Below are 56778 nucleotides of genomic sequence, written 5' to 3'. Positions count from 1 at the left end.
GGCCCTGGTCATCCGCTGTCTGCGCGAGGTGAACAGCCGCGACTACCCGGCCGAGCTGATCGACCGGATGTGCGCCCACTTCACCGCCGACCGGTTCCGCGAGCTCGGCGTCGAGCGCCGGATCTACGTTGCCGAGCAGGACGGGCGGCCGGTCGGCACGGTGTCCCGCGACGGCAACAAGGTCTACACCATGTTCGTCGACCCGGACGCGCACGGCCGCGGCGTCGGCCGCCGGTTGATGCGACACGTCGAGGAGCTGGCCCGGGCCGAGGGGCACGAGTTCATGGAGACCGGCGCGAGCCTCACCGGGCACGGCTTCTACAAGCGGATCGGTTACACCGACGTACGGGTCAGCGACACCATGTTCGGCATCAACCACATCCTCCGCCGCCCGCTGTCAGGGGCGTAGCGCGGCCGGTGCGTCCGGCGGCACCGCCGGCCGTCGGGGCGGCACCGCGTCGAGTCGCCGGTACGGATCCCCGAGCGCCGGCCGGGGATCCTCCTCACCCCGGTTGGGCCAGAAGGACATCGCCCGTTCCGCCTGCGCGGTGATCGTCAGCGACGGGTTCACGCCGAGGTTCGCCGACACGGCCGCGCCGTCGACGACGTGCAACCCCGGGTGGCCGTACACCCGGTGCCAGGGGTCGATCACCCCGTCGGCGTCGGTGGCGCCGATCACCGCCCCGCCCAGGATGTGCGCGGTGATCGGGATGTCGAACGGTTCGGTGAGCGAGCCACCGGGGGTGCCCCCGATCTCCTCGGCGAGCAGCCGCGTGGCGGTGTTGCCGGCCGGGATCCAGGTCGGGCTCGGGATGCCGTGGCCCGGCCCGGTGACCAGCCGACGACCGAAGATGCCGCGCCGCCAGCGGGTGGTGAGCGAGTTGTCCACCGACTGCATCACCAGGGCGATCACCGTCCGCTCCGACCAGCCGCGCACCGACAGCATCCGGGCGGCCAGCCCCGGTTGACGCACGATGCTGCCCAGCCAGCGCCGGACGCGGTGCGGGCCGCCGTCGACGAGCAGCGACTGGAGCAGCCCCATGGCGTTGGAGCCGCGCCCGTAGCGGACCGGCTCGATGTGGGTCTGCGGGTCGGGGTGGAACGAGCTGGTGATCGCCACCCCCTCGGTGAAGTCCAGCCGCTCGGAGCGGGCCCGTCGGTGGTCCACCGAGGCGCCCAGGATCGCCTCCGAGTTGGTCCGGGTCAGCTCGCCGAGGCGGGGCGAGAGCCGCGGCAGCGCGCCGTCGGTCCTCATGGCGTGCAGGAGGCGTTGGGTGCCGAGCGCCCCGGCGGCGAAGACCACCTGGTCGGCGTGGATCACCTGCCGCCGTCGGCGCGACCAGGCGCCGGTGCGCTCGGTGTGCACCTCGTACCCGCCGTCGGCGGCCGGGCGGACGGCCGTCACAGTGGTCAGCGGGTGCACTGTGACGCCCAGCCGCTCGGCGAGCCACAGGTAGTTCTTGACGAGCGTGTTCTTGGCCCCGTGCCGGCAGCCGGTCATGCACGAGCCGCAGTGCAGGCAGCCGGTGCGTTCCGGGCCGACGCCGCCGAAGTACGGGTCGGCGACGCGCTGACCGGGGCGGCCGATGTGCACGCCGACGGGGGTGGCGTGGAAGGTGTGGCCGACCCCCATCCGGTCGGCCACCGCCCGCATGGCGCGGTCCGCCCCGGTGTCCATCGGGTACGTGGTGACGCCGAGCATCCGCTTCGCCTGGTCGAAGTGGCGGGCCAGCTCGTCGTGCCAGTCGGTGATGTCACGCCACTGCGGGTCGGCGTAGAACGCCGGCAGCGGCTCGTAGAGGGTGTTCGCGTAGACCAGCGACCCGCCGCCCACCCCGGCGCCGGAGAGCACGAGCACGCCGCCGCCGGATCGCCGGGTGGCCGGACGGAGCAGGGTGAGCCGCTGGATGCCGTAGCAGCCCAGCTTCGGCGCCCACAGGAACCGGCGGGCCCGCCAGGACGTCTGCGGGAACTCGTCGTCGGCGAAGCGGCGGCCGGCCTCCAGGACGCCTACCGAGTAGCCCTTCTCGGCCAGGCGGAGCGCGGTGACGCTGCCACCGAAGCCGGACCCGATGACGACCACGTCGTACCGCATGGACGCATCATTACCCGCGAGTAGCGCTCGCGCCAGCGGCAGTTTTCGCGCGATCATGCACCGGCCGTCCGACCCGGCGCCTCCCGGCCGCAACCTGGGGCACCCGTCGGAGCGTTGTTCCGGATACGGGTGGAAGGAAACCACGATGATCCTGGGGTCGATGGAACCGCGACGGCGGTGGCTGGTTCTCGGGCTGGCGGCCCTCGCCGTCGTCGCGCTGATCGCGGGCGGCGCGGTGGTGATCACCCGGCTGACCGGGGGCGACTCGCCCGCCGGCACTCCGGTGGCCGGCCCGCCGAGCCCGTCGCCGATCGGCACGCCCACTCCCAGCCCGAGCGGCCCGCCGCGGGGCGCGACCATCACCGGCCCGCTGACGCTGCTGCTGGTCGGTGTGGACACCCGGGTCAGCGTGCCCGGCTGGGAGCCGCACTCCGACGCCGTGCTGGTGCTGCACGTGCCGAAGGGGCTGGGCCGGGCGTACCTCTTCTCGCTCCCCCGCGACCTGCTCGTGGACATCCCGGCGTTTCCCAAGTCCGGCTACAAGGGCGGCCGGACCAAGCTCACCCACTCGATGAGCTTCGGCAGCCGGGTGCCCGGCAAACCCAAACAGCCGAGCACCGCACAGGGGTACGAGCTGCTGCGGAGCACGGTGAGCGGCTACACCGGGCTGCGCATCGACGCCGGCGCGGTGCTCACCTTCACCGGCTTCGACAAGCTGGTGAACGCCCTCGGTGGGGTGGACATCTACGTCGACCAGCGGGTCGTCTCCCTGCACCGCAAGCCGGACGGCAAGTACCGGGACAGCGCCCCCGGCGGATACACCGGGCCGCAGCAGGTCTACGAGAAGGGCAACCAGCACCTCAACGGGTGGCAGGCGCTGGACTACGCGCGGCAGCGCTACATCGCCGGTGGCGACTACGCCCGGCAACGCCACCAGCAGCAGTTGGTACGGGCCCTGGCCCGCAAGATCCTCGATGAGGGCCTGGCCCGGCAGCCGGAGCGCGTCGACCAGGTGGTCGCCGCGCTCGGCGACACCCTGGTGTACGTGGGCGGCAACCGGATCGTCGACCTGGCGTACGCGCTCGGCGGAGTGCCGGAGAACAAGTTCGTGCTCGTCGGCCTGCCCGGCTCGGGTGTCGGCAAGGGCAGCGCCTACCAGGGTGAACAGCTCACCAGCGAGGGCCGGAAGTTCCTCGGCGAACTCCGGGCCGGCCGCGCCGACGCGTACCTCGCGGCGCACCCCAAGCTGGTCGTCAAGACCTGAACCCGGGCCAGGACCTCGGTCGAGCCGAGGTCCTGGCCGGCGACTCCTAGAGCTTCTTGGGCTGGGCGGGCTTCTTGGTGCCGTTGAGCCACGCGTCGAAGAGAGCATCGAGCTGCTTGCCAGAGATCCGTTCGGCGAGGGCCACGAACTCGGCGGTGGTGGCGGTCCCGTTGCGCTTCTCCGCCGCCCAGGTCTTGACGATCTGGAAGAACGCCTTGTCGCCGACCGCCACCCGCAGCGCGTGCAGGGTCATCCCGCCGCGCTGGTAGACCGACTCGCTGAACAGGTCCTTCATCCCCGGCTTGCCCGGCGGGGTCTTCCACACCGCGACCGGCACCCGCTCGTAGCGGATGTCGAACGCCTGCTTGGCGGTGTACCGCTTGGTGTGCTCGGCCCACAGCCACTCCGCGTACGTCGCGAAGCCCTCGTTGAGCCAGATGTCCTCCCACTTGGCCAGCGCCACGCTGTCGCCGAACCACTGGTGGGCCAGCTCGTGGGCGACCACCTCGGTGTTCTCGCCACCGCGGAAGAAGCCGGCCGAGTAGACCGGGCGGCTCTGCGTCTCCAGCGCGTACGCGATCCGGCTGTCCGAGACGACCACACCGCCGTACGCGTCGAACGGGTACGGCCCGAAGACGCTCTCCAGGTAGTCGGTCACCTTGACGGTCTGCGCGATCGACGCGTCCGACGCGCCCTTGGCCACCTTGGTGGTGACCGCGCTGTAGACCGGCTTCCCCTTGTGCTGGCCGGTGGTGATCCGGAACTTGCCGATCACCACGGTGCTCAGGTAGCTGGCCATTGGCGACTTCTCCGACCACTTCCAGGTGGTCCAGCCGTCAGTGGTGGTGTTGCCGCCCGGCACGCCGTTGCTGACGGCGGTCAGGCCCTGCGGGACGGTGATCTCGAAGTCGTACGCGGCCTTGTCGGACGGGTGGTCGTTGACCGGGAACCAGGTGCTCGCCGACTCCGGCTGGCCCAGCGCGATCGCGCCGTCGGAGGTGTGCAGGAACCCACCCTCGCCGAGCACCTCGTTCTTCAGCGGCTTCGGCACCCCCTCGTACACGATCTCCGCGACGAACCCGTTGCCCGTGATCAGACCGGCCGCCGGCTTGATCACCAGCTCGTTCCTGTCCCGGCTGTGAGTGGCCGGCGTGCCGTCGACGGTTACCGACTTGACTGTCAGACCGGCCAGGTCGAGGTTGAACGTCGACAGGTCCGCCGTCGCCGTGGCCTGCACGGTGGCCGTACCTTTGAGGGTGTCCTTCGCCGGGTCGTAGCGCACCTTGACCGTGTACTTCCCGACGTCGTACCCGCCGTTGCCGTACGTCGGAAAGTACGCGTCGCCGACCCCGGCCGCCCCGGGCGTGAAGGTCCGCGAGGGCGTCGGGGAAACGCTCGGCGACGGCGCCGCCGCCTCCGGTGTGGACGAGTCACATCCGGTCAGCACGAGCGTCCCGGTCACCAGCAGAGCCGCGCTCACCCGCAGCCCGTGCCGTGTTTCCCGCATCATGAACCCTCCCCGTACGCCCGGTGCGGGTGGCCTCGGCCGCCCCGCGACCGGCGCTCCTGGCCGATCGCAGGCGGCAGCCTATCGACAGATGATCACGGCGTCGTCACGGCGGGGTGGGCGCCGCGCCGCCCACCAGCCAGGCGTCGAAGAGGGGCCGCAACTGTCGATTCGCCACCCGCTCGGCCAGCGCCACGAAGTCCGATGTGGTGGCGGTGCCGTTGGCCCGCTCGGTGGTCCAGGTGCGCAGGATGCGGAAGAAGGTGTCGTCGCCGACCGCCCGACGCAGGGCGTGCACGGCGAGCGCGCCACGCTTGTAGACGGCGGTGCCGAACATCCGCTCCCGTCCCGGCTCGACCGACGGCTGTGACCAGTCGGTCGACGCGTACTGCAGCTCGAAGTTGCGCTGCGCGGTCCGGCCGCCGTCGTGCTCCTCCCACAGCCACTCGGCGTAGCTGGCGAAGCCCTCGTTGAGCCAGATGTCACTCCACCGGTGCAGCGACACGCTGTCGCCGAACCACTGGTGGGCCATCTCGTGCGCCACCACGCCGGGGTTGGGATGGTCGTCGGTGAAGAAGGCGGGTCCGTAGACCGGCCGGGACTGGGTTTCCAACGCGTACCCGATCCGGTCGTCGGCGACCGCGATGCCGCCGTACGAGTCGAACGGGTACGGGCCGAAACGGCTGGCCAGGAAGTCGACGATCTCGCCGGTGCGGGCCAGTGAGCCGGCCGCCCCACCGTTCGTCGGCAGGCTCGCCGCGACCGCGCTGACCAGGGGTCGTCCGGCGTGCTCGCCGGTGGCCACCCGATAGTTGCCGATCACGAGGGTGCTCAGGTAGCTGGCCATCGGGGTGCGCTCCGACCAGCGCCAGGTGGTCCACCCGTCGGCGCTGCTCTTCGGGCCGGGCACCCCGTTGCTCAGCGCGGACAGTCCGTCCGGGACGGTCACCGCGACGTCGTAGCTGGCCTTGTCCGACGGGTGGTCGTTGACCGGGAACCAGGTGGCCGCCGAGTCGGGCTGACCGAGAGCGATCGCCCCGTCGGCGGTGTGCAGAAAGCCGCCGCTGCCCAGCTCACCGTCGGTGACGGCGGTGGGCACGCCGGCGTACTCGATCGCCACGGTGAAGGACCTGCCGCGCGGAAGCCCGTCGCGCGGGGTCACCACCAGCTCGCCCTCGTCGCGGCGATGCGTGGCGCGCTCGCCCGCGACGGTGACCGCGCCGACGTCCAGGCCGACCAGGTCCAGGTTGAACCGGGACAGATCCTGGGTGGCCGTCGCCGTGATGGTCGCCCGTCCGGTGAGCCGGTCGGTTCCCGGGTCGTAGCGGACGTCCAACCCGTAGTGCGTGACGTCGTAGCCGCCGTTGCCGTGGCCGGGCACGTACGGGTCACCGGCGTCCGCGGCGCCGGGTCGGAACCCGCCGTCGTCGTCGCCCGTGCAGCCGGCCGCGGTCAGGGTGACGGCGCAGCTCAGCACCAGGGCGGCGGCCAACCGGCGGCGGGACGGTGCGCGTCCGCTCAGGACCATGCACGACTCCTTCTGCGCCATCCCCGGGTCAGGACGAGCGTAGCCAGCGAGACGCCGTCCGATGCCCGTATCGAGGGCGAGCCCCGCGCGGCGGACGACGAAAGGCCGGCCCCGCGGGATCGCGGAGCCGGCCTTCCAGCGTCGACGAGGACTTCTCAGCGGTCGAGGACCAGGCCGACCTTCTGGAACTCCTTGAGGTCGCGGTAACCGCACTTGGCCATCGCCCGGCGCAGCCCGCCGAACAGGTTGAGCTGACCGTCGGCCTCGTCCGCCGGGCCGAAGAGCAGTTGCTCCATCGACCCGAGCGGCTCACCGGCGACCTCGAACGCGCCCCGGGGCAGCGACGGGTGGCTGGCCGCCGAGTGCCACCAGGCACCGCCGGCGGGCGCCTCGTCGCAGAGCGACAACGGCTCGCCGAGCATCACCGCGTCCGCGCCGCAGCCGAGGGCCTTGGCGATGTCGCCGGAGGTCTGGATGTCGCCGTCGGCGATCAGGTGGACGTACCGGCCGCCGGTCTCGTCGAGGTAGTCCCGGCGGGCCGCCGCGGCGTCGGCGATCGCGGTGGCCATCGGCACCCGGATGCCCAGCACCGACTCGGTCGTCGACCACTCGTCGCCGCCGATCCCGACGATCACGCCGGCCGCGCCGGTACGCATCAGGTGCAGCGCCGTCTTGTAGTCGGTGCAGCCGCCGACGATCACCGGCAGGTCGAGGTCGGCGATGAACTCCTTGAGATTCAGGGGCTCGTCGGTCGTCGACACGTGCTCGGCCGACACGATGGTGCCCTGGATGACCAGGATGTCCACCCCGGCGTCCAGGATGACCGGTGCCAGCGCCAGGGTGTGCTGCGGGGAGACCCGCACCGCCACCGTGCCGCCACCGGCGCGCAGCTCCCGCACCCGCTCGGCGATCAGGTCCGGACGGATCGGCTCCGCGTACACCTCCTGGAGCCGCTTGGTGGCGCGGGCCTCCTCGTCGAGGCCGGCCAGCTCCTCCAGCACCTTCGTCGGGTTCTCGTAGCGGGTCCAGAGCCCCTCGACGTTGAGCACGCCGAGACCGCCGAGCTGACCGAGCCGGACCGCCGAGGACGGGCTCATCGTGGCGTCCGAGGGGTGCCCGACACAGGGGATGCCGAACGGGTACGCGTCGAGCTGCCACCCGGTCGAGACGTCATCGACGTCCCGGGTCCGGCGGCTCGGCACGATGGCGATGTCGTCCAGGTGGTAACCGCGCTGCGCGGTCTTGCCCAGCCCGATCTCGACCACGTCACGCATGGGGGACTCCAGGTTGTTGGGGGATGGTCAGCGGGAGTGGTAGTTGGGCGCCTCGACGGTCATCTGGACGTCGTGCGGGTGGCTCTCCTTGAGCCCGGCTGCCGTGATCCGGATGAGCTGACCGCGCTCGTGCAGCTGGGCGATGGTGGCCGCGCCGCTGTAGAACATGCCCTGACGGAGACCGCCGGCGAGCTGGTGGACCACCTGCGCGAGCGAGCCGCGGTAGGGAACCTGACCTTCGATGCCCTCCGGGATCAGCTTGTCATCCGAGCTGACGTCGCCCTGGAAGTAACGGTCCTTGGAGTACGACTTCTGCGCGCCGCGGGTCTGCATCGCGCCGAGCGAGCCCATGCCCCGGTACGACTTGTACTGCTTGCCGTTGATGAAGATCAGATCCCCGGGGCTCTCCTCGCAACCGGCCAGCAGGCTGCCGAGCATCACCGAGTCGGCGCCGGCCACCATGGCCTTGGCGATGTCCCCGGAGTACTGCATGCCGCCGTCGCCGATCACCGGCACACCGAGCGGCCGGCAGGCCCGGGCCGCCTCCATGATCGCGGTGATCTGCGGTACACCGACCCCGGCCACGACCCGGGTGGTGCAGATCGACCCGGGGCCGACCCCCACCTTGACCGCGTCCGCGCCGGCCTCGGCGAGCGCCCTCGCGCCGGCGTACGTGGCCGAGTTGCCGCCGATGACCTGGACCTGGGTCTCCCGCTTGAGTCGGGAGATCATCTCCATGATGGCCCGGCTGTGGCCATGGGCGACGTCGCAGACGATCACGTCGACGCCGGCGTCGATCAGGGTCCGGCCCCGCTTGTACGCCTCGTCGCCGAAGCCGATGGCGGCGGCGACCCGCAGCCGACCCGAGTCGTCCTTGCTGGCGAGCGGGAACTGCTCGCTCTTGGTGAAGTCCTTGACGGTGATCAGGCCCCGGAGCCGACCGTCGGCGTCCACGAGCGGGAGCTTCTCGACCTTGTGCCGGCGCAGCAGCTCCAGCGCGTCGGGCTTGCTCACCCCGACTGGCGCGGTGATCAGCGGAGTCCGGGTCATGACCTCGTGTACCGGGGTGTCCAGGTCGGTGACGAAGCGCATGTCGCGGTTGGTGATGATGCCGACCAGCTTCCCGGCGGCGTCGGTCACTGGCAGCCCGGAGATGCGGAACCGGCCGCAGATCACGTCGACGTCCCGCACGGTGTCCTCCGGTGAGCACGTCACCGGGTTGGTGATCATGCCGGACTCGGAGCGCTTGACCAGGTCGACCTGCTGGGCCTGGTCCTCGATCGAGAGGTTGCGGTGCAGCACGCCGATGCCACCCTGCCGGGCCATGGCGATCGCCATCCGGGCCTCGGTCACGGTGTCCATCGCGCTGGAGACGAGCGGGAGTGCGATGTCGATCTCGCGGGTCAGTCGGGTGCCGGTGTCGATGTCGTGCGGCGCGATGTCCGACTCGGCGGGCTGGAGCAACACGTCGTCGAAGGTGAGCCCGAGCGGGATGACCCGCGCCGAGCCGGCCGGCAGCTCCGGCAGGTGGCCGCCGATCTCGCCGGGGTCGGCCCCGGTCAGCTGGTCGGCGCTGGGCGAATTCTCCACGATTGCTCCCATGAGCTGCTCGGACGGGCTTCAGCGAGGTAGCGCGCGGGCACCGGCGCACGCCGGGCTGACGGCATGTGCGTTCATCGTACCCACTGAGCTGCGCCGCCCCGGTCGGTGCCGGCGCGGGTCCGCGAGGCCACCAGGAGCGGCGCGGGGACGCGGCGCGCAGGGGTTGGGTCTACGGTGAGGGGGTGCACGACGAGCCCATCGACCCGTTCAACGGCGACCCGGCCGACCCGACCGCGGGCCTGGACGACCCGGGCGACGACGCGACGCCGGATCCGCTTACCGACGTCGAGCGGCAGGATGTGCTGGAGGACCTCGCCGACCTGGAGATCTACCAGGCCCTGCTGGCGCCCATCGGGGTGCGCGGCCTGGTCATCGAATGCGAGGACTGCCGGGAACCGCACTACTTCGACTGGGACCTGCTGCGCGGCAACCTGCGGCACCTGCTCAACTCGGGGCGGCCCCGGGTGCACGAGCCGGCGTACGACCCGGATCCGGATCACTACGTCACCTGGGACTATGCCCGCGGGTACGCCGACGGGGTGCACGACACCCTGACCGAGGGCACCGAGGACGACCCGGGCGCCGCCCCCAGCGCCGACTGATCGCTGGCTGACGCCGCCCGGGGCTGGGTCGCGGGGGTGGGTCAGGAGACCAGGCCGGCGCGGAAGCCGGCGGCGACCGCGTGGGCGCGGTCCCGGGCGCCGAGCTTGCGGAACAGCCGTCGCGCGTGTGTCTTGACGGTGTCCTCCGACACGAACAGTTCCCGGCCGATCTCCGCGTTGCTCTTGCCCTCGGCCATGCCCAGCAGCACCTGGAGTTCCCGTTCGGTGAGCCCGATCGAGGCCCGGTTGGGGCGGGCGTTCGGGTTGGGTCGGGTCGGGTCGGTCTGACTGGTGCCCGACCCTTCGGCCCCGGACTCGACCTCGTCGTCACCGCGCTGCACCGGCACCGATGCCACGCCCGACGACCCGTCGCCGTTCGCGGCCGTCCAGCCGGGTTCGGCCGAGTTGCGTACCGATGGCGCGGAGCGGCCCGAACCACCGACCGCCGCCGTGTCCCGGGCGGGGTCGGTGACCCGCTGCCGGGATGCCCGCCCGGGTGCGGTGAGCAGCAGCAGGGCCTTGGCCACCGCGCTGGTCAGGTCGTGGTCGGCATTCTGGATCAGACCCCGCGCGCCGGCGCTGATGGTGGCGGCGGCGGCCTCGGACTCCTCGGCGCCGAGCAGCAGGACCGCGGCCTGCGGCGCGCGGGCCAGCACCCGGCGGACGAAACCCGCGCTGTCCGGCCGGGTGAGAGCCGTGTCGGCCAGGATCACGTCGGCCGGCCGTTCAGCGAGTCGCAGCATCACCTCGGGATCGGAGACGGCGGTACGGACGATCGCGGACAACCCCAGCCGGGCGGCAGCAGAAGTGAGGTGCTGAGCCGCGAGCGGTGTCCGAACGCACACAAGAACGGTACGCACTGTGGTGGTCTCCTCTCCGCACACGAGCAGACCATGACGGCGTCGGCTGGGGAGGGGGTTCCCGGCAATCATCTGAACTTTTCCGACAGATAGGACAAAAGCCGCATCTTGTCGGGCGTTTTGGATCACAGACGTGTGAGCGGGCGACAGCCCGGGTACCGGGAGGTCCAGGCCGGGAACGGTGCGCCTGCGCGGCCCGCCGCCCGGAAGCCGGCCACAAGGATTCTCGCGGTGCCGCGCGGGAGGAGGGGTGCTGATGTCGAACGTACGTAGACTGCCCGGACCCATCGTCGATCTCTGGGACTGGCAGCGGCTCGGTGCCTGTCGAGGCCGGGACAGCGCCCAGTTCTTCCACCCGGACGGGGAGCGGGGCTCCTCCCGGCTGCGGCGGGAGTCCGCCGCCAAGTCGGTCTGCCGCGCCTGCCCGGTCCGCGCCGAGTGCGCCGCGCACGCCCTGGCGGTCCGAGAGCCGTACGGCGTGTGGGGTGGCTTCAGCGAGTCCGAGCGGCTGCGCCTGCTCGCCGTCGGCTGGGAGGACCTGGCCGACCGCCGGCAGATCCGGGTCGACGTGGCCCGGCTGGAGGCGCGACTGGGCCGCCCGCACAAGTCGACAGTCCCGGCCCAGCGCAACGTCGCCTGACCCCACACCGAACCCGGACGAACCGCGCCCCCTTCCCGGGGGGCGCGGTTCCCGCGTCCCCACGGACCCCACCCCACCCACCCGGAGCCCCGTCGATCATGAAGTTATTGCCCCGACACGCCGTCGGCGGAGGCAATAACTCCATGATCACCCAGAGGACGGGTGGGGGTGGGGGTGGGGGACGGGTGGGGTGGGTCAGCGGACGTTGACCGGGACCGTGTGCCAGCCGGTGGCACCGTCCGGGGCGACGCTCTGCGTGCGCTCGGTCTGGGTCTCGCCTGTCGCGTCGGTCGCCCGGACCTGGAGCTGGTGCTCACCCGGCGTGGCGTCCCAGCGCCACGACCACTGCACCCAGGTGTCCACCGACACCGTCGGGGCCAGCTCCGCCTCCTGCCAGGGGCCGCCGTCGACGCGTACCTCGACCCGGCTGATGCCCCGATGCTGCGCCCAGGCCACACCTGCCACGGTCACCGGACCGGCGGTCAACCGGTTGCGCCGTCGCGGCGTGTCGATGCGCGACTGGGTCTTGATCGGGCCCTGGGCGGACCAACCACGCGGCACCCAGTACGCGTCGAAGTCGGCGAACCGGGTCAGCTCCAGCTCGGTCACCCACTTGCAGGCCGACACGTAGCCGTAGAGGCCGGGCACCACCATCCGGACCGGGAACCCGTGCTCGACCGGCAGCGGCTCGCCGTTCATGCCGATCGCCAGCAGCGCGTCCCGTCCGTCGCGCAACGCGGCGGTGGGGGTGCCACAGGTCCACCCGTCGACCGACCGGCCGACGACCTGGTCGGCGTCCTCCTCCGGCTGGACCTCGTCCAACAGCTCCCGCAGGGGCACGCCCAACCAGCGGGCGTTGCCGATCAGGTCCCCACCGACCTCGTTCGAGACGCAGGCCAGCGTGACGTACCGCTCGACCAGCGGTCGGGCCAGCAGATCGGCGTAGGTGTAGGTGCGCTCCGTGCCCACCCGGCCATGGATGCGCAGCCGCCAGCTGTCCGGGTTCACCTGCGGCACCACCAGGGCGGTGTCGATCCGGTAGAACCCGAGGTTCGGGCTCACGTACGGCGCGAGCTGGGCCAGCGACAGGTCCGCGCCCGCCGGCACGGCCGGTGCGGGGGCGACCGGCGCGGGCAGCCGGATCGCGTCCCGGGCGGCGGACACACCGCGCCTCCCGGCCAGCCAGCGCCCACCGAGACCGGCCACGGCGGCCGTGCCGAGCAGCACCCCGGTGCCGGTCAGGAACCTCCGGCGCGACTCCGGATCGACGGTCGCGACAGGCGCGGCGGGGGTCACCGGCACCTGCGGGGCCCAGAGCCACGGGTCCAGCTCGAACGGGCCGTCGATGAACAACCAGAGCACCAGGGCGCCGAGCCCGCCGCCGACAAGCGACGGCAGCGCGTCGAAGACGTCCGCGCCGGAGCGGGTCAGCGCGGCGGCCACACCGACGGCGCCGAGCGCCGCGATGCCGGCCAGGCCCAGAGCCAACCGGCGGATCGCCAGCACTCCGAGCAGCGCGGCGAACCCGCCCAGCAGCAGGGCCGTTCCGGTCAGCAGGGCGATCTTGTCGGCGGTGCCGAAGACGTCGATGGCGAACTGCTTGAGCGGTTCGGGGACGGCGTCGACGACCACCCCGCCGACCGCTACCAGCGGCGCCGACCGAGGGCCGGTCAGCACCGCGACAGGCTCCGCGGTTCCGATCGCGACGGCGGCGGCGGTGACTCCGGCCAGCGCGGCGTACCGCCGCGACGTGGTGCTCATCGGCCCAGTGTGCGCGATCGTCTCGCCGGGTCGCCAACCATGTCAGCGCTTGGTAATGATCGCGGAGACGAACCGGGGCACACCGCCGTACGACGGTGTGCCCCGAAACGGATGTCGCTGCCGGTCAGAAGCCCGGGCCGTGCTGGTGGCCGTGGCCGTGGCCGCCGTGTCCACCGGCGGCGGCCGGCTCGGCCTGCTCCGGCTTCTCCACCACGAGGCTCTCCGTGGTGAGCAGCAGACCGGCGATCGAGGCGGCGTTGGTGACCGCGTTGCGGGTCACCTTCACCGGGTCGATGATGCCGGCCTTGACCAGGTCGACGTACTCGCCCTTGGCGGCGTCGAGGCCGTTGCCCCACTTCAGGTCGGCGACCTTCTGCGTCACGACGTAGCCGTCGTGACCGGCGTTCTGGGCGATCCAGCGCAGCGGCTCGACGAGCGCCTTGCGCACGATCGAGACACCGACCTTCTCCTCACCGGTGAAGCCCAGGTCGTCGTCGAGCACGGGGAGGATCTGCACCAGGGCGGCGCCGCCGCCGGGCACGGTGCCCTCCTCGACCGCGGCCTTGGTCGCCGCGATGGCGTCCTCGATGCGGTGCTTGCGCTCCTTCATCTCGACCTCGGTCGCCGCGCCCACCTTGATCACGGCGATGCCGCCGGAGAGCTTCGCCAGCCGCTCGGCCAGCTTCTCCCGGTCCCAGTCGGAGTCGGAGGCCTCGATCTCCTTGCGGATCTGGGAGACCCGGTCGTCGACATCGGCCTTCTGGCCGCCGCCGTCGACGATCGTGGTGTTCTCCTTGTCGACCACGACGCGCCGGGCAGTGCCGAGCACCTCGAGGCCGACCTGGTCGAGCTTGTAGCCCAGCTCCGGGGCGACCAGCTCGGCGCCGGTGGAGATCGCGATGTCCTGGAGCATGGCCTTGCGCCGGTCGCCGAAGCCCGGGGCCTTGACCGCGCAGACCTTGAGGGTCTTGCGCAGCGAGTTGACCACCAGGGTGGAGAGCGCCTGACCGTCCACGTCCTCGGCGATGATCAGCAGGGGCTTGCTGTTCTGCAGGACCTTCTCCAGCAGCGGCAGCAGCTCCTCGATCGCCGAGATCTTCTGGGTGGTGACCAGGATGTACGCGTCCTCCAGGACGGACTCCTGACCCTCCAGGTCGGTGACGAAGTTCGGCGAGATGAAGCCCTTGTCGAACTGGAGACCCTCGGTCACGTCCAGCTCGGTGGTGAGCATCGAGCCCTCCTCGACGGTGATGACACCGTCGCGGCCGACCCGCTCCATCGCCTCGGCGATCAGCTCGCCGATGGTGGCGTCCTGCGCGGAGATCGTCGCCACGTTCGCGATCGACTTCTTGTCCGCGACCTCGACGGCCCGCTCGAGCAGCGCCTCGGAGACCTTGGCGGCCGCCGCGTCGATGCCCCGCTTGAGGCCGGCCGGGTTGGTCCCGGCGGTCACGTTGCGCAGGCCCTCACGGACCATCGCCTGCGCCAGCACGGTCGCGGTGGTGGTCCCGTCGCCGGCGACGTCGTTGGTCTTGGTCGCCACCTCCTTGACCAGCTGCGCGCCGAGGTTCTCGTAGGGGTTGGTGAGCTCGATCTCCTTGGCGATGGTCACACCATCGTTGGTGATCGTCGGCGCACCGAATTTCTTGTCCAGGACGACGTTGCGCCCGCGCGGGCCGAGGGTGACCTTGACCGCGTCTGCGAGGGCGTTGACACCGTGCTCAAGCAGGTGCCGGGCGTCGTCCGAGAAGCTCAGGATCTTCGCCATGAATGTCCCTTCGAAGCGCCGCTGCCCCGGCCCGGCGAGCCGGACCGGGGCAGCGACACTGATCGGTTGCTTACTTCTCGATGACCGCGAGGACGTCGCGGGCGGAGAGCACCAGGTACTCCTCGCCGGCGTACTTGACCTCGGTGCCGCCGTACTTCGAGTAGAGGACGGTGTCGCCGACCTGCACGTCAACCGGAACCCGGTTGCCGTTGTCGTCGACGCGCCCCGGGCCCACAGCGAGGACGGTGCCCTCCTGCGGCTTCTCCTTGGCGGTGTCGGGGATCACGATGCCCGACGCCGTGGTGGTCTCAGCCTCGTTCGCCTGGACCACGATGCGGTCCTCGAGCGGCTTGATCGCAACCTTGGTCGCGGTAGTCACGGGCATACCCTCCTGGGGTACTGGTTTCGTTGCCGGTCAGCGGGGCTGACCAGCGTCAATCTGCCTCATGCCACCGGGCGGAGCCGTCGTCGCGGGTGCCGGTCCGCCTGGCGTGCGCACCCGGGTCGCGAGACCCGGAAGCTGGCACCCTCAGGGTGAGAGTGCTAATCGCAGGTTATTCCGTGGCTAGCACTCCGTCAAGGAGAGTGCCAGCGCGTCGCGCCCCGCCACCCGGTATTTCCACGTCGGCCGGGACAATGACCGGGTGGACCTCGATCAGCTGGCGGCGCTGCGTACCCCCGAGGGGTCGGCCGCGCTCTCGGCGGCGGCCGCGCTGGCCGGCGGTGATCCACTGGCGGCGGCGTCGGCGTTACGCGCGGCCGGGGTGCCGCCCACGCTGGCCGCGGCGGCGCTCACCCAGGCCGAGCTGCGTCACCGGGCGGTAGGCAAGTTCGGCCCGGCCGCCGCCGGGATGTTCCTCACCCGCGCCGGGCTGGAGCAGGCCACTCGTCGGGTCGTCGCCGAGCGCCGTGCGGAGCGCCTGCGCGCGGCCGGCGTCCGCACGCTTGCCGACCTCGGTTGCGGCCTCGGCGCCGACGCGCTCGCCGCCGCCCGCGCCGGCATCCGGGTGTACGGGGTGGAGGCCGACCCGGTGACCGCCGCGATGGCCGCCGCCAACGCCGCCGCCGCGGGGCTTGCCGAGCTGTTCACTGTCGAGTGCGGCGACGCCACCGCGTTCGACGTCTCCCGGGTCGACGGGGTCTTCTGCGACCCGGCCCGCCGTGCGAGCGGCACCGGTCGGCGGATCTTCGACCCGCGTGCCTACTCGCCGCCGTGGGACTTCGTGACCGGGCTGGCCGAACGGGTGCCGCACACGGTGGTGAAGGTCGCGCCGGGCCTGGACCACGCGCTCATCCCGGCCGGCGCGGAGGCCGAGTGGGTAGGTGTGGACGGCGACCTGGTCGAGGCCGCGCTCTGGTGCGGCGACCTGGCCCAGGTACCGCGCCGCGCCACCCTCTACCGACAGGTGGGCGCCGAGACGCGCCGTTTCCAGCTCACCGGCTCGGGTGCCGCCGAGGCGTCGGTCGGGCCGCCTCGCCGCTACCTGTACGACCCGGACCCGGCGGTGGTACGCGCACATCTCGTCGCCGAACTGGCCACCGAACTGGACGCCACCCTCGGCGATCCGAGCATCGCCTACCTCTACGCCGACCGACCGACACGCACCCCGTACGCGCGCTGCCTGGAGATCACCGACGTGTTGCCGTTCTCGCTCAAGCGCCTCCGTGCGCTGCTGCGGGACCGTCGGGTGGGCCGCGTGGAGATCCTCAAGCGGGGTTCCGCGCTCACACCGGAGCAGTTGCGGCGGGATCTGCGGCTGGCCGGCGACCAGGCGGCGAGCCTGGTGCTCACCCGGATCGCCGGGGCACCGACGGTGCTTGTCGGCCGACCTGTCGACTAACGTCGTCGCCGTGGCGGGATCTGGCACTCCGGCAACGGCACTGTTGATCAAGCGGGGGATCGCGCATCGCACCCATCCGTACCGGGTCTCCCCGGACGCGCCGAACTACGGGGCGCTTGTCGCCGAGGCGCTCGGCGTGGCACCCGAGCGGGTCTTCAAGTCACTGGTGACCGAGGTCGACGGCGCGCTGACAGTGGCGGTCGTCCCGGTCACCGGCGAGCTGGACCTCAAGGCGCTCGCTGCGGCGGTCGGCGGCAAGCGGGCGGCGATGGCCGACCGGGCGGTAGCCGAGCGGGCCACCGGCTACGTGCGCGGCGGGATCAGCCCGCTCGGGCAGCGCAAGCGACTGCCCACCGTGCTGGACGAGTCCGCACTGGACCTGCCGACGATCTATGTCTCCGCCGGTCGGCGCGGCCTGCAACTGGAGTTGGCGGCGGCGGATCTGGTGGCGCTCACCGAGGCCCGCACGGCGCCGTTGCAGGCCCGCTGACGCCTTCGTTACGTCGACTCCCCCGTGGGATACCCGGGGAGTAACAGTCGCGTTGCTGAATTGTTATCGCTTCCAACAAACTTGGCACCTGCGCGGTCTTGTGGGACCAGTGTGACGCGAAATACGTTGCCGGACACAACAAAACAACACCTCCCCCACCTCCGAAAGGACCCTGCACATGCGTAAGGGGATCCTCACCATCGCCGCCGTGGGCCTGCTCGCGACGGGCGGCATGACCGCCTGCAGCGACGACTCCGGCACCGGCTCGGCCGACTCCAAGAAGACTCCCAAGATCGGCGTGATCCTTCCGGACAGCAAGTCCTCCCCCCGCTGGGAGACGGCGGACCGTCGCTTCCTGGAGGAGGCGTTCAAGGCCGCCGGCGTCCAGTACGACATCCAGAACGCCCAGAACGACAAGGCCACCTTCCAGACCATCGCCGAGCAGATGATCACCAGCGGCGTCACCGCCCTCATGATCGTCAACCTGGACTCCGGCACCGGCAAGGCCGTGCTCGACAAGGCCAAGTCGCAGGGCGTCGCCACCATCGACTACGACCGGCTCACCCTCGGCGGCTCCGCCCAGTACTACGTCAGCTTCGACAACGAGACCGTCGGAAAGCTCCAGGGCGAGGGTCTGGCGAAGTGCCTGACCGACAAGGGTGCCAAGAACCCCGTCGTGGCGTACCTGAACGGCTCCCCCACCGACAACAACGCCACCCTGTTCAAGGCCGGCTACGACTCGGTGCTCAAGCCGAAGTTCGACTCCAAGGAGTACACCAAGGGCCCGGACGACGCCGTGCCGGGCTGGGACGGCCCCACCGCCGCGACCATCTTCGAGCAGCAGCTCACCGCGACCAAGGGCAAGATCGACGGCGTGCTGGCCGCCAACGACACTCTCGGCAACGCCGCCATCTCGATCCTGAAGAAGAACAAGATCAACGGCAAGGTACCGGTGACCGGCCAGGACGCCAGCGTGGAGGGCCTGCAGAACATCCTCGCCGGTGACCAGTGCATGACCGTCTACAAGGCCGTCCGGGAAGAGGCCAAGGCCGCGTCCGACCTGGCCATCACACTGGCCAAGGGCGAGAAGAAGGACACCGGCCAGACGGTGAAGGACCCGGAGGGTGGCCGGGACGTCCCCTCGGTGCTGCTCACCCCGAAGGCCATCTACAAGGACAACGTCAAGGACGTCATCGCCGACGGTTACGCGACCAAGGAGCAGGTCTGCACCGCGGCGTACGCCAAGTTCTGCGCCGGCGCCGGCATCAGCTGACCGACGCCGCAGTACCCGCCGGGACGACAATCGCCGCCCGGCACGGGAGCACCCTCCCGTGCCGGGCGGCGCCCGCCGGACGGGCCCCGACCCTCCCTTAAGAAGGAGACCCCGTGTCCGCGACTCCCCTGCTGGAACTCCGCGGGATCGACAAGAGCTTCGGTCCCGTCCAGGTGCTCCGCGACGTCGCCCTGAGCGTCCACCCGGGTGAAGTGACCGCACTTGTCGGCGACAACGGCGCCGGCAAGTCGACCCTGGTGAAGTGCATCAGCGGCATCTACCCCACCGACGCCGGTGAGGTCCTGTTCAACGGCGAACAGGTGCACATCGGCAGTCCCCGCGACGCCGCCACGCTCGGCATCGAGGTCGTCTACCAGGACCTCGCGCTCTGCGACAACCTGGACATCGTGCAGAACATGTTCCTCGGCCGGGAGAAGCACAGCGGCATCGTCCTGGACGAGCCGACAATGGAACAGCTCGCCGCCGAGACCCTGGCGGGGCTCTCCATCCGCACCGTCACCTCGCTTCGCCAGCACGTCTCCAGCCTCTCCGGCGGTCAGCGCCAGACCGTGGCCATCGCCAAGGCGGTGCTGTGGAACAGCAAGCTCGTCATCCTGGACGAGCCGACCGCCGCCCTGGGCGTGGCACAGACCGCCCAGGTCCTCGAACTCGTCCGCCGCCTCGCCGACAACGGCCTGGCAGTGGTGCTCATCTCGCACAACATGAACGACGTCTTCGCCGTCTCCGACCGGATCGCCGCGCTGTACCTCGGCCAGATGGTCGCCCAGGTGAAGACCACCGACATCACCCACGCCCAGGTGGTTGAGCTGATCACCGCCGGGCGCTCGGGCGGGCTCGGTCTCGCCACCGACCCGGGCAGCAACGGCGACGGCCCGCAGCCGGCCGACTCGATCTCAGGAGGCGTCCGATGACCACCACCGCCGTGCGGAAGGAAGGCCCCGCGGCCGTCACACCGCCGCCGACCGTCGGGAGCCACGTCCGCAACTACGTGAGCCGGGTACGCGGTGGCGACGTCGGCGCGCTACCGGCCGTGCTCGGCCTGATCGTGCTCTGCACCGTCTTCGCGATCATGCGGCCGTCGTCGTTCCTGTCGGCAGGCAACTTCGCGAACCTCTTCACCCAGGGCGCGGCGGTCACGCTCATCGCGATGGGCCTGGTCTTCGTGCTGCTGCTCGGCGAGATCGACCTCTCCGCCGGCTTCGCCAGCGGCGTCTGCGCGGCGGTACTGGCCAACGTGGTCACAGTGCTCGGCTACCCCTGGTGGGTCGCCGTCCTCGCCGCGGTCGCCACCGGTGTCATCATCGGCACCACGCTCGGGATGCTGGTCGCGAAGATCGGCATTCCGTCCTTCGTGGTCACTCTCGCCGGCTTCCTCGCCTTCCAGGGCGTCGTGTTGCTGCTCGTGCAAGAGGGCACCAACATCTCCGTCCGCGACGAGGTGCTGGTCGCCATCGCCAACCGCAACCTCGCCCCCGCGCTGGGCTGGGCGCTGACCGCCGTCGCCGTCGTCGGCTACGCGGCGGTGCAACTGCTACGCCACCGCAACCGGGCGGCACGTGGACTGATCACCGACCCGATCGCGGTGGTGGCGCTGCGGATCGCCGGGCTCGCCGTCATCCTCGGCACCGCTGTGTACGTGCTCAACCTGGAGCGCAGCCGCAACGTCCTCATCGTCTCGCTCAAGGGTGTGCCGATCGTGGTGCCGATCATCGCGGTGCTGCTTGTCATCTGGACCTTCGTGCTCCAGCGCACCAGCTACGGCCGGCACATCTACGCCGTGGGCGGCAACCGCGAAGCGGCCCGCCGGGCCGGCATCGGAGTCGACCGGATCCGGATCTCCGTCTTCGTGATCTGCTCGTCCATGGCCGCCGTCGGTGGCATCGTGGCCGCCAGCCGGGCCAACTCGGTCGACCCGAACACGGGGGGCAGTAACGTACTGCTCTACGCGGTCGGCGCGGCGGTGATCGGCGGCACCAGCCTCTTCGGCGGCAAGGGCCGGGTCTTCGACGCCGTGCTGGGAGGCGCGGTGGTCGCGGTCATCGAAAACGGAATGGGCCTGATGGGGTACAGCGCGGGAGTCAAGTACGTGGTGACCGGCGTCGTGCTGCTGCTCGCCGCCAGCGTCGACGCCCTCTCCCGCCGCCGCGCGGCAGCCACCGGCACCCGCTGACCGCGCGGGAGGTAGCACGAGCATGCGCCCGGCACCCAGCCAGGAGGAGGTCCGGAGGCAGAACCTCGGGGCCCTGCTGCGGCACGTGCACGTCCACGGCGCGACCACCCGCGCCGAACTCACCACCACCCTGGGGTTGAACCGGAGCACCATCGGCGCGCTCACCGCCGACCTGGCCGGCGTCGGACTGGTAAGCGAGGGCACACCGAAGGAGACCGGCCGGGCCGGACGGCCGTCACTCGTCGTCCGGCCCGAATCGACCCGGGTGTACGCGTACGCGTACTCCGTCGAGGTGGACCGGCTGCGCGCCGCCCGGGTCGGCCTGGGCGGCGCGGTGCTGGACCGCCGGGAGCTGGACCGGCCGCGCGGGCTGCTGGCCGCCGAGGCCGCCCCGCTGCTCGCCGGCGCGGTCAAGGAGATGCAGCAGGCGGTGCCCGCCGACGCGATCTGCGTCGGCACCGGCGTCGCGGTCTGCGGGATGGTCCGTCGCGAGGACGGCCTGGTCCGGCTCGGCCCCACCACCGGTTGGGTGGACGAGCCGATCGGCGCGGCGCTCGGCGCCGAACTGGGCCTCGACGTGCCGGTCACCGTCGGCAACGTGGCAGACGTGGCGGCGTTCGCCGAACACGCCCGGGGCGTCGCGGCCGGCTGCGACAACGTCATCTACCTGTACGGCGACGTCGGCGTCGGTGCCGGCATCATCGCCGGCGGGCGTCGACTCACCGGACACGGCGGGTACGGCGGCGAGGTCGGGCACATGAAGGTGGTCCGCGACGGGATGCCCTGCGAGTGCGGCGCCCGGGGTTGCTGGGAGACCGAGATCGGCGAGCACGGCCTGCTCCGCGCTGCCGGACGATCCGACGCCCGGGGCCGCGAGGCGCTGCTGGCCGTCTTCGACGCCGCCGACCGGGGGGACGCCCGCGCCCAGACCGCGGTACGCCAGGCCGGTGACTGGCTGGGCTTCGGGGTGGCCAACCTGGTGAACGTCTTCAACCCCGAGATGGTCATCTTCGGCGGCACCATGCGCGACCTCTACCTCGCGGCCGCGGCCCAGATCCGCAGCCGGCTCAACTCCAACGCCCTCGGCGCCTGCCTGGAACACGTGCGGTTACGCACCCCGAAACTGGGTGAGGACGCGCCCCTGATCGGCGCCGCCGAACTGGCCTTCGAACGGCTCCTCGCCGACCCCCTCGACGTTGGCTGATCCGCGTACCCTGTCCGGCGTGGATGTCGAGCTGCGCGCGTCCGACGACGACCGCCACCGGGTGGTCGCCGAGCTGCACCGGCACACCACCGCGGGCCGGCTCACACTCGACGAGTTCTCCGAGCGGGCCGGCGCGGTCTGGGCCGCCCGCACCCTCGGTGACCTGGCCGCGCTGACCCGGGACCTGCCGGTGCTGCCCGATCCCGTTGCCGCGTCGGCAGGCGGTGTCGACCCGATCGGGCACGGCCGTCGGGAGCTGCTGGTGCTCTTCGCCGTCGCCGCGCTCACCCTGCTGCTGCTCGGCGGTTTCCTCGCCCTCACCCGCTGATCCGCCTCCACTCCGCCCATTTCCCGCCACCCGTGGATGAACTGATCGGGCGGTCAGTCCGTACCAGTGGGCGGACGGGCGGCCGGCAGGGTGCGGCTGCCCGGTCCAGACGCGTTTCGGTCCGGACCGAGGAGGCACCACAGACATGGCACCGCTCAGATCCGCCCGTCGCCAGTTGGGCAACCGGACCCACCGCGCGGCGATGCTGCTCATCGCGATCGTCGCGGGGGTCGGTGTCCTGCCCGGAGTGGCCATCGCCGCCCCCGCTGGCGGACAGCAGCTCAACGCCGCCGACATGACACTGCTCAACGGCGTGCGGTTGGCCGGCCTGTGGGAGATGCCGGCCGGGCAGATGGCCGCCGAGAAGGGGCAGTCGGCGAAGGTCCGGGAGATCGGTGCGGGCATCGCCGGCGAGCACCAGCGACTCGACCAGCTCACCGTGGACGCGGCCAACAAGTTGGGCGCGAGCATCCCCAGCGAGCCGACCGCCGAGCAGAAGGGCTGGCTGTCGGAGATGCAGAAGGCCTCCGGCGCCCGGTTCGACCAGATCTTCGTCACCCGGCTCCGGGTGGCCCACGGCAAGATCTTCCCGGTGATCGGCGCGGTGCGGGCCAGCACCCGCGACGCCACCGTCCGCAAGCTCTGCGAAGAGGCGAACGGCTTCGTGATGCACCACATGCAGATGCTGGAGAGCACCGGGCTGGTCCGCTGGCCGGAGCTGCCGCCGGCCGCGCTGCCCGCACCCGGCCAGGACGGGCTGCTGGCAGCCGCCTCGGCGAACACCGGCCCCCAGGTAGGGGTCAGCAGCACAGTCGTCTGGCTGGTCTTCCTCGCCGCGCTCGGCACCGGCGGCATCGCCACCTACCGGATGCTGCGCCGCAGCTGACCACCCCGTTGGTGGCCCCCGTCAGCGGTCGACCTGGGTGAAGTCCCAGGAGTGCGGGGCGCGGGCCACCAGCAGGGCGGGCGGGTCGGGCAGCGACCGGGGGCTGCTGCGCCACTTGGAGATGACCACGACACGGTGGTCGGTGGAGGAGAAGACCTCACTGGAGACGTGCAGAGGGTCGTGCTCCAACTCGGGCAGGGCGGTGTCGCACACCCAGGTGATCAGGTCGGCGACGCCGTACGCCTCGGCGCGCGCCTCCCACATCCGCACGATCATCTCCGGTGCCCCCGTCACACGCTTACCGTTGTCAACGGCAACGCCGAGTCGGCCGGCAGGTCCAGCCGGCTCGGCGCGACCCCGGCGGCGACCAGGTGCGACCCGAGCGCGGCCACCATCGCCCCGTTGTCGGTGCACAGCTTGGGCCGGGGCACCCGGACCCGGATGCCGTACTTCTCGGCCCGCTGTTCGGCAAGTGCCCGCAGACGGGAGTTCGCGGCCACGCCACCGCCGATCACAAGCGTCTCGATCCCCTGCGCCCGGCAGGCGGCGAGCGCCTTGTTGGTCAGGACGTCACAGACCGCCTCCTGGAAGGACGCGGCCACGTCGGCCACGGGCACCGGCTCGCCGGCGCGCTGACGCGCCTCGACCCAGCGGGCCACAGCCGTCTTCAGCCCGGAGAACGAGAAGTCGTACCGGTGGGCGGCGAGATCCTTGGCGGCGGTCAGGCCGCGCGGGAAGGCGATCGACGCGGCGTCACCGGCTCGGGCCTCCCGGTCGATGGGCGGGCCGCCCGGGAACGGCAACCCCAGCAGGCGGGCGACCTTGTCGAACGCCTCACCGGCCGCGTCGTCGATGGTGGCGCCCAGCGGGGTGACGCCGCGGGCCAGGTCGTCGACGAGCAGCAGCGACGAGTGCCCGCCGGAGACCAGCAGCGCGATGGCGGGTTCCGGGAGCGGGCCGTGCTCCAGGGTGTCCACCGCGACGTGCGCGGCGAGGTGGTTGACGCCGTACACAGGCTTCTCGGCGGCGAGCGCGTACCCCTTGGCGGCGGCGACGCCGACCAGCAGCGCGCCGGCCAGGCCGGGCCCCGAGGTGACCGCGATGGCGTCGATGTCGGCGAGGGTGACGCCGGCCTCGGTCAGCGCCCGCTGCATCGTCGGCACGATGGCTTCCAGGTGGGCCCGGCTGGCCACCTCGGGCACCACGCCCCCGAAGCGGGCGTGCTCCTCGACGCTCGACGCGAGCGCGTCGGCAAGCAGGGTGTGCCCGCGTACGATGCCGACGCCGGTCTCGTCGCACGAGGTCTCGATGCCCAGGATCAGCGGTTCGTCAGCCATGGTCGTGTGGTCCGTCCCCGGTCGGCTCGGCGACGCGCTGCATCACCAGCGCATCGGTGTTGCTCGGTTGGTAGTAGCCGCGACGCACCCCGATCGGCTCGAACCCGTACATCGCGTAGAGCCGCTGGGCGGCGACGTTGTCCACGGCGACCTCCAGCAGGGTGCTGCGGGCGTCACGCCGGGCCGCCTCGGCGAGCAGCTCCTCCAGCAGGACGCGGCCGACGCCCCGCCGCTGGGTGTCCCGGCGGACGGCGATGTTCTGCACCCACACCTCGTCGGGCGGGGCTCCGGCCAGCCCGGCGTAGCCGAGCACGGCGCCGTCGGCGTCGGTCGCGACCCGGTAGTGGTGGCCGTTGGCCAGCTCGTTCCAGAACATCGCGGGTGACCACTGCTCGGCGCCGAACAGGTCCGCCTCGATCGGCAGCACCTCGTCGATGTGCCACCAGCGGAACGGCTCCAGCCGCACCGCCGCACTCACGGGAGAACCGGTTTGCGGGCGGTCGCCGCCACGGCGTCCGGACGGCGCAGGTAGAGCGGGGTGAGTCGCTCGCCGGGCGCGCCGGCCCGGATCCGCTCGGCGGCGAGCTGCGCCAGCACGGTGGCCTCCGGGTAGCGCGGCTCGACCCGGACCGGCAGGTTCAGGGCTTCGGCGTACCGGTGTGCCCCGTCGCCGACCGCGACCGTCGCCCCCAGTTCCCGGGCGCGCGCAGCGGCCACCGCCGGCGTGGACACCTCGGGTCCGACGATCCGCTGACCGGCGCCGTCGTAGACAGCCCAGTACAGCTCCTTGCGCCGGGCGTCGCTGGCCGCCAACACCGGCTCGCCGGCCGCCGCCGGGTAGCCCATCCCATCCAGGGAACACACGCCGTACGTCGGCACGCCGAGAACCTGCCCCATCGTGGCGGCGGTGACCAGGCCGACCCGCAGCCCGGTGAACGGCCCCGGGCCGAGCCCGGCGACGATGGCGCCCAGATCACGCGGGCGCGCTCCGGCATCGGCGAGAACCGCGTCGACCTGGGGCGCGAGCAGTTCACCGTGCGCGCGGGCGTCGACCGTGCACCGGTGCGCCCGGGACGTCACGCCGTCCGCCGAGATCTCCACCAACGCTGCGGTCACCGCGGGGGTCGAGCTGTCCACCACGAGTACGAGCACGGTTAGCCAGCCTAGCGGCCCCGCCATCGCCTCCCGGCCACGCCCCGCCACCTGACCGCCCGCCTGGCCGCGTGGCCGCCCGCGTGGCCGCCCGGCCCCGAGACGATCGGGGTGCGCCACGACGGGCGCGACTACCGGGTGGTGCCGCTGGTCGAGCTGGAGCTGACCGAGCCGCGGGCCGTGGACCTGCTGCGTCGCTACCGGGCCCGGCAGCTCGCCGCCGAGTGCTGACCCGCGCCACAGGGGTCAGTCTGCGGTGCGCTCCCAGTCGATGGTGGGGCGGCCGGCGTCAGCGAGCGCCTTGTTGGCCGCGCTGAACGGGCGGCTGCCGAGGAAGCCGCGCGGGTTCATCGGGCTGGGGTGGCCGGCCTCCAGCACCACATGCTGCGGGTTGGTGACCAGGGCCGCCTTCTTGCGCGCGTAGCCACCCCAGAGCAGGAAGACCACCCGCTCCGGTGCGGCGTTGAGCGCCCGGATCGTGGCGTCGGTGAACTCCTCCCAGCCCGAGTTGGCGTGCGAACCCGGCGTGGCCTGGCGCACCGTCAGCACCGCGTTGAGCAGCAACACGCCCTGCGCGGCCCAGCCGTCGAGGTTGCCGCTGGGCGGCTTGGCCACGCCCACGTCCTCGCCCAGCTCCTTGAAGACGTTGCGCAGCGACGGCGGCACCGACACCCCCTCGCGGACGCTGAAGCTCAACCCGTGGGCCTGCCCGGCGCGGTGATAGGGATCCTGCCCGAGGATCAGCACCCGGGTGCTCTGCGGCGGGCAGAGCCGGTACGCCGAGAAGAGATCCTCCAGCGGCGGGAAGACGGTCTGCGTCGCGTACTCCCGGGCGACGAACTCGGCCAGCGCGGCGGTGCGGGCCGGATCGAGGTGCGGGGTGAGCACGGCACGCCACTGCTCCGGCAGCAGGGCCAGCAGATCCAGGGCGGGGGCGTCGTCGGACATCAGGAACCTCTTCCAGCGCGGGTCGGTCCCCCGCACTCTAGGCACCGGGTCCGACAGCGCCGCGCCGACACAGGCCCCTAACTCAGTTCGGCGAGCCGGCGGGCCCAGTCGCCGCCGACCGGGTCGAGTTCGACGATCCGGGTGTCGTCGTCGCGGCGGTCGATGCGGACGCGCAGGTGGGCGTCGACCAACTGCTCCACCAGGCCCTCGCCCCACTCCACCACGGTCACCGACTCGTCCACCGAGGCGTCCAGGTCCAGGTCGTCGATCTCGGCACGCGGGTCGCTGGCGGCGCCCAGCCGGTACGCGTCGGCGTGTACCAGGGCCACCCGACCGCCTCGGGCCGGATCCGGCCGGTGCACGCGGGCGATCACGAACGTCGGCGAGGTGACGTCCCCGAGAACGTGGAGCCCCGCGCCGACGCCCTGGGTGAGCGCGGTCTTGCCGGCCCCCAGCGGGCCTGTCAACAGCACCAGGTCACCGGCCCGCAGCAGCCCGGCCAGCCGGCGGCCGAACTCCCGGGTGTCCTCGACGGTCGGCAGTTTGACGACGAAACTCACCGGTCCTCCATGCTCTCCAGTGACTCGAGGAACCGCGCCAGCGCGGCGTTCACCTCGTCTGCGTGCTCCAGCATCACCACGTGGCCGCTGTCTTTGATCTTGATGAACTCCGCGTGCGGCAACCGCCGGACGATCTCCTCGGAGTGTGTCACCGGAGTGATCATGTCCTTGTCGCCGACGACCACCAGCACCGGCGCGTTCGCCAACGCGGCCAGCGCCGGGAAACGCGAGTGTGTGGCCAGTGTCCGCAGATAGCGGGTCACCGTGTCGGCGGAGGTCCGGGAGTTCATCGTCTCCACGTACGACACCAGCGCCGGGCTGGGCTTGCGGGTGCCGAAGCCGTACTTGCGGGTGAGCAGCCAGGCCACGTTCGACGTGGACTTGCGGGCCTTGTCGATCACCGGACCGCCGTACCGGGTGGCGTTGCTGAACATGTAGAGCACCGGCCCGCCGACCCGGCCGAGCAGCGCCGGCGCGACAAGCTTGGTCTCCGCGATCAACCCGCCCGACGTGGCCATCAGCACGGTGCCCACCACCCGGTCACCGAACAGCTCCGGAAACAGCTCGGCGAACGCCATGATGGTCATGCCGCCCATCGAGTGGCCGACAAGCACCAGCGGCCCCTCCGGGGCGGTCCGGTCGATGACCTCACGCAGCGTCCGGCCCAGCACCGCCAGGTCGTACTCCCCGGTCTCCAACCGGCCGGACCGGCCGTGACCCGGCTGGTCGTACGCGACGACACGGTAGTCACCGCGCGCGGCGAGCATCCGGCGCTGGAAGTGGAAGGTGCCCATGTCCAGGCAGAAGCCGTGCACCAGCACCACCGTCGGGTGCCCCGGCACCGGGCGGGTCGGCTCGACCACCTCGACGTGGATGTCCGTGCCGTCCGGCAGTTCCAGCCGGAACGCCTCGTCGTACCGTTGCTCGCCGAACCTCTCGTGCGCGTAGCGGTCGGCCGGGTCGGCCTTGAGCCGGCGGACCAGGGTGCGTTCGGTCGCGACGCCGGCGGCCAGGCCGGCCGCCGCCACCCCGACCGCGGCGCCGACCAGACCGGCGACCCGGCCGGCCGCGGTCCGCGGACGTGGGATGCGGTACGTCATGAGGGGCGCTCACCGTCGTAGACACGCGGCACCCGCGTGCTGCCGAACCGGGTGACGATCTCGTAGTTGATCGTGCCGGCCGCCTCCGCCCAGTCGTCGGCCGTCGGCTCGCCGTCGGCACCACTGCCGAACAGGGTCGCCACGTCGCCGTCGGCCACCGGGTCGTCGCCACAGTCGATCACGAACTGGTCCATGCAGACGCGCCCGGAGATCGTCCTCCGCGCGCCGGCGAGCTGCACCGGCCCGGTGTTGGAGGCGTGGCGGGGCACGCCGTCGGCGTATCCGAGGGGCACCACGGCGAGGTTCGCGTCGGCCTCGGTCGTGTAGGTGTGCCCGTAGGAGACGCCGGTGCCGGCGGGCACCCGCTTGGTGAGCATCACCCGGGCGCGCGCCGTCATCGCCGGTCGCAGCCCGTACGTCTCGCCGGCCACCGGGGACAGACCGTAGATGGCCAGCCCGGGTCGGACCAGGTCGAAGTGGGTGTCCGGGCGGGTCAGGGTGGCCGCCGAGTTGGCCAGGTGCCGCCAGCGGGGGCGCAGCCCGGCCCGCTCGACCATGGCCAGGCCCTCGTGGAAGACGGCGAGCTGCCGGTCGGTGGTCGGGTGGCCGGGCATGTCCGCGTACACGAAGTGGCTCCACACACCGACCACCTCGACCAGGCCGTCGGCCTGCGCCTTCGCGGCGGCGTCGAGCAGCGCCGGCCAGTCGGTGACTGTGGCGCCTCCCCGGGACAGCCCGGTGTCGATCTTCAGGTGCAGCCGGGCAGGGCGCTCGGCACGCCGGCTCGCCTCGACCATCTCGTCCAGTTGCGCAAGGCTCGCGGCGGCGAGGTCCACCCCGGCGCTCACCCCTTCGTGCAGCGGCAGCCCCGGCGCGAGCAGCCACGCCAGCACGGGCGCGGTGATCCCGGCCCGGCGCAGCGTGAGCGCCTCGTCGAGGGTGCAGACGCCGAGCCAGTCAGCCCCGGCGTCCAGTGCCGCGCGGGCGGCCGGGAGCATGCCATGGCCGTACCCGTCGCCCTTGACCACCGCCATCAGCTCGGCGCTGGTGCCGGAGCGGAGCCGGCTCACGTTCTCGCGGATCGCGTCAAGATCGACGCGTACCTCGGCCTGCCACATGCGCCCAGCCTACTTTCCACCCTGATCACCGTGGGCGGCGACGCACGGCCCGCTCCGGCGAACCGGCCAGGCGCCCCGGAACGGGAACGATCAGCCCAGCCTGGCGATGACCGGGCGCAGCGCGGCAACCACGTCGGGCGCGGTCACCGGGCCGCCGCGGGCCGCCTCCCGACCGGCGAGCCCGTGCAGGTACGCGGCCGAGGCCGCCGCCCGGTCCGCCGGCACCCCGGCCGCCAGGAGCGAGCCGAGCAGCCCGGCCAGCACGTCGCCGGTGCCGCCGGTGGCCAACGCCGGGGTGCCGGTCGGGTTGACGTACGCCCGGCCGTCCGGCGTGCCGATCACCGTGCGGTCCCCCTTGAGCAGCACCACCGCGTTCATCCAGGCGGCCAGCCGCAGCGCGGCCCCGACCCGGTCGGCGCCGGGCTCCTCCCCGCACAGCCGGGTGAACTCCCGATCGTGCGGGGTGACCACGATCGGCGCGTCCCGGCCGCGCAGCCGGTCGGCGAGCGAGCCGTCCACCAGCAGGGTCAGCGCGTCCGCGTCGAGCACCACAGGCACCGGGGCGGCCAGGACGGCCCGCAGCTCGGCCGCCGCGTCGTCGCCGGTGCCCAGCCCCGAGCCGCACACCCAGGCCTGCACCCGCCCGGCGTCGCCGACGCGCGCGGCGGCGATCACCGAGGGGTGCTGGTGCAGCACCTCGACCCGCGCGCCACCGGCGTAGCGGACCAGACCCGTCGGCCCGGCGAGCGCCCCGCCGACGGAGAGCACCGCCGCGCCCGGGTACGTCTCCGAGCCGGTCGCCACCCCGACCACGCCCCGGGTGTACTTCTCCGACGCCGCGCCCAGCTCCGGCCACCACTGCTCGAGGTCGGACCACTCGGTGACCCGCAGCGCCGGAGTGCCCCGCAGCCAGGGCCGCAGCCCGATGTCGACAAGCTCCACCTCGCCGGCCAGCGCGGCGGCCGGCCCCACCACGAGGGCGGGCTTCAACGCGCCGAAGGCCACCGTCACGTCGGCGCGGACCGCTGTGGGCCGGCCGGACGTGGACAGCGGCACGTGTCCGGTGTCCACCGCCACTCCGCTCGGCACGTCCACGGCCAGCACAGTGGCCCGACCGCCGTCGCGCCCGCGCAGATCGTCGAGGCGCTGGACCAGCTCGTCGGCGCTCGCCCGCAGCCCGCCCGCGCCCCCGATACCGACGATGCCGTCGAGGACCAGGTCGACGGGGCCGGCCGGGCGGTCGACCAGTCGGCCACCGGCGGCGCGCAGCGCGGCCAGCCCCGCGGCGTGCGCCCGCCCCGGGGTGAGCAGCAGGGCGGACACCTCGACGCCCCGGCGGGCCAGCCGTTCCCCGGCGTATAGGGCGTCACCGCCGTTGTCGCCGGAGCCGACGAGCAGCAGCACCCGGCCGCCGTACACCCCGCCCCGCTCGCCGAGCAGCAGGGCGGCCCGGCGGGCCAGCCCGGCGGCGGCCCGCTGCATCAGCGTGCCCTCCGGCAGCGTGCCCATCAGCCCGGCCTCAGCCGCCCGTACGTCGGCCGCCCGCCACACCGCTCTCATGTCACCGTGCCCCATTCCGCTCGCGGGTGGGCCGCCACGGCCACCCGGCCGACATCACCGTTCCGCGACCACCAGCGCCGACGCGATTCCACCGTCGTGTGACAGCGAGAGATGCCAGTGGTTGACCCCGCGCGCGACGGCCGCCGCGGCGACGGTGCCCGAGACGGTCAGCCAGGGTCGGCCGTCCGAGTCGGGCACGATCTCGCAGTCGTGCCAGCTCAGCCCGGCCGGGGCGCCGAGCGCCTTCGCGACGGCCTCCTTCGCGGCGAATCGGGCGGCGAGCGACTCCGGTGAGCGTGGGGTGCCGGAGCGGGTGGCCCGCTCGGCCGTGGTGAAGAGCCGATCGGCGAGCAGCGGCGTCCGCGCCAGGGACCGGGCGAACCGGTCGACCAGGACGACGTCGATGCCGACAGCGACGATCACCAGACCACCCTACCGGCGGTGGAGGCGGGAGATTAGCCGTCGGGCCCGTCGTGGGCAACGCCTGTGGACACACCGGGGTACGGCCGCGGCCGGCTGTCCACAGGGCACTCCGGCACGATCCTGACCTGCCTAGCGTCAGCGCGTGGATGCCGATCGTGCACGGGGGTGGGTATGACCGAGGAGCCGTTTACCGTCCGGCCGCAGGAGCTGCGCGTGGTCGCCGGTGCGCTCGACGACGAGGCGTACCGGTTGGCGTGGGGCCTGGCCGGGGCCTCCGGGCTGCTGGTGCCGGCGCCGGATTGGCGGGCCGCAACGGCGCTGGCGGGGCTGGAGTCGGCCGCGCACGGCTGGTTCTGCCGGCTGGGGGCGGCCGTGGCCGCGACCGCCGGTGGGGTCCGGGCCGCGGCCGAGGCGTACGAGACGGTGGACGACCGGGCAGCCGGCCGGTTCACCGCCCTACCCCGGTGAGCGGTGTCGGCTACCGGCAGCTCTGGGCCGCCGATCCGGGAGGTTGGCGTGCGGCCGGGGCGGCCTGGGCCGGATTGACCGGGGCGGTCGAGGGGCACGCTGGCGAGTTGGCCGGTTCCGCCGGTCGGTTGCGGGGCGGCTGGTCGGGCGCTGCCGCGGTGGCGGCGGATGCTCGGCTGGCCGGCCTGCGGGGCGAGGTGTCCTCGGTGGCGCCCGCACTGATCGAGGCCGATCAGGTGCTGTCCGAGCTGTCCGGGCGCCTCGTGGTGGCGAAGGCGAGGCTCGCCGAGGCGGTAGCTCGGGCCGACGCGGTCGGGCTGCTGGTGGACCGGTCCGGTGCTGTGCACGCCGATCCGACTCGCCTGCGACCGACCGCCAGGGCCGGGGTCGTGGCGGCGTTGCGGGGCGCGCTGGAGTTGGCCGGCGCGGCCGACCGGTTGGCCGCCGACCGGCTGGACGAGCTGGCCCGGGCCGCCGGGACCGGGTGGGCGTCCCCACCGCCGCCCGGCCGACCGTCCGCCGGGGCGACACCGGCGCAGGTGCGCGCCTGGTGGTCCGGGTTGACCCCGGCGCAGCGACGGTGGCTGGTCGGGCACGAGCCGGCCCTCGTCGGTGGCCTGGACGGGGTGCCGGTGGCCGCCCGCGACCAGGCCAACCGCCTGCGGGTCGGCGCACGGCGTGCGGAGTTGCTGGCCGAGCGTCGGCGGTTGCTGACCCGGGTGCCGCCGGGGCCGCTCGCGTCGCTGCGGCTGCGGGCGGTGGCGGCGCGGCTGGCGGGCCTGGACGCGCTCACCGAGCGCCTGACGGGCGGGGAACCGCGGGCGTACCTGCTGGGGCTGGACCCGGCCGGTGAGGGTCGGGTGGTGGTGGCGCTCGGCGATCCGGACCACGCCGACCGGGTGCTGACGTACGTGCCGGGAATGACCGCCGGGCTCGACGACGCCCCGGGCGAGCTGGGCCGGGCGGCCCGGGTGCTGGAGCGCTGCGCCACGCTCGCGCCGGGTGAGCGCAGTGCGGCGGTGCTGTGGCTGGACTACGACGCACCGGACTTCCTGAACGAGGCGGCGTCGGCCGGCCAGGCCCGGGACGCCGGCCCGGCGCTGCACCGCTTCCAGGAGGGTCTGCGCGCCACCCACGAGGGGCCGCCGGCACGGCAGACAGTGCTCGGGCACAGCTACGGGTCGCTGGTGGTGGGCATCGCCGCCCGGGAGCACGGGCTGGCGGCCGACGCGCTGATGTTCGTCGGCTCGCCGGGGGTCGGCGCGGCGCACGCCGCCGAGCTCGGCGTACCGGCCGGAGAGGTGTGGGCCGGCAGGGCTCCGGACGACGTGATCCGCCTGGCCCGGCCGGTGGACGAGCTGGGCCGCCGGGCCCTGTTGGGCGCCGCTCCGCTCGCCGCCGTGCTGGGCTGGCCGGAGCGGACCGGTCACGAGCTGTGGTTCGGTCACGATCCGGCCGACTCCGGGTTCGGTGGCCGGGTGTTCCCCAGCGGTCGCGGCGGGCACAGCGGCTACTGGGAGCCGGGCAACCCGGCGTTGGACGGGATGGCCCGCGTGGTGCTGGGCCGCTGAGGGCAGGCCGCTGACCACGGGCCGCTGACGCTGGGCGCGCCGGACTGGCGTCGCTCGCACGGCAGGGCCCCGAGCACCGCGGGTGCGGTGCCCGGGGCCCCGGACGTCAGCGGCGACTACTCGACGGTGACCGACTTGGCCAGGTTGCGGGGCTGGTCCACGTCGTGCCCCCGGGCGGCGGCGATCTCGGCGGCGAGCACCTGCAGCGGCACCGTGGTGACCAGCGGGGCCAAAAGCGTCGGCGTACGCGGCACGTAGATCAGGTGGTCGGCGTACCGGACGACCGCCTCGTCGCCCTCCTCCGCGATCACGATGGTCCGCGCGCCGCGCGCCCGGACCTCCTGGATGTTGGAGACGACCTTGTCGTGCAGCATCCCCCGGCCCACCGGGGACGGCACCACGCAGATCACCGGGGTGCCCTTGTCGATCAGGGCGATCGGGCCGTGCTTCAGTTCACCGGCGGCGAAGCCCTCGGCGTGCATGTACGCCAGTTCCTTGAGCTTCAGCGCGCCCTCCAGGGCCACCGGGTAGCCGACGTGCCGGCCGATGAACAGCACGGTGGGCTCGGACTTCAGCTCCCGGGCCAGCTCACGGACGGGCTCGATGCGGTCGAGCAACTCGCGCAGCTTGCCGGGGATCTCCTGCAACTGCGCGACCACCGCGCCCACCTCGTCGGCGAACTTGATGCCGCGCACCTGGGCCAGGTGCAGGCCGATCAGGTAGCAGGCGACGACCTGGGTGAGGAACGCCTTGGTGGAGGCGACGGCGATCTCGGGCCCGCCGTGGGTGTAGAGAACGGCGTCGGACTCGCGCGGGATGGTCGAGCCGTTGGTGTTGCAGATCGCCAGCACCCGGGCCTTCTGCTCCTTGGCGTGGCGCAGCGCCATCAGGGTGTCCATCGTCTCGCCGGACTGCGAGATCACCACGATCAGGGTGGACCTGTCGAGCACCGGGTCGCGGTAGCGGAACTCGCTGGCCAGCTCCACCTCGCAGGGGATCCGGGTCCAGTGCTCGATGGCGTACTTGGCGACCATGCCGGCGTGGTACGCGGTGCCGCAGGCCACGATGAAGATCTTGTCGACGTCGCGCAGATCCTGGTCGCTGAGGCGGACCTCGTCGAGGGCGATCTCACCGGTCTCGGTGAGGCGGCCGAGCAGCGTGTCGGCGATGGCCTGCGGCTGCTCCTCGATCTCCTTGAGCATGAACCAGTCGTAGCCACCCTTCTCGGCGGCCGACGAGTCCCAGTCGATGTGGAAGTCCTTGCCGCTGGCGGGCTGACCGTCGAAATCGGTGATCTCGATGCTGTCGCCGGTGATCAGGACGATCTGGTCCTGACCCAGCTCCACCGCCTCCCGGGTGTGCTCGATGAACGCGGCCACGTCGCTGGCCAGGTAGTTCTCCCCCTCGCCCCGGCCGACGACAAGCGGCGAGTTGCGCCGGGCGCCGACGACCGCGCCGGGCACCGAGGCGTCGACCGCGAGCAGGGTGAAGGCACCCTCGAGCCGCTGGCACACGACGCGCATGCCGGCGGCGAGCAGCTGCGGACCGTCCGGCTGGCCGGCGGCGCGCAGGTCGGACAGCGCGGCGGAGAGCAGGTGCGCGGCGCACTCGGTGTCGGTGTCGCTGGTGAACTGGACGCCGTCGGCCTCCAGCTCGGCGCGGAGCTTGGCGAAGTTCTCGATGATGCCGTTGTGGATCACCGCGACGCGGCCGTCGGGGGCCAGGTGCGGGTGGGCGTTGCGGTCGGTCGGCCCGCCGTGGGTGGCCCACCGGGTGTGGCCGATGCCTGTGGTGCCGTCACCGATGCCGATCGGGCTGGCCGCGCAGGAGGCCGGGTCGTCGGCCGCGCGCTCGGAGAGCACCTTCTCCAGGTTGGCGAGCTTGCCGGCCTTCTTCTCGGTCAGCAGCTGGTCGTCGCAGACGATCGCCACGCCCGCCGAGTCGTAACCCCGGTATTCCAGTCGCCGTAGCCCGTCGAGCACGATGCCCAGTGCGGGGCGCGCGCCCGCGTATCCCACGATTCCACACATGGCCCGCAGCCTAACCCAGTTTCGCTCAACATGGGTGCTCGAAAGTCGGCTAAACAAGCACCGACTTTGAGCGATCGGTGGTGTACGGGCCGTAAACGGACGAGTGACACCGGCCCGGTCGCGGTCCCGCCGACCGACGGGGTTGCGCACGGCCAGCGGGTACGACAGTCTTCCGGCGGGTTCGGCGCGCGCTCCCCTGGCCCGCGCGCTCCCCGGCCCGCGCGCTCCCCTGGCCCGTTGGCCCCATACCCACTCCCGCCCGGAGCAGCCATGTCCGACGCGCCGCCGCCCGAGCCGACCCCGACGCCGCCGGACCCGACGGCCGGACAGCCGGCGCCCCCGCCGTCCGACTGGGCCGCGTCGGGTTCCTATCCCACGCCCGACCCCCTGGCTCCGGGCCAGCCCTGGGCGCCCCCACCGCCCTGGGCGCCCGGCCCGTCGTCCACCCACTGGACGCCCGACCCGCCGCCGGGGCACTCGGCGTCGCAGCCCGAGGCGACGCCCCCGCCCGAGACGCCGCCCACCTCGTCGTGGACGCCCGGCCCCAGCGGAACCCCGTGGACTCCCCCCGGGCCGACCCCCTGGCCGGCCCCGGGTTACCCGCCCGCGGGCTATCCCCCACCGGGTTACCCACCGCCGTACCTCTACCCGGGCTATCCGCAGGTCGGTGGCCGTCCTCCCGGCAGCACCGGTCGAGTGGTCGGAATCGTCGTCGGGGTCGTCGTGGCGCTCGTCCTCGCCGTCTGCGGCTGCTTCTGCGTGGCCGGGCCCCTGATCGATAACCTGCTCCCGGAGCCGGTCGCCGAGGACCCGTACGACAGCGGCCCGTACGACGACGGCCCGTACGACGACGACGGCGGCTGGCCGCCGACCGCCGCTCCGGAGCCGAGCGAGGTGCGGCCCACCACACCCACACCCACGAAGCGGCCGATCACGCGCCCGACGTCGGGGCCCGCGCCGGTGACAGTGGTCTACGAGGTGACCGGCGCGGGACAGGCGGACATCGCGTACTACGACGCGGAGAGCGACCTCATCCACGTGGACGGCGCGAGGCTGCCCTGGCGCACCACCATCCGGACCAGCGGCCAGAGCCGGGTGATGGTGGAGGCCAGGTGGTCCGACCATCAGGAGCGGCCGATCGAGTGCGCCGTCACCGTCACGGGCGTCGGCAAACCGGTCGTCAACAGGACTCGGGGGACCTGGGCGACCAGTTGTGAGCCCGAGTGAGGCTGGGGTTACGCCGACGTGTGGTCGTAGGCTGGCGCCTGTGACGACGAGCACCGATGTCGACCCGCTGGTGGCCCGGATGCGGCCGTTCGGCACGACGATCTTCGCCGAGATGTCCGCCCTCGCCGTACGGACCGGGGCGGTCAACCTCGGCCAGGGCTTTCCGGACACGGACGGCCCACCGGAGATGCTGGCCGCCGCCGCCGAGGCGCTGCGCGGCGGCCACAACCAGTACCCGCCCGGCCCGGGGATACCCGCTCTTCGTGCGGCCGTCGCGGCCCACCAGCGGCGGTTCCACGACCTGGCGTACGACCCGGACAGCGAGATCGTGATCACGGCGGGCGCGACCGAGGCGGTGGCGGCCAGCGTCCTCGCGCTCTGCGAGCCGGGCGACGAGGTGGTCTGCTTCGAGCCGTACTACGACTCGTACGCCGCCTCGATCGCCCTGGCCGGCGCGGTCCGGCGGCCGGTCACGCTGCGTCCCGGCGCGGACGGCCGGTACGCCTTCGACCCGGCGGCGCTGCGGGCGGCGTTCGGGCCGCGTACCCGGCTGGTGCTGCTCAACTCGCCGCACAATCCGACCGGCAAGGTGTTCACGCCGGCCGAGCTGGCGCTGGTCGCCGAGCTGTGCCAGGAGTACGGCGCGTACGCGGTCACCGACGAGGTCTACGAGCACCTGGTGTTCACTGACGCGTCCAGCCCACACGTGCCGCTGGCCACGCTGCCCGGAATGCGGGAGCGGACGCTGCGCATCTCGTCGGCCGGCAAGACGTTCTCCTGCACCGGGTGGAAGATCGGCTGGGTGAGCGGCCCGGCGGCGCTGGTGTCGGCGGTGCTGCGGGTGAAGCAGTTCCTCACCTATGTCAACGCCGCGCCGCTGCAACCTGCGGTCGCCGTGGCGCTGGCCCTGCCCGACGACTACTACACAGGCTTCCGGGACAGTCTCCAGCAGCGGCGTGACCAGCTCGTCGGCGGTCTGACCGACGCCGGGTTCGAGGTGTTCGACTCGGAGGGGACGTACTTCGTCACCGCCGACATCACCGCCCTCGGCGGCTCCGACGGGGTGGAGTTCTGCCGTTCCCTGCCGGAGCGCTGCGGCGTGGTGGCCGTGCCGACCCAGGTCTTTTACGACGACGCCGAGGCCGGCCGGCGACTGGTCCGGTTCGCGTTCTGCAAGCGCCCGGAGGTGCTGACCGAGGCGGTCACCCGGTTGCGCGCCCTGACCCGCTGACGCGCCGGGCGAACGCCCCGGCCGGCTCGGCTACGACGCGGCGGGGCTGGCCGTGCGGACGAGGGCGGCGATCCGCTCGGCGACCTCGCGGGCAGTCGCCTCGGTGGCAGCCTCGACCATCACCCGGACGAGCGGCTCGGTGCCCGACGGGCGCAGCAGCACCCGGCCGGTCTCGCCCAGCTCCGCCTCGGCCCGCTCGACCTCGGCGCGGACGGCCGGCGCCGCGGCACCGACGGTACGGTCGCCGACCGGCACGTTGATCAGCACCTGCGGCAGCTTGGTGACCACGGACGCCAGCTCGGCGAGGGACTTGCCGGTGGCGGCCATCCGGGCCATCAGGTGCAGGCCGGTGAGGACGCCGTCGCCGGTGGTGGCGTGGGCGGGCATGACGATGTGGCCGCTCTGCTCGCCGCCGAGCGCCAGCCCGGATCCGCGTAGCTCCTCCAGCACGTACCGGTCGCCGACCTTGGTCTCGATCAGCCGGATGCCCTGCGCGGACATCGCCAGCCGCAGGCCGAGGTTGCTCATCACGGTGGCCACCAGGGTGTCCTGGGTGAGCGTGCCGGCCTCCCGCATGGCCAGCGCGAGGATCGCCATCACCTGGTCGCCGTCGACCTCGTCGCCGTCGGCGCTGACCGCCACGATCCGGTCGGCGTCGCCGTCGTGGGCGATGCCCAGGTGGGCGCCGTGCTCGACCACGGCCTCGCGCAGCGCCTCGATGTGGTTGGAGCCGCACTCGTCGTTGATGTTCAGGCCGTTCGGCTCCGCGTGGATCGCGACGACCTCCGCGCCGGCCTCCCGGTAGGCGACGGGGGCAACCTCGGCGGCGGCGCCGTTGGCGCAGTCGACCACGACCTTGAGGCCCTCAAGCCGGTGCGGCAGGGTACTGATCAGGTGCTGGACGTAGTGGTCGGCACCGTCGAGCAGGTCGTGCACGCGGCCGACGCCGGCACCGATCGGGCGGTCCCAGGCGGTGGTGGCGTTCGTCTCGACGGCCGCCTCGATCCGCATCTCGATCTCGTCGGGCAGCTTGTGACCGCCGGCGGCGAAGAGCTTGATGCCGTTGTCCGGCATGGGGTTGTGCGACGCGGAGAGCACCACGCCGAGGTCGGCCTTCGCCTCGGCGGTGAGGAACGCCACGGCGGGGGTGGGCAGCACGCCGACGCGTACCACGTTGGCGCCGGCGCTGGTCAGCCCGGCGACCACGGCGGCCTCCAGCATCTCGCCGCTGGCCCGGGTGTCCCGGCCGACCACGGCGAGCGGCGGGTGACTGCGGTCCGTCTCGGCGAGCGTGTGCGCGGCGGCCACGGCGAGTGCGAGCGCCAACTCGGGCGTGAGATCCGCGTTCGCCCGCCCGCGTACGCCATCCGTGCCGAACAACCGACCCATACCCGCCAACCTCCGATGAGCACTACCGAGAAGGAGAAAGCGAAACGACCGGCCCACCTCCCCTGTCGAGGGGAGGTGGGCCGGCCGTCCGTCAGAAGTACAACGCGCTGGGAAAGATCAGCGCTTCGAGTACTGGGGAGCCTTACGGGCCTTCTTGAGGCCGTACTTCTTGCTCTCCTTGACCCGGGCGTCCCGGGTGAGGAAACCGGCCTTCTTGAGGGCCGGGCGGTCGTCCGGCTCGTTGATGATCAGCGCGCGGGCGATGCCGAGACGGAGGGCACCGGCCTGGCCGGTGGTGCCGCCGCCACGCAGGTTGGCGATGACGTCGAACTGCTCGGGCTTCTCGGCGGTGACCAGCGGGTCCTTGATGAGCTGCTGGTGCACCTTGCTCGGGAAGTACGCCTCGAGGTCCTGGCCGTTGCAGGTGATCTTGCCGGTGCCCGGGACGAGGCGAACCCGGACGATGGCCTCCTTGCGGCGGCCCACGGTCTGGATCGGCCGGTCACCACGAGGCGCGCGGGCAACGGGCGCCGGCGCCTCGGTGGCCTCGGGGGCCTCCGTGGCTTCCGGGGCGACCTCGGTCTCGATGATGTCGGTCATGCTGCTTCCTTCGCCCGCGCTCACTGCGCGATCTGCTTGATCTCGAACGGCACCGGCTGCTGCGCGAGGTGCGGGTGCTCGGCGCCGGCGTAGACCTTCAGCTTCTTGATCAGCTGACGGCCGAGCTTGTTGTGCGGGAGCATCCCCTTCACAGCCAGCTCGATGGCCCGCTCGGGGCGCTTGGTCAGCAGCTCGTCGTAGCCGACCTGCTTCAGACCACCCGGGTAACCGGAGTGGCGGTAAGCGACCTTGGTCTGGCGCTTGTTGCCGGTCAGCGCAACCTTGCCCGCGTTCACGATGACGACGAAGTCGCCCGTGTCGACGTGCGGCGCGAAAGTCGGCTTGTGCTTACCACGCAGCAACGTGGCGGCGTGGGTGGCCAGGCGGCCCAGCACGACATCAGAGGCGTCGATGACGTGCCACTGACGCTCGATCTCACCCGGCTTCGGGCTGTACGTACGCACAGGTCTACCTTGTCTCGTCGTCGGTCTGGGGTCGCGCGCCGAGGTGACCAGATCTAGCAGGCCGGACCAGCGCGCACGAACGACCAAGCGTACCTGATAGGGCACGCCTCTGGATGTCGTACAACAGCAGGCAACGATACCCGGCGCCCCATCGGCAGGTCAAAACGGGGGTGGGGATGCCGCGCGGCGACGCGCCGGCCGTGACCCGGATCATACCCCGGCGAGCCGGTGCGACCCCGGCCGCCGGTAGACGACCCAGGTCACCGCGAAGCACAGCGCGTACCAGCCGATGAACGCCAGGTAGGCGGCATCGGCGTTGCCGGAGCCGAGGAACGACTGGCGGAAGGCGATGTTGACGAGCACGCCGCCGGAGGCGCCGATCGCGCCGGCGATGCCGATCAACGCGCCGGTCATCCTCCGCGCCCACCGCGCGGCGGCCTCCGGGTCGCGGGTGCCGGCGGCCACGGCGTCCGCCGCTCGCGCCCGGAAGATCGCCGGGATCATCTTGTACGTGGAGCCGTTGCCGACGCCGGAGAAGACGAACAGGGCGAGGAACCCGGCCAGGTAGAGCCCGAACGAGCGCTCGCGGGCCGCGTACAGCACCGTGCCGGCGCCGATGGCCATCGCCACGAAGTTCCAGAAGGTCACCCGGGCTCCGCCGAGCCGGTCGGCGAGGTGGCCACCCAGCGGCCGGATCAGCGAGCCCACCAGCGGCCCGAGGAAGGTCAGCCAGGCGGCGTCCACGGGGGTGGGGAACCGCTCGGCGAACTGGAGCTGGAGCACCTGCCCGAACGCGAAGCCGAACCCGATGAACGAGCCGAAGGTGCCGATGTAGAGCAGCGACATGATCCAGGTGTGCGGGTCCCGGGCGGCCTCGCGCAGCGCCCCGGGCTCGTTGCGCGCGCCGGGCACGGTGTCCAGCCAGCGGGTCGCCGCCAGCGCGGCCAGCACGATCAGCGGCAGGTACACCGCGGGCACCAACCGGGGGTACGCGGCGCCGGCGGTGGCGAGCACCGCCAGCCCGACCAGCTGCACCGCGGGTACGCCGAGGTTGCCGCCACCGGCGTTGAGCCCGAGGGCCCGTCCCTTGAGCCGGGACGGGTAGAACAGGTTGATGTTCGCCATCGAGGAGGCGAAGTTGCCGCCGCCCACGCCGGTGAGGCAGGCCAGCACCATCAGCGTGGAGTAGGACACCCCGGGTTCGAGCAGCACAGTCATCGGCACCGTCGGGACCAGCAGCAGCAGCGCGCTGATGGTCGTCCAGCGCCGCCCGCCGAAGCGGGCCACCGCCAGGGTGTACGGCAACCGCAGCACCGCCCCCAGCGCGGCCGGCACGGCGGTGAGCAGGAACTTCCCGGCCGGGTCGATGCCGTACGCGGGGCCGAGGAAGAGCACTGTCACGGACCAGAGGCTCCACACGGAGAAGCCGACGTGCTCGGCGAAGATCGACACCCAGAGGTTGCGGCGGGCGATGGGGGCGCCGGTGGTACGCCAGAAGTCGGGGTCCTCGGGCCGCCAGTCGTCGAGCGGGCGTCGACGCCCGGCGACGGCGGGTGGCGCGGTGGTGACTGCGGTGCTGGTGAGCGTGCTCACGGCGGCTCCTCCTCGTCGATGCGACGAGGAGGAACGCTAGGAAGGCGGAGTTACCTGACAGTGCCCGTCACGGGTCGGCCCGGAAACGGCTACCGCACCACGGGCCGGCGGCGATGGTGAGGTCCGGGGAATCAGAGCTGCTGGAGGATGCGCAGGGCGCGGCCGACCCGGAGCATGATCTCGGTGTCGGCGACGTCCACACACTCGGTGAACCACTTCTTCATCGGCGCGGAGATCCGGTCGGGCATCACCACGTACCGGCCCATCGACACGGCGAGGGGCGAGTCGCGCAGCAGCGACTCCTCGACCACCTCGACCACGATCACGATGGGCACGTCGGTGGAGTTGTAGACGTCCGAGCTGATCACGAGCCCGAGGCGTTCCCGGGCGCCCTCGATGCGCCAGACCTCACCCCTACGCAGCACGCGGCCGTCCGCCGGAGAAGAGATCGTTGACCATGCCCACCTCGCGGGCGTCGGCGAGGGCTGCGGACTCCAGGTCCAGGCCGGCGCGGCCCACGGCGGCGGCGTGCGCGGTGAAGACCTCGCGCAGCGCCTTCTCCCGGGCGGCCTGGTCCATCCACGCCGAGAGGGACAGCCCCTCGCGCTTGGCGAAGCGTCGGGCCTCCTCGATGGTCTCGTCCGTGAACGACAGCGTCACCTTGGCAGTCATGCCGCTGAGACTACCCATCGGTATGACCGTCAGTCATCCACGCGCCGACCGGCTCGTCTCCGGAGGTCGAAACGCACATATCGTCACCGGGCCCGGCCGCCGAACACGGCGAAGCGCCACTCCTTGAAGTAGCAGTCGACGTCGACCAGGCCGGCCTCGGCGAGCCACCGGCACTGGTCGGCGACGCTCGCCGGCCGGTCGTGCCGCATCCGCTCCCGGGAAGCCGCGATCTCGTCGGTGGACGCGCCCAGCTCGGTGATCCGCGCCAGCCACACCTCGTCGTAGCGCCGGTCCAGAGCCGGCGTCGGGCCGGCCACCTGCTCGGCGTTGACGAACACGCCACCCGGTGCCAGCGCGGCCCCGGCCCGCCGGTAGAGCGCCCGCTTGCCGTCGTCGTCCAGGTGGTGGATCGCCAGCGCGCTGACCACCGCGTCGTACCGGCCGGCCGGCAGTTCGTCGGCCAGGTCGGCCCGGACGGTCCGGTGCGGCACGCCCCGGTCGCGCAACTGTTCGGTGGCGCGGGCGAGCATGGCCGGCGCACCGTCCACCAGGGTCAGCCGGACCCCGGGCACGGCGGCGGACAGCAGCAGTGAGAGCAGCCCGGTGCCCGCGCCCAGGTCCAACACCTCCGGCGTACGACCGGCGGCCAGCGCGGCCCGCAGTGGCGGCGCCGCCACCTCCACCGCTGTGCCGTAGAAGGCGTCGAAGCAGGGGATCAGTCGTCGGCGCGACTCGTCGTAGGTGCCGGCCACCGCGTCGAAGACGTCCGTCACGCTCATCAGGCGCTCCCAAGCCTTGAGACAGTTATCCCACATTATAAGCAGCACGTATCGAGGTACGCCCTCGACCTGCCAGATCTTGGACAGTTTCCGTTACCTGAGAACGGAAACTGTCCAAGATCTCCACGGAACCGGCCCGGTGGAGCGGCCGGTTGGACGACGGTTGGCGACCACCCGTTCTTCGCGTTGCCCCGGTGCGGTGTGAGCCCCACTTGACAGGACCGAAACAGAAGGGACCCGGACCGGAAACCGCCCGGCGGCACGCTTTCTGGACATGACAGACGGTGCACGGCCGGCAACTCGACCGGGGCGAACCCCCCGGGAGGTGGCGACGCACTGCCCGTACTGCGCCCTTCAGTGCGGGATGACGCTGCGCGAGGACGACACCGGGGTGAGCGTGCTCCCCCGCCAGTTCCCCACCAACCGGGGCGGGCTCTGCCAGAAGGGCTGGACGTCCGCCGAGCTGCTCGACCACCCGGACCGGCTGACCACGCCGCTACTGCGCGACCCGGTCACCGGCGACCTGCGCCCGGCGACCTGGGACGCCGCGCTGGACCGGATCGTCAGCGGCCTGCGCGCCATCCAGGGCAGCTCCGGTCGGGACGCGGTCGCCGTCTTCGGCGGCGGCGGGCTGACCAACGAGAAGGCGTACGCGCTGGGGAAGTTCGCCCGGGTGGCGCTGCGTACCCGCAACATCGACTACAACGGACGGTTCTGCATGTCCTCGGCGGCGGCCGCCGGGATGCGCGCCTTCGGCGTCGACCGGGGGCTGCCGTTCCCGCTGGCCGACCTCGGGCGGGCCGACACCCTGCTGCTGGTCGGCGCCAACCCGGCGGAGACCATGCCGCCGCTGGTGCGGTGGCTCACCGAGCAGCGCCGGGGCGGCGGCCAGCTCATCGTCGTCGACCCCCGCGTCACGGCCACCGCCCGCCAGGCCGACCTGCACCTGCAACCGCTGCCCGGCACCGATCTCGCGGTGGCCAACGCGCTGCTGCACATCGCGCTCACCGAAGGCTGGGTCGACCAGGCGTACGTGGCCGAGCGCACCACCGGCTTCGACGCGGTCCGGCGCAGCGTCGCCGCCTGGTGGCCGGCCCGCGCGGAACAGCTCTCCGGCGTGCCGGTGGCCGACCTGGAGGCGACCGCCCGAGCGCTGGGCACCGGCGGCCGGGTGATCATCCTGACCGCGCGTGGCGCCGAGCAGCATGCCAAGGGCGTCGACACCGTCACCGCGTACGTCAATCTCGCTCTCGCTCTCGGTCTGCCCGGTCGCGAGGGCTCGGGGTACGGCTGCCTCACCGGCCAGGGCAACGGTCAGGGCGGACGCGAGCACGGGCAGAAGGCCGACCAGCTCCCCGGCTACCGCAAGATCGACGACCCGGCGGCTCGGGAGCACGTCGCCGCTGTCTGGGGCGTGCCGGCCGACGACCTGCCCGGCCCCGGCGTGCCTGCCTACCAACTACTCGACTCGCTCGGCACCGCGGGCGGTCCCCGGGCGTTGCTGGTGTTCGGCTCGAACCCGGTCGTCTCCGCTCCCCGGGCGGCGCGGATCGAGGGCCGGCTGCGCGACCTGGACCTGCTGGTCGTCGCCGACCTGCTGCTGTCCGAGACGGCGGCGCTTGCCGACGTGGTGCTGCCCACCGCGCAGTGGGCCGAGGAGGACGGCACGATGACAAACCTGGAGGGCCGTGTGCTGCGTCGACGGGCGCTGCGCCCACCACCGCCGGGCGTCCGGACCGACCTGGCCATCCTCGCCGACCTGGCGGCGCGACTGGCCGTCGCCGACGCAACCGACACCGCGCCGGCGGGTGCCGAACCAGCCGCCGCCACCACGGCAGCCGAGATCGCGGCGGGGCGGTTCCCGGTCGATCCGGCCACCGTGTTCGCCGAGCTGCGCCGCGCCTCCGCCGGTGGGGTCGCCGACTACGCAGGCATCGACTGGGCCCGCATCGACGACGCCGACGGCGTCTTCTGGCCCTGCCCGAGCGCCGACGGGCCGGACACGCCACGGCTCTTCGCCGACCGGTTCGGCACCCCGGACGGCCGGGCCCGGTTCCACCCCGTGGACCACCGACCCGCGGCCGAGGAGGTTTGCGCCACGTATCCCCTGCACTTCACCACCGGGCGCGTGCTCACCCAGTACCAGTCGGGCACGCAGACCCGCCGGGTGCCGGCGCTGCGTCGCGCCGCACCCGAGGCGTTCGTCGAGCTGCACCCCGACCTGGCGGCCCGGCTGGGCATCGACGACGGCGACCCGGTGCGGGTCACGTCCCGCAGGGGTGAGCTGCGCGCGCCGGCCCGGCTCAGCCCGGGGATCCGACCGGACACGGTCTTCGCGCCGTTCCACTGGCCCGGCGCCGGCCGGGCCAACTCGGTGACAAACGACGCGGTGGACCCGATCTCCGGGATGCCCGAGTTCAAGATCTGCGCGGTCCGGGTGGAGAAGGCATGACGGCCCGGGTGGTGATCGTCGGCAACGGGATGGCCGGTGCGCGACTCGCGGCCGAGCTGCACGCCCGCGAGGGCGACCGGAAGGTCACAGTGCTCGGGGCGGAGTCGCACCGCGCGTACAACCGGATCATGCTCTCCACGCTGCTTGCCGGCCGGATCGCCGAACCGGACGTGGAGCTGACCGAGGCCGCCGGGCACGGCATCGACATGCGCCCCGGCGTGCCGGTGACAGCTGTGGACCGGTCCGCCCGCGAGGTCCGCACCGGCGACGGCGAACGGATCTCCTACGACCACCTGGTGCTGGCCACCGGCGCGCGGGCGGTGGTGCCGCCGCTGCCCGGCCTCGACCCGGCAGACCTGCCACGGCGGGTCGTTCCCTTCCGGACCCTGGACGACTGCCGCCGGATCCTCGCCGTCGCGGACGGCGCGCGCAGCGCCCTCGTGCTCGGCGGCGGGCTGCTCGGCCTGGAGGCCGCCCGGGGCCTGGCGACCCGGGGGCTCGCCACCACTGTGGTGCACCACACCGGGCACCTGATGGAGCGGCAGCTCGATCCGGCGGCCAGCGCGGTGCTCGCCGGCACGCTCACCGGGCTGGGCGTCACCATCCAGCTCGCGGTGCCGGCGACCGGAGTGGTCGCCGACGACGACGGCGTCCGCCTCGACCTGGCCGACGGCCGGTCGCTGCACGCCGACCTGCTGGTGCTCTCCTGCGGGGTACGCCCCGACACCGCCCTCGCGCAGGCCGCCGGTCTGACAGTGCGACGCGGCGTGGTGGTGGACGACCGGCTCCGTACCAGCGATCGGAGCATCTCGGCGATCGGCGACTGCGCCGAGCACGACGGGACGCTCACCGGACTGGTCGCCCCCGCCTGGGCCCAGGCCCGGGTGCTCGCCGACGTGCTCACCGGCACCGACCCGCTGGCCCGCTACCGGCCCCGGCCGGTGGTGACCCGACTCAAGGCGGCCGGGATCGACCTGGCGGCGATGGGCGACGCGGCGGGCGGCGGGCCGGGCGAGGAGCTGACGTTCACCGACCCGGCCCGGGGTACGTACGCCCGCCTGCGGATCCGCGACGAGCGACTGATCGGCGCGATCCTGCTCGGCGACAACCCGGCGGTCGGCACGGTGATCCAGCTCTTCGACCGGGGTCACCCGGTGCCGGCCGACCGGCGGGCCCTGCTGCTGGGCCGGGCGCTCGGCGGGGCTGGTGCGGCACCGAGCGCGTCACCGGCGCTGATGCCGGACGCGGCAGTCGTCTGCCAGTGCAACACCGTGACCAAGGGAGCGTTGGTGCGCTGCTGGCGCTCCGGCGCGCGGACGGTCGACGCCGTGGTGGCGGCGACCCGGGCCGGCACCGGGTGCGGCGGATGCCGGGATGCGGTCGGCGGCATCGTCGACTGGCTCTCCGAAGCGGAATCTGTGGAGGTGACGCGATGAGCGGTCAGGACCTGGTCGTCATCGGCAACGGCATGGTGGGGCAACGCTTCGTCGACGCGCTGCGCGCCCGCGACCCGCAGGGGCGCTGGCGGGTGACAGTGCTGGCCGAGGAGGGGCGTCCGGCGTACGACCGGGTGCGGCTCTCGGCGTACTTCGACGGGGTGAGCGAGGACGAGCTCAACGTGCACACCACGCACGACGGTGTGCGGCTGCGCCTCGGTGAGCCGGCCACCGCCATCGACCGCGCCCGTCGGGTGGTGACCACCGCCGTGCGCGAGTACGCGTACGACGCGCTGGTGCTGGCCACCGGGTCGTACCCGTTCGTGCCGCCGGTGCCCGGCGCCGACCTGCCCGGGGTCTTCGTCTACCGCACGCTCGACGACCTGGCGGCGATCCGGACGTACGCGCAGGGTCGGCGGGTCGGCGCGGTTATCGGCGGCGGGTTGCTCGGGCTGGAGGCGGCGAACGCCCTGCGCCTGCTCGGCCTGAGCACCGACGTGGTCGAGTTCGCGCCCCGGCTCATGCCGGTGCAGGTGGACCAGGCCGGCGGCGCGATGCTGCGCCGCTACGTCGAGGAGCTGGGTGTGCGTACCCACCTCGGGGTGGCCACCACCGCGATCCGCGCCGGGGCCGACGGCGCGGTCGACGCCCTGGAGCTGTCCGACGGCCGCGTGGTCGACGCCGAGCTGGTCGTGGTGGCCGCCGGCATCCGGCCCCGCGACGAGCTGGCGCGGGCCGCCGGCCTGCCGCTGGGTCCGCGCGGTGGGGTGCTTGTCGACGAGACCTGCCGCACCGCCGACGAACACGTCTGGGCCGTCGGCGAGTGCGCGGCTGTCGACGGCACCTGCCACGGCCTGGTCGCCCCCGGGTACGCGACCGCCGAGGTGGTGGCCGACCGGCTGGTCGGCGGCGCGGCGACCTTCCCGGGCGCGGACACCGCCACGAAGCTGAAGCTGCTCGGGGTGGACGTGGCGTCGTTCGGCGACGCGCACGGCACGACCGAGGGCTGTCTGGACGTCACGTTCACCGACCCGGCCACCCGGGTCTACGCGAAACTGGTGCTCTCCGACGACGCGCACACCCTGCTGGGCGGGGTGCTGGTGGGCGACGCCAGCGCGTACCCGACGTTGCGGGCCAGTGTCGGCGGCCCGCTGCCGGCCGCCCCGCTGGCGCTGCTCGCGCCCGAGGGCGGCGGCGCGGACGCCGGGGCGCTGCCCGCCACCGCCCAGGTCTGCTCGTGCAACGCGGTCACCCGCGGCGACGTGGACGACGCCATCGCGGGCGGCTGCGCGGACGTGCCGGCGTTGAAGGCGTGCACCCGTGCCGGCACGAGCTGCGGCTCCTGCGTGCCGATGCTGAAGCAGCTCCTCGACGCGGCCGGCGTGGCGCAGTCCACCGCGCTGTGCGAGCACTTCGACGTGAGCCGGCGGGAACTGTTCGAGATCGTCCGCGTCCGGGGCATCCGTACCTTCTCCCAGCTCATCGGCGAGCACGGTCGGGGGCGCGGCTGCGACATCTGCAAGCCTGTGGTGGCGTCGATCCTCGCGTCGCTGGGCAGCGGGCACGTGCTCGACGGCGAGCAGGCGTCGTTGCAGGACACCAACGACCACTTCCTGGCCAACCTGCAACGCGACGGCAGCTACTCGGTGGTGCCCCGGATCCCCGGCGGCGAGATCACCCCGGAGAAGCTGATCGTCATCGGCGAGGTCGCTCGGGACTTCCAGCTCTACACGAAGATCACCGGCGGGCAGCGGATCGACCTGTTCGGTGCCCGGGTGGAGCAGCTACCGCAGATCTGGCGACGTCTGGTGGACGCCGGTTTCGAGTCCGGCCACGCGTACGGCAAGGCGCTGCGCACGGTGAAGTCCTGCGTCGGCGAGACCTGGTGCCGGTACGGGGTGCAGGATTCGGTGGGGCTGGCCGTGGCGCTGGAGCTGCGCTATCGCGGGCTGCGCGCGCCGCACAAGCTCAAGTCGGCGGTCTCCGGTTGCGCCCGGGAGTGCGCCGAGGCCCGCAGCAAGGACTTCGGCATCATCGCCACCGAGACCGGCTGGAACCTGTACGTCGGCGGTAACGGCGGCTTCCGGCCCCGCCACGCCGACCTGTTCGCCACTGATCTGTCAACAGAAGCGCTGATTCGAATAATCGATAGATTCTTAATTTATTACATTCGCACCGCCGACCGGCTGCAACGCACGGCCGGGTGGATCGAGGCCATGGAGGGCGGCCTGGACCACCTGCGCGCGGTGATCGTCGACGACTCGCTGGGGCTCTGCGCGGACCTGGACGCGGCGATGGCCCGACACGTGACGTCGTACTCCGACGAGTGGCGTGACGTGCTGGACGACCCGGAGCGGCTGCGCCGCTACACCTCCTTCGTCAACGCCCCCGACGTGCCCGACCCGTCGATCACCTTCGCCGTGGAACGCGGCCAGCCGGTGCCGGCACGCGCCCTGGCGACCACCCGATCCGAGCCGGCCGACGCCCGCCGGCAGCCCGTCACACTCGGCCTTCCGGAGGTACGGCGATGAGCCACACGACCACGCTCGACTGGACCGCTGTCTGCACCCTCGACCGACTGGAGCCGAACCGGGGTGTCGCCGCCCTGGTCGACGGCGTGCAGGTCGCCCTCTTCCACACCGTGGACGGGCTGTTCGCGATCGACAACCGCGACCCGGTCTCCGGGGCGTACGTGCTGTCGCGGGGCATCGTGGGCAGCCGCCGCGGCGTGCCGACCGTCGCCTCGCCGCTGCACAAGCAGGTGTACGACCTACGCACCGGCGACTGCCTCGACCTGCCCGGGGTGACAGTGGCCCGGCACGACACGCGCTGCCATGACGGGATCGTCGAAGTGCGGTTGCGACGGGAGGGCTGATGCGGGAAGAACTGGCCGGCTTCACCATCGGGGTGACCGCCGACCGGCGGCGCGACGAGTTGGCCGCGCTGCTCGAACGCCGGGGCGCCCGCGTGGTGCTCGCCCCGGCGCTGCGGATCGTGCCGCTGTCCGACGACACGGAACTGCGCGAGGCGACCCGCGCCTGCCTCGACCAGCCACCCGACATCCTGATGGCCAACACCGGCATCGGGATGCGCGGGTGGCTGGAGGCGGCCGAGGGCTGGGGGCTGGCCGAACCGCTGCGTTCGGTGCTCGCCAGCTCGTACGTCGTCGCCCGGGGCCCCAAGGCCCGTGGCGCGATCCGTGCGGCCGGCCTGCACGACCAGTGGTCACCGGCGTCGGAGAGCTGCGACGAGGTGGTCGATCACCTGCGTCGGCGCGGCGTGGCCGGGCAGGTGATCGCCATGCAGCTGCACGGTGAGCGGCAACCCGAGTGCACGCTCGCGCTGGAGGCGGCCGGTGCCACCGTGATCGAGGTGCCGGTCTACCGCTGGGCGCCGCCTACCGACCCGGCGCCGCTGCACCGGCTGATCGACCTGATCGCCGGCCGTCTGGTGGACGCGGTGACGTTCACCTCGGCACCTGCGGCGGAGGCGCTGCTGCGGGCCGCCGGGGACCGTACCGACGCGGTGGTGTCCGCGCTGCGCACCGATGTGCTGGCGAGCTGCGTGGGCGCGGTGACCGCCGAGCCGTTGCTGCGCCACGGGGTACCGGTGAGCGCGCCCGGTCGGGCTCGGCTGGGCGCGTTGGTGCGGACCATCGTCGACGAGCTGCCCCGCCGGACCGTGACGTTCAAGGCCGCCGGGCACCTGCTCACCCTGCGCGGGCACGCGGCGGTGATCGACGGCGAGCTACGCCCGCTCGCTCCCGCCCCGATGGCGGTGCTGCGGGCGCTCGCCCAGGCCCCCGGGCGGGTGCTGTCGCGCACGGCGCTGCTGCGGACCCTTCCCCGGGGCGCCGACGAGCACGCGGTGGAGATGGCTGTGGCACGCCTGCGGGCCGGCCTGCGCGCGCCGCGCGTGGTGCAGACCGTGGTCAAGCGCGGCTACCGGCTCCGGGTCGACTAGGGCGCGTGTCGCAGGCCGGCCAGGGGCTTCGACACACGCCCTGAACGCGTCGCGGCCGGCCCTTGTGTGCCGACCGCGACGCGGCGGTTCAGCCGACCGGCGTGGGGAAGCCCCGACCGTGCTCGGCCTGCAGCCGGAGCATGGCGTGCTCGACCACCGTCACCAGCACCTGCTTGACCGAGTCCCGGTGCCGGGCGTCGGTCATCACCAGCGGCACCTGCGGCGAGATGGCCAGCGCCTCCCGGACCTCGTCCAGCTCGTACTGGGGAGCGCCGTCGAACCGGTTCAGCGCCACCACGTACGGCAGGTTGCGGTTCTCGAAGTAGTCCAGCGGGGCGAACGCGTCGGTGATCCGGCGGGTGTCCACCAGAACGGCAGCGCCCACCGCACCTCGGATGATCTCGTCCCACATGAACCAGAAGCGGGTCTGACCCGGCGTACCGAACAGGTACAGGATCAGGTCCTGGGCCATGGTGATCCGGCCGAAGTCCATGGCGACCGTGGTGGTCTCCTTGCCCGGCACCTTGGACGGATCGTCGATGCCGACACCGGCGGCGGTCATCACCGCCTCGGTCGTCAGCGGCGTGATCTCGGAGATCGAGCCGACGAGGGTCGTCTTACCGACGCCGAAGCCGCCCGCGACGACGATCTTCGCGGAGACGATTCCCCGGCTCGGCCGCCCCCCAGCGGGGTCATAGCCTGCGAAGTCCACTTAGCACCCTTCCAAGCAGTTCCATCCGCTCCTCGAACCCCTCGGCGGGAGCAGCAGTGTGTAACGTCAGCAGGCTCTCGGCCACCATGTCGGCGACCAGTACCCGGGCGACGCCCAGCGGCATCCGGGTGTACGCGGCGATCTCCGCCAGCGACTGTGCACGGCCCTCGCAGACCGTGGCGATGCGGTGCTTGTCGTGCCCCGCGAAGCGGGACTCGGCAACCTGGGTGGGTGAGGCCGTGAGGACCGCCTCGAGGGCGATGTCCTGCCGGGGCTCGGTACGACCACGGGTGACCGCGTACGGGCGCACCAGAGCCCCGCGCGGGTCAGCGCGTCGTTGGTCCATCCCCGATCACCTCCTCGTCCCCAGCGGAGCCGGCTCACACCGCCTCCCATCCCTGTTCCGGCGCACGGTCCGCGCGTCGGATTCCGGCGCTACGAGCGCACCGCGTCCCTCGGCAGCGGCACCAGCGCGGCACCGACCCGCTCCACCAGGAGTGCCATCTCGTAGCCCACCTGGCCCACGTCGCAGCTCCGCGCGGCCAGTACGGCCATCGACGAGCCGTCGCTGATCGACATGAGGAAGAGGTAACCGCTGTCCATCTCGATGACGGTCTGCAACACCCCGCCCGCGCTGAACATCCGGGCCGCGCCCTCGGTCAGGCTCACCACGCCGGAGGTGATCGCGGCGAGCTGGTCCGCCCGGTCCCCCGGCAGGTCCCGGGAGGACGCGAGCAGCAGCCCGTCGGCGGACACCGCCACCACGTGGGCGATACCCGCCACGCTGTCGGCGAAGTTGGTGAGCAGCCAACCCATGTCCTGCATGGCAGCTGGCCTGTTCATCGGCTCTCCTTGGTCGAGGTGCTGTTCTGGTCCGTCCCGGCCGTCCGGCCGCGCTGCACGCCGCGGTGGTAGGCCGACAACAGGCCGCGTACTTCATCGGGGGTGCGCCGGCTGCGGTCCCGGCCACCCTTCGGTTCGATGCCGCCCGGCACGAGCTGCGCCTGCGGCACCCGCTTGGGCAGACCCGAGCGGGTGGTGCCGGCGGCGGCCGGCTCCGCGGCCCGGCTGGCCAGCGACCAGCCCTCGTCGGCCGCCGTCCGCCAGGCGTCCGGGTCCGTGGCCCGCGGGGGCGTGGTCGGGGCGGGGGCGGGGGCCGCGACAGGCGCCGGCCGGGCGGCCGGCGGCGGGGTGTACGACGGCGGGGGCTTCGGCGTCGAAGCGCCACGACCGCCGGTGTTCGCACCGCCGAATCCGTCCATGCTTCCCACGCTCTGTGCTCCGGTGCCCTCGGAACTGCCCGGGGTACGGGTGGGCAGTGGCGGTCGGGCCGGCGCGGTGGCCGGCGCGGACGCGGTGGCCGGTTGACCACCGTTGGCCGCGCGCGGGCCGGCATCGGCGGGTGCGGGCGGTGTGTCGAACTGCGGCCGGGTGAAGATCGCGGTGGCGTCGTCGCCGTGCGATCGGAACCAGACCGCTTCCATCTCCCGGAAGATCGGCGCCTCGGCGGGGAACTCCGGCCGGGTGCTGACCGGCGCGGCGGGCGTCGGCGGCGTGGCCGGCGGGGCGGGCCGCACGGGCGCCGCGGGCTGCACCGGCGGGACCGGCGTCACGGGCGGGGCCGGCGGGGCGACCGCGCCGGGGCCGGCGACCGGCCCGACGGGCAGCACCGGCGCGCTCCGACCGTCAGTGGTGTCGGCCGTCGAACCGCGCCGGGGCAGCGCGTCGATAGTCGGGTACGCCACGGTCGGGCTGCCCACCGAGGTGCCCGCGCCGTTGCTGTACGCCGGGCGGGCGGGCGGGACCGGAGTGGCCGGCGCGGCGGCGGGCGGCGCCGACGGGCGGGCCCCCGTGTAGCCGCCGGCCTGCACGGCCGGGGCGGTGTCCCGCGCGTCGACCGGAGACTGCCACTGCGCGGGTGCCGGGGCGTTGGTCCGCCACTGGTCGGGCAGCGTCGCCGCGGCGGTGGTGGCGCCGGCGTACGACTCGGCGTGGCCGATCGGGGTGAGCGGCGTCTGCTCGACAGCCATCGGCTGGCGCGGACGGGTGAGCACCTGCTCGCGGCCGCGGTTGCTGGGCAGGATCACGGTGGCCGCGGGCAGCGTCACCTGGGCGACGGTGCCGCCCTCCACGTTGCGGCGCAGCTCCACCCGGATGCCGTAGCGGGAGGCGAGCCGGCTGACCACGGCCAGACCCATCAGTCGGAAGGCGGCGACGTCCACGCTCGGCGGGGCGGCCAGCCGGCGGTTGAGCGAGTCGAGCTGCTCGTCGGTGAGGCCGAGCCCGCGGTCCTCGATCTGGATCAGGACGTAGTCGCGGATGCGGCGACCGTCGGCGACCACTGTCGTGTTCGGCGGCGAGAACCGGGTGGCGTTGTCCAGCAGCTCGGCGACGAGACGTACCACGTCGTTGACCGCGTGCGCGGCCACCGAGATGTCGGTGTCGACGGTGCCGAACTCGATCCGGTTGTAGAGCTCCACCTCGGACTGCGCGGCACGCAGCACGTCCACGACCAGCGCGTCGTCGCGACGCGGTGCACCGGAGTCTGCGCCGGCCAGGACCAGCAGGTTCTCGTCGTTGCGGCGCATTCGGGTGGCCAGGTGGTCCAGCTCGAAGAGCTGGGCCAACCGCTTCGGGTCCTCCTCGCCGCGCTCGATCGCGTCCAGCTCGCCGATCATCCGGTCGACCAGGGTCTGACTGCGGCGGGCGAGGTTGAGGAACATCGCCGAGACGCTCGTGCGCAGTGCGGCCTGCTCGGCGGCGACCCGCACCGCCTCCCGGTGGACGACGTTGAAGGCCAACGCCACCTGTCCGACCTCGTCACGGCTGTTCAGTTGGATCGGGTCCCGGACCTGACGGACGATCTCGTCAACGCCACCGTCACCCACGCTGCCCATGTTCTGCAGTCGCTGCACGGCGTCGGGCAGGTCGTGGTTGGCCACCGAGAGCGCACCCTCGCGCAGTCGGCGCAGCGAGTGGTTCAGCGACCGGGCCAGCACCACGGCCAGCGACACGGCGATGATCAGGGTGAGCAGCACCAGGATCGACTCGACCACGGCCTGCCGGATGACGTCCGAGCGCGCCTGGTCGGCCTGTTCGAGCAGCCGGTCCTGAAGTTGGGTCTCGGCCCAACGCATCAGGTCGTTGACCGCGCCGATGGCGGCTGTGGCGTCCTGCGCGGTGACCAGTGGGCGCTGCCCGACGGAGCGGGTGATGTCGCTGGCGACCCGGTCGGAGAGGCCGACGGCGTCACCGGAGACGGTGCTGTCGACGAGGGCCCGCTGCACGGGGTCGGCGGCGAGCGAGAAGGCGACCAGGGCCTCCTGCTGGCTGGTAAGCGTGGCCACGAAGGAGGAGAACTGCTCCGGGTCGAGCTGTCCGGCGCTCAGCGCAGTGAAGGCGACCGCCTCCTCCTCGGCGACGGACGCCTTGGCGCGGGCGAACGCGGCGACTGCCCGGCGGCTGTCCGACAGGCTCTCGTCGCCGGGCAACTGGGCCAGCCCGTCGCCGTAGGAGACCAGGTCGGTGAGGATGACGCCGTAGCGCAGCACCGACTCGGCGACCGCCATCTGCCGACGGCCCAGTACCTCCTGGCGGGTGCCGTCGAGCGTGGCCAGGTGCTCGTCGATCGCTTCCAGCCGGTCCCGCAGGGCCGCCGGGACCTCGCCGATCCGGCCCCGCTCGGCGCGGTACTCGTCCACGCGCTGCTGCGTCTGGCGCACCCGCAGGTTGTACGCGTCGGCGGGCTGCTGGGGAGCGGCCAGGTAGGCCGCCGCGGCCATCCGCTCGGCCTGGAGATCCTGGGTCAGCGCGCTGACGTCGATGGACAGCTCGGTGAGCGACCGGGCCCGGGTGGCGTCGTAGGCGCCCTCGCCCACCGAGATGAGTCGGACGGTGGCCAGCGCGATCACGGCGGCCACCGGAACGACCAGAATCAGCGCCAGTTTGGACCGGATCCGGGCGTCCCGCAGTCTCGGCAGACGCCGGCGCGCGGGCCGAGCATTCTCGCCGAGCGCGGGCAGGGTCGTCGGTCCGGTGCTCACGACATCGCCTCCGTCGTTTCTTCCCCGCCTGGCCCGCCGAACCGTGCCGTAAGCGGAGGGGACCACGCGCGGCACGGCCGCGATTTCATCAGAGAAGATCGAGTTTGGGAAGCCGCAGTGAGGTAGGAAACGGTCGGACGGCGCGGAACCCGTGATCCGGTCAACTGATACCTTCATTTCCGCAAGCCCCTGAACAGGGCATGTAACTCCAGAGTGGTCACGCGTGTGTGCAAAGTGAGGTTTTGCAAACATTGCGTTACCCCAGCATGTGGGATGGCCGTCCCGAAAATGCAACCGGGGTCCGCGCTTGACCACAGCGCCGGCCATTGGCAAGGTTTTGCAGGCTTCGCGCACACACCGTACGGCAGACGAGATCCCGCCCTCCACTGAGGACGGATTAGCGGCGGTGACCGGGCAGCGCCCGCGCCCGCACCTGGAGGACTGAGTTGAGCCCCATCCGCTCCGCGACCATCGCGGCGCTCGCATCGGCCGTAGTGGCCACCACGCTCACCGGCTGCCAGTTCGGCGGAGCGGAGCAGGACACGAGTCCGATCGTGATCGCCGCCGATCTCGAACTCTCCGGCGCCGCGGCCCAGGTCGGTCAGACATACCAACGGGCCCTGAAACTCAAGGTCGATCAGTTGAACGCCTCCGGAGCACTGAACGGCCGGAAGATCGATCTGAGGGTCAAGGACAACCGTTCCGACGCCGCCGAGTCGCTGCGCAACATCGCCGACTTCAGCAGCGATTCCCAAGTAAGCGCCATCGTCATGGGCGGCTGTAACGAATGCGCGGTCGGCGCCGTCGGTGTCATCAACGACAAGCGGATTCCGACC

52 protein-coding genes and 2 pseudogenes (2 of these 54 cut by a window edge) are annotated in these 56778 nt (G+C 72.6%); 22 read left to right on the top strand and 32 right to left on the bottom strand.

The features are described from left to right. Positions 1-409, top strand: the 3' portion of a protein-coding gene (locus tag ACGFIE_RS29550; RefSeq protein WP_393300701.1) for a GNAT family N-acetyltransferase. Its footprint begins 53 nt before the window's first position; 409 of the gene's 462 nt are visible here — the last part of the coding sequence; its start codon lies off the left edge, out of view; the stop codon is at positions 407-409. Here the strand turns inward: ACGFIE_RS29550 and ACGFIE_RS29545 are convergent. Beyond that, entirely contained in the window at positions 398-2095 is a 1698-nt protein-coding gene (locus tag ACGFIE_RS29545; protein ID WP_393300698.1) for an FAD-dependent oxidoreductase, read from the bottom strand. The genes ACGFIE_RS29550 and ACGFIE_RS29545 overlap by 12 nt on opposite strands. A gap of 160 nt (positions 2096-2255) precedes the next feature. Between ACGFIE_RS29545 and ACGFIE_RS29540 the strand changes: the two genes are divergently transcribed. Next, the gene (locus tag ACGFIE_RS29540) at positions 2256-3359 is read left to right on the top strand and encodes an LCP family protein (RefSeq protein ID WP_393300695.1); all 1104 of its coding nucleotides are present in this window, start codon (positions 2256-2258) and stop codon (positions 3357-3359) included. A 46-nt stretch (positions 3360-3405) separates the two neighbouring features. On the opposite strand, the gene ACGFIE_RS29535 is transcribed toward ACGFIE_RS29540, so the two are convergent. The 4 genes from ACGFIE_RS29535 to guaB form a co-directional block, all read right to left on the bottom strand. Then, complete coding sequence (locus ACGFIE_RS29535; RefSeq protein ID WP_393300783.1) at positions 3406-4866, bottom strand: M1 family metallopeptidase; 1461 nt, start codon at positions 4864-4866, stop codon at positions 3406-3408. Between the two features lie 106 nt (positions 4867-4972). After that, a complete protein-coding gene (locus tag ACGFIE_RS29530; protein ID WP_393300692.1) occupies positions 4973-6394 on the bottom strand; it encodes a M1 family metallopeptidase in 1422 nt (473 codons plus the stop codon). A gap of 155 nt (positions 6395-6549) precedes the next feature. After that, complete coding sequence (locus ACGFIE_RS29525) at positions 6550-7668, bottom strand: GuaB3 family IMP dehydrogenase-related protein (RefSeq protein WP_363680331.1); 1119 nt, start codon at positions 7666-7668, stop codon at positions 6550-6552. A gap of 27 nt (positions 7669-7695) precedes the next feature. Next, a complete protein-coding gene (guaB, locus tag ACGFIE_RS29520; RefSeq protein ID WP_393300689.1) occupies positions 7696-9258 on the bottom strand; it encodes an IMP dehydrogenase in 1563 nt (520 codons plus the stop codon). Positions 9259-9452: 194 nt separating this feature from the next. On the opposite strand from guaB, the gene ACGFIE_RS29515 reads away from it, so the two are divergent. After that, positions 9453-9872: a DUF5319 domain-containing protein gene (locus ACGFIE_RS29515; protein ID WP_393300686.1), complete on the top strand. Its 420-nt coding sequence runs from the start codon at positions 9453-9455 to the stop codon at positions 9870-9872. Between the two features lie 41 nt (positions 9873-9913). On the opposite strand, the pseudogene ACGFIE_RS29510 reads toward ACGFIE_RS29515, so the two are convergent. Further along, a pseudogene (locus tag ACGFIE_RS29510) lies at positions 9914-10111 on the bottom strand (response regulator transcription factor); the annotation flags it as partial. Between the two features lie 183 nt (positions 10112-10294). Next, positions 10295-10732, bottom strand: a pseudogene (locus tag ACGFIE_RS29505) (helix-turn-helix transcriptional regulator); the annotation flags it as partial. 256 nt (positions 10733-10988) lie between these two features. Here ACGFIE_RS29505 and ACGFIE_RS29500 point away from each other — a divergent pair. Next, positions 10989-11372 (top strand): WhiB family transcriptional regulator, encoded by a 384-nt coding sequence (locus ACGFIE_RS29500; RefSeq protein WP_266246147.1) that lies wholly within the window; start codon positions 10989-10991, stop codon positions 11370-11372. Between the two features lie 195 nt (positions 11373-11567). Here the strand turns inward: ACGFIE_RS29500 and ACGFIE_RS29495 are convergent, their stop codons facing one another. From ACGFIE_RS29495 to groES, 3 genes are all read right to left on the bottom strand, one after another. Then, positions 11568-13133: a molybdopterin-dependent oxidoreductase gene (locus ACGFIE_RS29495; RefSeq protein ID WP_393300683.1), complete on the bottom strand. Its 1566-nt coding sequence runs from the start codon at positions 13131-13133 to the stop codon at positions 11568-11570. 124 nt (positions 13134-13257) lie between these two features. Then, positions 13258-14901, bottom strand: coding sequence for a chaperonin GroEL (gene groL / locus ACGFIE_RS29490; RefSeq protein WP_393300680.1), 1644 nt, complete (start codon positions 14899-14901; stop codon positions 13258-13260). A 70-nt stretch (positions 14902-14971) separates the two neighbouring features. Then, complete coding sequence (gene groES, locus ACGFIE_RS29485) at positions 14972-15286, bottom strand: co-chaperone GroES (RefSeq protein WP_030330046.1); 315 nt, start codon at positions 15284-15286, stop codon at positions 14972-14974. Between the two features lie 259 nt (positions 15287-15545). On the opposite strand from groES, the gene ACGFIE_RS29480 reads away from it, so the two are divergent. From ACGFIE_RS29480 to ACGFIE_RS29445, 8 genes are all read left to right on the top strand, one after another. Further along, positions 15546-16742, top strand: a complete 1197-nt coding sequence (locus ACGFIE_RS29480; RefSeq protein ID WP_393300678.1) for a methyltransferase domain-containing protein — start codon at positions 15546-15548, stop codon at positions 16740-16742. 10 nt (positions 16743-16752) lie between these two features. Beyond that, positions 16753-17232: a Cys-tRNA(Pro) deacylase gene (gene ybaK / locus ACGFIE_RS29475; protein ID WP_393300675.1), complete on the top strand. Its 480-nt coding sequence runs from the start codon at positions 16753-16755 to the stop codon at positions 17230-17232. Positions 17233-17410: 178 nt separating this feature from the next. Then, on the top strand, positions 17411-18505 hold the full coding sequence (locus ACGFIE_RS29470; protein WP_393300672.1) for a sugar ABC transporter substrate-binding protein: 1095 nt from the start codon (positions 17411-17413) through the stop codon (positions 18503-18505). A gap of 113 nt (positions 18506-18618) precedes the next feature. Further along, a complete protein-coding gene (locus ACGFIE_RS29465; RefSeq protein WP_007465114.1) occupies positions 18619-19437 on the top strand; it encodes an ATP-binding cassette domain-containing protein in 819 nt (272 codons plus the stop codon). Beyond that, positions 19434-20696: a sugar ABC transporter permease gene (locus ACGFIE_RS29460; protein ID WP_393300669.1), complete on the top strand. Its 1263-nt coding sequence runs from the start codon at positions 19434-19436 to the stop codon at positions 20694-20696. Before ACGFIE_RS29465 ends, ACGFIE_RS29460 begins: the two co-directional genes overlap by 4 nt. 22 nt (positions 20697-20718) lie before the next feature. After that, positions 20719-21900: an ROK family protein gene (locus ACGFIE_RS29455; protein WP_393300666.1), complete on the top strand. Its 1182-nt coding sequence runs from the start codon at positions 20719-20721 to the stop codon at positions 21898-21900. Positions 21901-21919: 19 nt separating this feature from the next. Further along, positions 21920-22228, top strand: a complete 309-nt coding sequence (locus ACGFIE_RS29450; protein ID WP_363680357.1) for a DUF1707 domain-containing protein — start codon at positions 21920-21922, stop codon at positions 22226-22228. A gap of 145 nt (positions 22229-22373) precedes the next feature. Further along, on the top strand, positions 22374-23114 hold the full coding sequence (locus ACGFIE_RS29445; protein ID WP_393300663.1) for a DUF4142 domain-containing protein: 741 nt from the start codon (positions 22374-22376) through the stop codon (positions 23112-23114). Between the two features lie 21 nt (positions 23115-23135). On the opposite strand, the gene ACGFIE_RS29440 is transcribed toward ACGFIE_RS29445, so the two are convergent. The 10 genes from ACGFIE_RS29440 to ACGFIE_RS29395 all read right to left on the bottom strand — a co-directional run bounded on the left by ACGFIE_RS29440 (position 23136) and on the right by ACGFIE_RS29395 (position 31312). Then, a complete protein-coding gene (locus ACGFIE_RS29440; RefSeq protein WP_363680531.1) occupies positions 23136-23390 on the bottom strand; it encodes a hypothetical protein in 255 nt (84 codons plus the stop codon). 14 nt (positions 23391-23404) lie between these two features. Next, positions 23405-24451: a tRNA (adenosine(37)-N6)-threonylcarbamoyltransferase complex transferase subunit TsaD gene (gene tsaD, locus ACGFIE_RS29435; RefSeq protein ID WP_363680361.1), complete on the bottom strand. Its 1047-nt coding sequence runs from the start codon at positions 24449-24451 to the stop codon at positions 23405-23407. Further along, positions 24444-24917 carry a ribosomal protein S18-alanine N-acetyltransferase gene (gene rimI, locus ACGFIE_RS29430; RefSeq protein ID WP_393300780.1) on the bottom strand — a complete coding sequence of 158 codons (474 nt, stop codon included), beginning with the start codon at positions 24915-24917 and terminating at the stop codon, positions 24444-24446. Before rimI ends, tsaD begins: the two co-directional genes overlap by 8 nt. An 8-nt stretch (positions 24918-24925) precedes the next feature. Next, positions 24926-25603 (bottom strand): tRNA (adenosine(37)-N6)-threonylcarbamoyltransferase complex dimerization subunit type 1 TsaB, encoded by a 678-nt coding sequence (gene tsaB, locus ACGFIE_RS29425; protein WP_393300660.1) that lies wholly within the window; start codon positions 25601-25603, stop codon positions 24926-24928. Positions 25604-25849: 246 nt separating this feature from the next. Then, positions 25850-26551: a uracil-DNA glycosylase gene (ung, locus tag ACGFIE_RS29420; protein ID WP_393300657.1), complete on the bottom strand. Its 702-nt coding sequence runs from the start codon at positions 26549-26551 to the stop codon at positions 25850-25852. Between the two features lie 77 nt (positions 26552-26628). Further along, positions 26629-27111: a tRNA (adenosine(37)-N6)-threonylcarbamoyltransferase complex ATPase subunit type 1 TsaE gene (gene tsaE / locus ACGFIE_RS29415; RefSeq protein ID WP_266246177.1), complete on the bottom strand. Its 483-nt coding sequence runs from the start codon at positions 27109-27111 to the stop codon at positions 26629-26631. Continuing rightward, complete coding sequence (locus ACGFIE_RS29410; protein WP_393300654.1) at positions 27108-28211, bottom strand: alpha/beta fold hydrolase; 1104 nt, start codon at positions 28209-28211, stop codon at positions 27108-27110. Before ACGFIE_RS29410 ends, tsaE begins: the two co-directional genes overlap by 4 nt. Next, a complete protein-coding gene (alr, locus tag ACGFIE_RS29405; RefSeq protein WP_393300651.1) occupies positions 28208-29329 on the bottom strand; it encodes an alanine racemase in 1122 nt (373 codons plus the stop codon). Before alr ends, ACGFIE_RS29410 begins: the two co-directional genes overlap by 4 nt. 90 nt (positions 29330-29419) lie before the next feature. Next, complete coding sequence (locus ACGFIE_RS29400; protein WP_393300648.1) at positions 29420-30889, bottom strand: NAD(P)H-hydrate dehydratase; 1470 nt, start codon at positions 30887-30889, stop codon at positions 29420-29422. A gap of 54 nt (positions 30890-30943) precedes the next feature. Next, complete coding sequence (locus ACGFIE_RS29395) at positions 30944-31312, bottom strand: holo-ACP synthase (RefSeq protein ID WP_363680377.1); 369 nt, start codon at positions 31310-31312, stop codon at positions 30944-30946. A gap of 171 nt (positions 31313-31483) precedes the next feature. On the opposite strand from ACGFIE_RS29395, the gene ACGFIE_RS29390 reads away from it, so the two are divergent. Both ACGFIE_RS29390 and ACGFIE_RS29385 read left to right on the top strand, forming a co-directional pair. After that, positions 31484-31780 (top strand): hypothetical protein, encoded by a 297-nt coding sequence (locus ACGFIE_RS29390; protein WP_393300645.1) that lies wholly within the window; start codon positions 31484-31486, stop codon positions 31778-31780. Beyond that, positions 31777-33351 (top strand): alpha/beta hydrolase, encoded by a 1575-nt coding sequence (locus ACGFIE_RS29385; protein WP_393300643.1) that lies wholly within the window; start codon positions 31777-31779, stop codon positions 33349-33351. Before ACGFIE_RS29390 ends, ACGFIE_RS29385 begins: the two co-directional genes overlap by 4 nt. A 116-nt stretch (positions 33352-33467) precedes the next feature. Here the strand turns inward: ACGFIE_RS29385 and glmS are convergent, their stop codons facing one another. Beyond that, positions 33468-35381: a glutamine--fructose-6-phosphate transaminase (isomerizing) gene (glmS, locus tag ACGFIE_RS29380; protein WP_363680383.1), complete on the bottom strand. Its 1914-nt coding sequence runs from the start codon at positions 35379-35381 to the stop codon at positions 33468-33470. 270 nt (positions 35382-35651) lie between these two features. Here glmS and ACGFIE_RS29375 point away from each other — a divergent pair, with 270 nt between their 5' ends. Beyond that, a complete protein-coding gene (locus tag ACGFIE_RS29375) occupies positions 35652-36608 on the top strand; it encodes an MmpS family transport accessory protein (protein ID WP_393300640.1) in 957 nt (318 codons plus the stop codon). A gap of 40 nt (positions 36609-36648) precedes the next feature. Beyond that, complete coding sequence (locus ACGFIE_RS29370) at positions 36649-37839, top strand: pyridoxal phosphate-dependent aminotransferase (protein WP_393300637.1); 1191 nt, start codon at positions 36649-36651, stop codon at positions 37837-37839. A gap of 30 nt (positions 37840-37869) precedes the next feature. Here the strand turns inward: ACGFIE_RS29370 and glmM are convergent, their stop codons facing one another. The 7 genes from glmM to ACGFIE_RS29335 form a co-directional block, all read right to left on the bottom strand. Next, positions 37870-39228 (bottom strand): phosphoglucosamine mutase, encoded by a 1359-nt coding sequence (gene glmM / locus ACGFIE_RS29365; RefSeq protein WP_393300634.1) that lies wholly within the window; start codon positions 39226-39228, stop codon positions 37870-37872. A 117-nt stretch (positions 39229-39345) separates the two neighbouring features. After that, positions 39346-39828: a 30S ribosomal protein S9 gene (rpsI, locus tag ACGFIE_RS29360; protein ID WP_238687804.1), complete on the bottom strand. Its 483-nt coding sequence runs from the start codon at positions 39826-39828 to the stop codon at positions 39346-39348. Between the two features lie 20 nt (positions 39829-39848). Continuing rightward, the gene (gene rplM, locus ACGFIE_RS29355; protein WP_007465158.1) at positions 39849-40292 is read right to left on the bottom strand and encodes a 50S ribosomal protein L13; all 444 of its coding nucleotides are present in this window, start codon (positions 40290-40292) and stop codon (positions 39849-39851) included. Between the two features lie 210 nt (positions 40293-40502). Then, positions 40503-41885 (bottom strand): nitrate/nitrite transporter, encoded by a 1383-nt coding sequence (locus ACGFIE_RS29350; RefSeq protein WP_393300630.1) that lies wholly within the window; start codon positions 41883-41885, stop codon positions 40503-40505. Between the two features lie 131 nt (positions 41886-42016). Continuing rightward, entirely contained in the window at positions 42017-42310 is a 294-nt protein-coding gene (locus ACGFIE_RS29345) for a hypothetical protein (RefSeq protein WP_393300627.1), read from the bottom strand. Beyond that, on the bottom strand, positions 42300-42557 hold the full coding sequence (locus ACGFIE_RS29340; RefSeq protein ID WP_203149772.1) for a DUF6364 family protein: 258 nt from the start codon (positions 42555-42557) through the stop codon (positions 42300-42302). Before ACGFIE_RS29340 ends, ACGFIE_RS29345 begins: the two co-directional genes overlap by 11 nt. Positions 42558-42640: 83 nt before the next feature. Next, positions 42641-43336: a class I SAM-dependent methyltransferase gene (locus tag ACGFIE_RS29335; RefSeq protein WP_363680395.1), complete on the bottom strand. Its 696-nt coding sequence runs from the start codon at positions 43334-43336 to the stop codon at positions 42641-42643. 274 nt (positions 43337-43610) lie between these two features. Between ACGFIE_RS29335 and ACGFIE_RS29330 the strand changes: the two genes are divergently transcribed. The 5 genes from ACGFIE_RS29330 to ACGFIE_RS29310 are packed head-to-tail and all read left to right on the top strand — an operon-like array spanning position 43611 to position 51187. Next, a complete protein-coding gene (locus ACGFIE_RS29330; RefSeq protein ID WP_393300624.1) occupies positions 43611-45788 on the top strand; it encodes a molybdopterin oxidoreductase family protein in 2178 nt (725 codons plus the stop codon). After that, positions 45785-47224: an FAD-dependent oxidoreductase gene (locus tag ACGFIE_RS29325; RefSeq protein ID WP_393300621.1), complete on the top strand. Its 1440-nt coding sequence runs from the start codon at positions 45785-45787 to the stop codon at positions 47222-47224. The genes ACGFIE_RS29330 and ACGFIE_RS29325 overlap by 4 nt, the downstream gene beginning before the upstream one ends. Beyond that, entirely contained in the window at positions 47221-49755 is a 2535-nt protein-coding gene (gene nirB, locus ACGFIE_RS29320; protein ID WP_393300618.1) for a nitrite reductase large subunit NirB, read from the top strand. The genes ACGFIE_RS29325 and nirB overlap by 4 nt, the downstream gene beginning before the upstream one ends. After that, positions 49752-50099 (top strand): nitrite reductase small subunit NirD, encoded by a 348-nt coding sequence (nirD, locus tag ACGFIE_RS29315; protein WP_393300615.1) that lies wholly within the window; start codon positions 49752-49754, stop codon positions 50097-50099. The genes nirB and nirD overlap by 4 nt, the downstream gene beginning before the upstream one ends. Next, on the top strand, positions 50099-51187 hold the full coding sequence (locus tag ACGFIE_RS29310) for a uroporphyrinogen-III synthase (protein WP_358141777.1): 1089 nt from the start codon (positions 50099-50101) through the stop codon (positions 51185-51187). The genes nirD and ACGFIE_RS29310 overlap by 1 nt, the downstream gene beginning before the upstream one ends. An 88-nt stretch (positions 51188-51275) precedes the next feature. Here ACGFIE_RS29310 and ACGFIE_RS29305 read toward each other — a convergent pair whose 3' ends face one another. The 4 genes from ACGFIE_RS29305 to ACGFIE_RS29290 all read right to left on the bottom strand — a co-directional run bounded on the left by ACGFIE_RS29305 (position 51276) and on the right by ACGFIE_RS29290 (position 55942). Beyond that, the gene (locus ACGFIE_RS29305) at positions 51276-51899 is read right to left on the bottom strand and encodes an ATP/GTP-binding protein (protein ID WP_363680409.1); all 624 of its coding nucleotides are present in this window, start codon (positions 51897-51899) and stop codon (positions 51276-51278) included. Continuing rightward, complete coding sequence (locus ACGFIE_RS29300; RefSeq protein ID WP_007465174.1) at positions 51880-52245, bottom strand: DUF742 domain-containing protein; 366 nt, start codon at positions 52243-52245, stop codon at positions 51880-51882. The genes ACGFIE_RS29305 and ACGFIE_RS29300 overlap by 20 nt, the downstream gene beginning before the upstream one ends. A gap of 89 nt (positions 52246-52334) precedes the next feature. Further along, positions 52335-52742 (bottom strand): roadblock/LC7 domain-containing protein, encoded by a 408-nt coding sequence (locus ACGFIE_RS29295; RefSeq protein WP_007465177.1) that lies wholly within the window; start codon positions 52740-52742, stop codon positions 52335-52337. Next, complete coding sequence (locus ACGFIE_RS29290) at positions 52739-55942, bottom strand: nitrate- and nitrite sensing domain-containing protein (protein WP_393300611.1); 3204 nt, start codon at positions 55940-55942, stop codon at positions 52739-52741. Before ACGFIE_RS29290 ends, ACGFIE_RS29295 begins: the two co-directional genes overlap by 4 nt. Before the next feature lie 446 nt (positions 55943-56388). On the opposite strand from ACGFIE_RS29290, the gene ACGFIE_RS29285 reads away from it, so the two are divergent. Further along, a protein-coding gene (locus ACGFIE_RS29285) for an ABC transporter substrate-binding protein (RefSeq protein WP_393300608.1) crosses the window boundary here: on the top strand, positions 56389-56778 show its start. 792 nt of this gene lie beyond the right edge of the window; 390 of the gene's 1182 nt are visible here — the first part of the coding sequence; the start codon lies at positions 56389-56391; the stop codon falls past the right edge of the window.

The sequence above is a fragment of the Micromonospora sp. NPDC049275 genome (assembly GCF_043197115.1).
GTDB lineage: Bacteria > Actinomycetota > Actinomycetes > Mycobacteriales > Micromonosporaceae > Micromonospora.
Note: the sequence above shows the minus strand (reverse complement) of the source record. Positions and strands in the feature narration are given on the sequence as shown.

Bases quoted from the DNA above. Each gene is read 5' to 3' on its own strand.
- ACGFIE_RS29545 (WP_393300698.1), bottom strand. From the start codon at position 2,095: ATGCGGTACGACGTGGTCGTCATCGGGTCCGGCTTCGGTGGCAGCGTC.
- ACGFIE_RS29540 (WP_393300695.1), top strand. From the start codon at position 2,256: ATGGAACCGCGACGGCGGTGGCTGGTTCTCGGGCTGGCGGCCCTCGCC.
- ACGFIE_RS29535 (WP_393300783.1), bottom strand. From the start codon at position 4,866: ATGCGGGAAACACGGCACGGGCTGCGGGTGAGCGCGGCTCTGCTGGTG.
- ACGFIE_RS29530 (WP_393300692.1), bottom strand. From the start codon at position 6,394: ATGGTCCTGAGCGGACGCGCACCGTCCCGCCGCCGGTTGGCCGCCGCC.
- ACGFIE_RS29525 (WP_363680331.1), bottom strand. From the start codon at position 7,668: ATGCGTGACGTGGTCGAGATCGGGCTGGGCAAGACCGCGCAGCGCGGT.
- ACGFIE_RS29500 (WP_266246147.1), top strand. From the start codon at position 10,989: ATGTCGAACGTACGTAGACTGCCCGGACCCATCGTCGATCTCTGGGAC.
- ACGFIE_RS29495 (WP_393300683.1), bottom strand. From the start codon at position 13,133: ATGAGCACCACGTCGCGGCGGTACGCCGCGCTGGCCGGAGTCACCGCC.
- groL (WP_393300680.1), bottom strand. From the start codon at position 14,901: ATGGCGAAGATCCTGAGCTTCTCGGACGACGCCCGGCACCTGCTTGAG.
- groES (WP_030330046.1), bottom strand. From the start codon at position 15,286: ATGCCCGTGACTACCGCGACCAAGGTTGCGATCAAGCCGCTCGAGGAC.
- ACGFIE_RS29470 (WP_393300672.1), top strand. From the start codon at position 17,411: ATGCGTAAGGGGATCCTCACCATCGCCGCCGTGGGCCTGCTCGCGACG.
- ACGFIE_RS29460 (WP_393300669.1), top strand. From the start codon at position 19,434: ATGACCACCACCGCCGTGCGGAAGGAAGGCCCCGCGGCCGTCACACCG.
- ACGFIE_RS29455 (WP_393300666.1), top strand. From the start codon at position 20,719: ATGCGCCCGGCACCCAGCCAGGAGGAGGTCCGGAGGCAGAACCTCGGG.
- ACGFIE_RS29445 (WP_393300663.1), top strand. From the start codon at position 22,374: ATGGCACCGCTCAGATCCGCCCGTCGCCAGTTGGGCAACCGGACCCAC.
- ACGFIE_RS29440 (WP_363680531.1), bottom strand. From the start codon at position 23,390: ATGATCGTGCGGATGTGGGAGGCGCGCGCCGAGGCGTACGGCGTCGCC.
- tsaD (WP_363680361.1), bottom strand. From the start codon at position 24,451: ATGGCTGACGAACCGCTGATCCTGGGCATCGAGACCTCGTGCGACGAG.
- ung (WP_393300657.1), bottom strand. From the start codon at position 26,551: ATGTCCGACGACGCCCCCGCCCTGGATCTGCTGGCCCTGCTGCCGGAG.
- ACGFIE_RS29410 (WP_393300654.1), bottom strand. From the start codon at position 28,211: ATGACGTACCGCATCCCACGTCCGCGGACCGCGGCCGGCCGGGTCGCC.
- alr (WP_393300651.1), bottom strand. From the start codon at position 29,329: ATGTGGCAGGCCGAGGTACGCGTCGATCTTGACGCGATCCGCGAGAAC.
- ACGFIE_RS29400 (WP_393300648.1), bottom strand. From the start codon at position 30,889: ATGAGAGCGGTGTGGCGGGCGGCCGACGTACGGGCGGCTGAGGCCGGG.
- ACGFIE_RS29390 (WP_393300645.1), top strand. From the start codon at position 31,484: ATGACCGAGGAGCCGTTTACCGTCCGGCCGCAGGAGCTGCGCGTGGTC.
- glmS (WP_363680383.1), bottom strand. From the start codon at position 35,381: ATGTGTGGAATCGTGGGATACGCGGGCGCGCGCCCCGCACTGGGCATC.
- ACGFIE_RS29375 (WP_393300640.1), top strand. From the start codon at position 35,652: ATGTCCGACGCGCCGCCGCCCGAGCCGACCCCGACGCCGCCGGACCCG.
- glmM (WP_393300634.1), bottom strand. From the start codon at position 39,228: ATGGGTCGGTTGTTCGGCACGGATGGCGTACGCGGGCGGGCGAACGCG.
- rpsI (WP_238687804.1), bottom strand. From the start codon at position 39,828: ATGACCGACATCATCGAGACCGAGGTCGCCCCGGAAGCCACGGAGGCC.
- ACGFIE_RS29340 (WP_203149772.1), bottom strand. From the start codon at position 42,557: ATGACTGCCAAGGTGACGCTGTCGTTCACGGACGAGACCATCGAGGAG.
- ACGFIE_RS29335 (WP_363680395.1), bottom strand. From the start codon at position 43,336: ATGAGCGTGACGGACGTCTTCGACGCGGTGGCCGGCACCTACGACGAG.
- ACGFIE_RS29330 (WP_393300624.1), top strand. From the start codon at position 43,611: ATGACAGACGGTGCACGGCCGGCAACTCGACCGGGGCGAACCCCCCGG.
- ACGFIE_RS29325 (WP_393300621.1), top strand. From the start codon at position 45,785: ATGACGGCCCGGGTGGTGATCGTCGGCAACGGGATGGCCGGTGCGCGA.
- nirB (WP_393300618.1), top strand. From the start codon at position 47,221: ATGAGCGGTCAGGACCTGGTCGTCATCGGCAACGGCATGGTGGGGCAA.
- nirD (WP_393300615.1), top strand. From the start codon at position 49,752: ATGAGCCACACGACCACGCTCGACTGGACCGCTGTCTGCACCCTCGAC.
- ACGFIE_RS29310 (WP_358141777.1), top strand. From the start codon at position 50,099: ATGCGGGAAGAACTGGCCGGCTTCACCATCGGGGTGACCGCCGACCGG.
- ACGFIE_RS29300 (WP_007465174.1), bottom strand. From the start codon at position 52,245: ATGGACCAACGACGCGCTGACCCGCGCGGGGCTCTGGTGCGCCCGTAC.
- ACGFIE_RS29295 (WP_007465177.1), bottom strand. From the start codon at position 52,742: ATGAACAGGCCAGCTGCCATGCAGGACATGGGTTGGCTGCTCACCAAC.